This window comes from Paenibacillus sp. tmac-D7 (assembly GCF_006519665.1).
In the GTDB taxonomy this organism is placed as follows: Bacteria; Bacillota; Bacilli; order Paenibacillales; family NBRC-103111; genus Paenibacillus_G; species Paenibacillus_G validus.
In genome coordinates this window covers 113,367-169,658 of sequence record NZ_VIDW01000004.1, presented here as the reverse complement: position 1 = coordinate 169,658, position 56,292 = coordinate 113,367, and the positions used below count along the sequence as shown (strand labels likewise).

At 53.0% G+C, this 56,292-nt stretch carries 60 protein-coding genes and 1 riboswitch (2 of these 61 running past the window's edge); of the genes, 46 read left to right on the top strand and 14 right to left on the bottom strand.

Annotated features, from left to right (window positions below; all coding sequences use genetic code 11):
• The 5 genes in view from FKP33_RS04775 to FKP33_RS04755 are tightly spaced (at most 6 nt apart) and all read left to right on the top strand, a layout consistent with a single transcriptional unit that may run on beyond the window.
• A protein-coding gene (locus tag FKP33_RS04775) for a DUF7847 domain-containing protein (protein WP_054800434.1) crosses the window boundary here: on the top strand, positions 1-282 show its 3' portion. The gene continues 819 nt to the left of window position 1, outside the view; the window shows 282 of its 1,101 coding nt (coding positions 820-1,101); its start codon lies beyond the left edge, outside the window; it ends in the stop codon at positions 280-282.
• Positions 275-916, top strand: coding sequence for a DUF4129 domain-containing protein (locus FKP33_RS04770; protein WP_054798524.1), 642 nt, complete (start codon positions 275-277; stop codon positions 914-916). The genes FKP33_RS04775 and FKP33_RS04770 overlap by 8 nt, the downstream gene beginning before the upstream one ends.
• Complete coding sequence (locus FKP33_RS04765) at positions 900-2,027, top strand: DUF4350 domain-containing protein (RefSeq protein ID WP_141334039.1); 1,128 nt, start codon at positions 900-902, stop codon at positions 2,025-2,027. Before FKP33_RS04770 ends, FKP33_RS04765 begins: the two co-directional genes overlap by 17 nt.
• A 6-nt stretch (positions 2,028-2,033) precedes the next feature.
• Positions 2,034-2,954 carry an AAA family ATPase gene (locus FKP33_RS04760; protein ID WP_141334038.1) on the top strand — a complete coding sequence of 307 codons (921 nt, stop codon included), beginning with the start codon at positions 2,034-2,036 and terminating at the stop codon, positions 2,952-2,954.
• Positions 2,905-4,281, top strand: a complete 1,377-nt coding sequence (locus tag FKP33_RS04755; RefSeq protein ID WP_258313369.1) for a DUF58 domain-containing protein — start codon at positions 2,905-2,907, stop codon at positions 4,279-4,281. Before FKP33_RS04760 ends, FKP33_RS04755 begins: the two co-directional genes overlap by 50 nt.
• A gap of 23 nt (positions 4,282-4,304) precedes the next feature.
• On the opposite strand, the gene FKP33_RS04750 is transcribed toward FKP33_RS04755, so the two are convergent.
• Positions 4,305-5,330: a stage II sporulation protein M gene (locus FKP33_RS04750; protein ID WP_141334036.1), complete on the bottom strand. Its 1,026-nt coding sequence runs from the start codon at positions 5,328-5,330 to the stop codon at positions 4,305-4,307.
• Positions 5,331-5,401: 71 nt separating this feature from the next.
• On the opposite strand from FKP33_RS04750, the gene FKP33_RS04745 reads away from it, so the two are divergent.
• Positions 5,402-6,205 (top strand): RDD family protein, encoded by an 804-nt coding sequence (locus FKP33_RS04745; RefSeq protein ID WP_127605670.1) that lies wholly within the window; start codon positions 5,402-5,404, stop codon positions 6,203-6,205.
• Between the two features lie 112 nt (positions 6,206-6,317).
• Here the strand turns inward: FKP33_RS04745 and FKP33_RS04740 are convergent, their stop codons facing one another.
• A complete protein-coding gene (locus FKP33_RS04740; RefSeq protein WP_127605668.1) occupies positions 6,318-6,497 on the bottom strand; it encodes a hypothetical protein in 180 nt (59 codons plus the stop codon).
• A gap of 209 nt (positions 6,498-6,706) precedes the next feature.
• Here FKP33_RS04740 and tenA point away from each other — a divergent pair, with 209 nt between their 5' ends.
• Positions 6,707-7,372, top strand: coding sequence for a thiaminase II (gene tenA, locus FKP33_RS04735; protein ID WP_141334035.1), 666 nt, complete (start codon positions 6,707-6,709; stop codon positions 7,370-7,372).
• A 21-nt stretch (positions 7,373-7,393) separates the two neighbouring features.
• Here tenA and FKP33_RS04730 read toward each other — a convergent pair whose 3' ends face one another.
• From FKP33_RS04730 to FKP33_RS04715, 4 genes are all read right to left on the bottom strand, one after another.
• The gene (locus FKP33_RS04730) at positions 7,394-8,188 is read right to left on the bottom strand and encodes an SDR family oxidoreductase (protein WP_141334034.1); all 795 of its coding nucleotides are present in this window, start codon (positions 8,186-8,188) and stop codon (positions 7,394-7,396) included.
• Positions 8,163-8,522, bottom strand: a complete 360-nt coding sequence (locus tag FKP33_RS04725) for a response regulator (RefSeq protein WP_127605665.1) — start codon at positions 8,520-8,522, stop codon at positions 8,163-8,165. The genes FKP33_RS04730 and FKP33_RS04725 overlap by 26 nt, the downstream gene beginning before the upstream one ends.
• A 577-nt stretch (positions 8,523-9,099) precedes the next feature.
• Positions 9,100-10,083, bottom strand: coding sequence for a zinc-binding dehydrogenase (locus tag FKP33_RS04720; protein WP_141334033.1), 984 nt, complete (start codon positions 10,081-10,083; stop codon positions 9,100-9,102).
• A 91-nt stretch (positions 10,084-10,174) separates the two neighbouring features.
• Positions 10,175-10,405: a hypothetical protein gene (locus tag FKP33_RS04715; protein WP_054799049.1), complete on the bottom strand. Its 231-nt coding sequence runs from the start codon at positions 10,403-10,405 to the stop codon at positions 10,175-10,177.
• A gap of 246 nt (positions 10,406-10,651) precedes the next feature.
• On the opposite strand from FKP33_RS04715, the gene FKP33_RS04710 reads away from it, so the two are divergent.
• From FKP33_RS04710 to FKP33_RS04660, 11 genes are all read left to right on the top strand, one after another.
• On the top strand, positions 10,652-11,401 hold the full coding sequence (locus tag FKP33_RS04710; RefSeq protein WP_127605661.1) for a hypothetical protein: 750 nt from the start codon (positions 10,652-10,654) through the stop codon (positions 11,399-11,401).
• Positions 11,402-11,724: 323 nt separating this feature from the next.
• Positions 11,725-12,672, top strand: coding sequence for a 1-phosphofructokinase family hexose kinase (locus FKP33_RS04705; RefSeq protein WP_054795300.1), 948 nt, complete (start codon positions 11,725-11,727; stop codon positions 12,670-12,672).
• A gap of 113 nt (positions 12,673-12,785) precedes the next feature.
• Positions 12,786-14,105, top strand: a complete 1,320-nt coding sequence (locus FKP33_RS04700; protein WP_127605657.1) for an ABC transporter substrate-binding protein — start codon at positions 12,786-12,788, stop codon at positions 14,103-14,105.
• A gap of 65 nt (positions 14,106-14,170) precedes the next feature.
• Entirely contained in the window at positions 14,171-15,064 is an 894-nt protein-coding gene (locus tag FKP33_RS04695; protein ID WP_155614238.1) for a carbohydrate ABC transporter permease, read from the top strand.
• Positions 15,065-15,070: 6 nt separating this feature from the next.
• On the top strand, positions 15,071-15,889 hold the full coding sequence (locus FKP33_RS04690) for a carbohydrate ABC transporter permease (protein WP_054795283.1): 819 nt from the start codon (positions 15,071-15,073) through the stop codon (positions 15,887-15,889).
• Positions 15,886-16,896 carry an alcohol dehydrogenase catalytic domain-containing protein gene (locus FKP33_RS04685; RefSeq protein ID WP_127605654.1) on the top strand — a complete coding sequence of 337 codons (1,011 nt, stop codon included), beginning with the start codon at positions 15,886-15,888 and terminating at the stop codon, positions 16,894-16,896. Before FKP33_RS04690 ends, FKP33_RS04685 begins: the two co-directional genes overlap by 4 nt.
• A gap of 11 nt (positions 16,897-16,907) precedes the next feature.
• Positions 16,908-17,846: a sugar kinase gene (locus FKP33_RS04680; RefSeq protein ID WP_054795281.1), complete on the top strand. Its 939-nt coding sequence runs from the start codon at positions 16,908-16,910 to the stop codon at positions 17,844-17,846.
• A 29-nt stretch (positions 17,847-17,875) separates the two neighbouring features.
• Positions 17,876-18,730 carry a class II fructose-bisphosphate aldolase gene (locus FKP33_RS04675; protein WP_141334032.1) on the top strand — a complete coding sequence of 285 codons (855 nt, stop codon included), beginning with the start codon at positions 17,876-17,878 and terminating at the stop codon, positions 18,728-18,730.
• A gap of 34 nt (positions 18,731-18,764) precedes the next feature.
• Complete coding sequence (gene xylB, locus FKP33_RS04670; RefSeq protein ID WP_141334031.1) at positions 18,765-20,258, top strand: xylulokinase; 1,494 nt, start codon at positions 18,765-18,767, stop codon at positions 20,256-20,258.
• Between the two features lie 5 nt (positions 20,259-20,263).
• Positions 20,264-21,307, top strand: a complete 1,044-nt coding sequence (locus FKP33_RS04665) for a galactitol-1-phosphate 5-dehydrogenase (RefSeq protein WP_054799092.1) — start codon at positions 20,264-20,266, stop codon at positions 21,305-21,307.
• Positions 21,308-21,446: 139 nt separating this feature from the next.
• Positions 21,447-22,235 (top strand): DeoR/GlpR family DNA-binding transcription regulator, encoded by a 789-nt coding sequence (locus FKP33_RS04660; protein WP_127605648.1) that lies wholly within the window; start codon positions 21,447-21,449, stop codon positions 22,233-22,235.
• 90 nt (positions 22,236-22,325) lie between these two features.
• Here FKP33_RS04660 and FKP33_RS04655 read toward each other — a convergent pair whose 3' ends face one another.
• On the bottom strand, positions 22,326-23,357 hold the full coding sequence (locus tag FKP33_RS04655; RefSeq protein ID WP_054795278.1) for a Leu/Phe/Val dehydrogenase: 1,032 nt from the start codon (positions 23,355-23,357) through the stop codon (positions 22,326-22,328).
• 201 nt (positions 23,358-23,558) lie between these two features.
• A complete protein-coding gene (locus tag FKP33_RS04650; RefSeq protein ID WP_054795277.1) occupies positions 23,559-24,086 on the bottom strand; it encodes a type 1 glutamine amidotransferase domain-containing protein in 528 nt (175 codons plus the stop codon).
• Positions 24,087-24,328: 242 nt separating this feature from the next.
• Here FKP33_RS04650 and FKP33_RS27590 point away from each other — a divergent pair, with 242 nt between their 5' ends.
• Both FKP33_RS27590 and FKP33_RS04640 read left to right on the top strand, forming a co-directional pair.
• Positions 24,329-24,583 (top strand): YkgJ family cysteine cluster protein, encoded by a 255-nt coding sequence (locus tag FKP33_RS27590; RefSeq protein WP_127605646.1) that lies wholly within the window; start codon positions 24,329-24,331, stop codon positions 24,581-24,583.
• A gap of 58 nt (positions 24,584-24,641) precedes the next feature.
• Positions 24,642-25,607, top strand: coding sequence for a D-2-hydroxyacid dehydrogenase family protein (locus FKP33_RS04640; RefSeq protein WP_127605644.1), 966 nt, complete (start codon positions 24,642-24,644; stop codon positions 25,605-25,607).
• Positions 25,608-25,697: 90 nt separating this feature from the next.
• On the opposite strand, the gene FKP33_RS26985 is transcribed toward FKP33_RS04640, so the two are convergent.
• The 3 genes from FKP33_RS26985 to FKP33_RS04630 all read right to left on the bottom strand — a co-directional run bounded on the left by FKP33_RS26985 (position 25,698) and on the right by FKP33_RS04630 (position 27,404).
• Complete coding sequence (locus FKP33_RS26985; RefSeq protein ID WP_155614241.1) at positions 25,698-25,871, bottom strand: hypothetical protein; 174 nt, start codon at positions 25,869-25,871, stop codon at positions 25,698-25,700.
• Positions 25,872-26,063: 192 nt separating this feature from the next.
• Positions 26,064-26,699, bottom strand: coding sequence for an FMN-dependent NADH-azoreductase (locus tag FKP33_RS04635; RefSeq protein WP_127605643.1), 636 nt, complete (start codon positions 26,697-26,699; stop codon positions 26,064-26,066).
• Positions 26,700-27,155: 456 nt separating this feature from the next.
• The gene (locus tag FKP33_RS04630) at positions 27,156-27,404 is read right to left on the bottom strand and encodes a DUF1450 domain-containing protein (RefSeq protein WP_054795275.1); all 249 of its coding nucleotides are present in this window, start codon (positions 27,402-27,404) and stop codon (positions 27,156-27,158) included.
• 251 nt (positions 27,405-27,655) lie between these two features.
• Between FKP33_RS04630 and FKP33_RS04625 the strand changes: the two genes are divergently transcribed.
• The 3 genes from FKP33_RS04625 to FKP33_RS26975 all read left to right on the top strand — a co-directional run bounded on the left by FKP33_RS04625 (position 27,656) and on the right by FKP33_RS26975 (position 29,059).
• The gene (locus tag FKP33_RS04625; RefSeq protein WP_127605641.1) at positions 27,656-28,297 is read left to right on the top strand and encodes a sensor domain-containing protein; all 642 of its coding nucleotides are present in this window, start codon (positions 27,656-27,658) and stop codon (positions 28,295-28,297) included.
• A gap of 185 nt (positions 28,298-28,482) precedes the next feature.
• Positions 28,483-28,620 (top strand): hypothetical protein, encoded by a 138-nt coding sequence (locus tag FKP33_RS26980; RefSeq protein ID WP_155614243.1) that lies wholly within the window; start codon positions 28,483-28,485, stop codon positions 28,618-28,620.
• A gap of 76 nt (positions 28,621-28,696) precedes the next feature.
• Positions 28,697-28,780, top strand: a riboswitch (cyclic di-GMP riboswitch).
• Positions 28,781-28,882: 102 nt separating this feature from the next.
• Positions 28,883-29,059, top strand: a complete 177-nt coding sequence (locus tag FKP33_RS26975; protein ID WP_155614244.1) for a hypothetical protein — start codon at positions 28,883-28,885, stop codon at positions 29,057-29,059.
• A 102-nt stretch (positions 29,060-29,161) separates the two neighbouring features.
• Here FKP33_RS26975 and FKP33_RS04620 read toward each other — a convergent pair whose 3' ends face one another.
• A complete protein-coding gene (locus FKP33_RS04620) occupies positions 29,162-30,160 on the bottom strand; it encodes an acrylyl-CoA reductase family protein (protein WP_054799051.1) in 999 nt (332 codons plus the stop codon).
• A gap of 429 nt (positions 30,161-30,589) precedes the next feature.
• Here FKP33_RS04620 and FKP33_RS04615 point away from each other — a divergent pair, with 429 nt between their 5' ends.
• The 4 genes from FKP33_RS04615 (at position 30,590) to FKP33_RS27585 (ending at position 32,673) form a co-directional block, all read left to right on the top strand.
• Positions 30,590-30,940, top strand: a complete 351-nt coding sequence (locus tag FKP33_RS04615) for a response regulator (protein ID WP_155614282.1) — start codon at positions 30,590-30,592, stop codon at positions 30,938-30,940.
• Between the two features lie 104 nt (positions 30,941-31,044).
• Positions 31,045-31,497, top strand: coding sequence for a GNAT family N-acetyltransferase (locus tag FKP33_RS04610; protein WP_306439332.1), 453 nt, complete (start codon positions 31,045-31,047; stop codon positions 31,495-31,497).
• A gap of 150 nt (positions 31,498-31,647) precedes the next feature.
• Positions 31,648-32,382, top strand: coding sequence for an ABC transporter transmembrane domain-containing protein (locus FKP33_RS04605; protein WP_244932896.1), 735 nt, complete (start codon positions 31,648-31,650; stop codon positions 32,380-32,382).
• A gap of 42 nt (positions 32,383-32,424) precedes the next feature.
• Positions 32,425-32,673, top strand: coding sequence for a hypothetical protein (locus tag FKP33_RS27585; protein ID WP_244932895.1), 249 nt, complete (start codon positions 32,425-32,427; stop codon positions 32,671-32,673).
• Positions 32,674-32,852: 179 nt separating this feature from the next.
• Here FKP33_RS27585 and FKP33_RS04600 read toward each other — a convergent pair whose 3' ends face one another.
• Positions 32,853-34,409, bottom strand: coding sequence for an LTA synthase family protein (locus FKP33_RS04600; RefSeq protein WP_244932894.1), 1,557 nt, complete (start codon positions 34,407-34,409; stop codon positions 32,853-32,855).
• Positions 34,410-34,641: 232 nt separating this feature from the next.
• On the opposite strand from FKP33_RS04600, the gene FKP33_RS04595 reads away from it, so the two are divergent.
• From FKP33_RS04595 to FKP33_RS04565, 7 genes are all read left to right on the top strand, one after another.
• Positions 34,642-35,892 carry a DUF2087 domain-containing protein gene (locus FKP33_RS04595; protein ID WP_127605637.1) on the top strand — a complete coding sequence of 417 codons (1,251 nt, stop codon included), beginning with the start codon at positions 34,642-34,644 and terminating at the stop codon, positions 35,890-35,892.
• 73 nt (positions 35,893-35,965) lie between these two features.
• The gene (locus tag FKP33_RS04590; RefSeq protein ID WP_306439331.1) at positions 35,966-36,727 is read left to right on the top strand and encodes an FHA domain-containing protein; all 762 of its coding nucleotides are present in this window, start codon (positions 35,966-35,968) and stop codon (positions 36,725-36,727) included.
• Between the two features lie 72 nt (positions 36,728-36,799).
• Entirely contained in the window at positions 36,800-38,089 is a 1,290-nt protein-coding gene (gene murA / locus FKP33_RS04585; protein ID WP_127605635.1) for a UDP-N-acetylglucosamine 1-carboxyvinyltransferase, read from the top strand.
• A gap of 437 nt (positions 38,090-38,526) precedes the next feature.
• On the top strand, positions 38,527-41,217 hold the full coding sequence (gene ppdK / locus FKP33_RS04580; protein ID WP_155614248.1) for a pyruvate, phosphate dikinase: 2,691 nt from the start codon (positions 38,527-38,529) through the stop codon (positions 41,215-41,217).
• Between the two features lie 86 nt (positions 41,218-41,303).
• Entirely contained in the window at positions 41,304-41,777 is a 474-nt protein-coding gene (gene ndk, locus FKP33_RS04575; protein ID WP_054795267.1) for a nucleoside-diphosphate kinase, read from the top strand.
• A gap of 153 nt (positions 41,778-41,930) precedes the next feature.
• Positions 41,931-43,046, top strand: coding sequence for an aminopeptidase (locus FKP33_RS04570; RefSeq protein WP_127605633.1), 1,116 nt, complete (start codon positions 41,931-41,933; stop codon positions 43,044-43,046).
• Positions 43,047-43,079: 33 nt separating this feature from the next.
• Positions 43,080-44,222, top strand: a complete 1,143-nt coding sequence (locus FKP33_RS04565; RefSeq protein WP_141334030.1) for an AbrB family transcriptional regulator — start codon at positions 43,080-43,082, stop codon at positions 44,220-44,222.
• 89 nt (positions 44,223-44,311) lie between these two features.
• Here FKP33_RS04565 and FKP33_RS04560 read toward each other — a convergent pair whose 3' ends face one another.
• Positions 44,312-45,286, bottom strand: coding sequence for an MraY family glycosyltransferase (locus FKP33_RS04560; RefSeq protein ID WP_230875987.1), 975 nt, complete (start codon positions 45,284-45,286; stop codon positions 44,312-44,314).
• 240 nt (positions 45,287-45,526) lie between these two features.
• Here FKP33_RS04560 and FKP33_RS04555 point away from each other — a divergent pair, with 240 nt between their 5' ends.
• From FKP33_RS04555 to FKP33_RS04505, 12 genes are all read left to right on the top strand, one after another.
• Entirely contained in the window at positions 45,527-46,066 is a 540-nt protein-coding gene (locus tag FKP33_RS04555; protein ID WP_127605627.1) for an HXXEE domain-containing protein, read from the top strand.
• 286 nt (positions 46,067-46,352) lie between these two features.
• Positions 46,353-47,417: a GAF domain-containing protein gene (locus tag FKP33_RS04550; RefSeq protein ID WP_181410043.1), complete on the top strand. Its 1,065-nt coding sequence runs from the start codon at positions 46,353-46,355 to the stop codon at positions 47,415-47,417.
• A complete protein-coding gene (locus FKP33_RS04545) occupies positions 47,371-48,486 on the top strand; it encodes a PucR family transcriptional regulator (RefSeq protein WP_141334028.1) in 1,116 nt (371 codons plus the stop codon). The genes FKP33_RS04550 and FKP33_RS04545 overlap by 47 nt, the downstream gene beginning before the upstream one ends.
• 161 nt (positions 48,487-48,647) lie before the next feature.
• Complete coding sequence (locus tag FKP33_RS28045; RefSeq protein ID WP_181410042.1) at positions 48,648-49,013, top strand: enoyl-CoA hydratase-related protein; 366 nt, start codon at positions 48,648-48,650, stop codon at positions 49,011-49,013.
• Positions 48,967-49,074, top strand: a complete 108-nt coding sequence (locus tag FKP33_RS28040; RefSeq protein ID WP_373423825.1) for a hypothetical protein — start codon at positions 48,967-48,969, stop codon at positions 49,072-49,074. The genes FKP33_RS28045 and FKP33_RS28040 overlap by 47 nt, the downstream gene beginning before the upstream one ends.
• Before the next feature lie 11 nt (positions 49,075-49,085).
• Complete coding sequence (locus FKP33_RS04535; protein ID WP_141334027.1) at positions 49,086-50,267, top strand: acetyl-CoA C-acetyltransferase; 1,182 nt, start codon at positions 49,086-49,088, stop codon at positions 50,265-50,267.
• A 111-nt stretch (positions 50,268-50,378) separates the two neighbouring features.
• Complete coding sequence (locus FKP33_RS04530; RefSeq protein WP_141334026.1) at positions 50,379-51,962, top strand: long-chain-fatty-acid--CoA ligase; 1,584 nt, start codon at positions 50,379-50,381, stop codon at positions 51,960-51,962.
• Positions 51,963-52,182: 220 nt separating this feature from the next.
• Positions 52,183-53,061 carry an alpha/beta fold hydrolase gene (locus FKP33_RS04525; protein ID WP_141334025.1) on the top strand — a complete coding sequence of 293 codons (879 nt, stop codon included), beginning with the start codon at positions 52,183-52,185 and terminating at the stop codon, positions 53,059-53,061.
• A 354-nt stretch (positions 53,062-53,415) separates the two neighbouring features.
• Positions 53,416-54,030, top strand: coding sequence for a TetR/AcrR family transcriptional regulator (locus FKP33_RS04520; protein ID WP_141334024.1), 615 nt, complete (start codon positions 53,416-53,418; stop codon positions 54,028-54,030).
• Positions 54,031-54,055: 25 nt separating this feature from the next.
• Positions 54,056-54,247 (top strand): hypothetical protein, encoded by a 192-nt coding sequence (locus FKP33_RS04515; RefSeq protein WP_054795259.1) that lies wholly within the window; start codon positions 54,056-54,058, stop codon positions 54,245-54,247.
• A gap of 78 nt (positions 54,248-54,325) precedes the next feature.
• Positions 54,326-55,552, top strand: a complete 1,227-nt coding sequence (locus tag FKP33_RS04510; protein ID WP_141334023.1) for a hypothetical protein — start codon at positions 54,326-54,328, stop codon at positions 55,550-55,552.
• Between the two features lie 360 nt (positions 55,553-55,912).
• Positions 55,913-56,292, top strand: the 5' end (the start) of a protein-coding gene (locus tag FKP33_RS04505; RefSeq protein ID WP_127605611.1) for an alpha/beta fold hydrolase. Its footprint extends 484 nt past the window's final position; the window shows 380 of its 864 coding nt (coding positions 1-380); its start codon is at positions 55,913-55,915; its stop codon lies beyond the right edge, outside the window.

Here is a 56,292-nt window from a genome sequence, read left to right as displayed (position 1 = left end):
ATGTCGCTGCTCGGCCAGCTGATCTACGTCCTGTTGTCTCTGCTCATCACGCCGTTCTACATGATCCCGTATGCGGTCATTTATTTCGATCTGCGCTTGCGCAGCGAGGGCACCGATTTGGAACAGATGCTTGCCCGCAGCCTGCCGAACGTGAACGGGCATAAGGACCCGGATGCGGCGATGCCGGGCAATGCAGGTGATGATCGTCCGGAGGACGAGGGCCCGACCGACTGGAGCGCCGTGGAGACGAAAATGACCGAGACGAAAAAGACCGATGAATAAAGCCGAAGTCCAGACGGATAAAGAGAAGCTGCAGGAGATTCTAAACCGCGACGAATATACCGCCTATATGCGGGAACGCAGCGGCAACCCGATCTTCGAATGGCTGCAGGAGAAGCTGGAGAAGATTGCCGACCTGTTCCCGGAGCTGGATATAGCGCCGGGAACGCCGAATGTGGTCGCGTACCTCCTGTTGGGCTTCCTGCTGGCCGCGCTGGCCGCCGCCATCCTGTGGATGATGCGCCTTCTGATTCTCGAGCGGCGCAGCCGGCGCCGGATTGTTTTCCGCAGCGCAGTCGAGCTGGACCGGTCTTCCGCAAGGCTGGCCGAGGAAGCGCAGCGGTTCGCCGCCGCCGGGGATTACCCCGAAGCGGTGCGGCACGCGTTCCTGGCGCTGCTGCTGCTCATGAATGAACGGGACTGGGTACGGGCCCAGACGTGGAAGACGAACCGCGAATATGCGGAGGAGCTGCACGACCGCGAGCCTGCCGCCGCCCGGTCCTTTATCGAAGCGGCCCGGCTGTTCGAGCATGTGTATTACGGACGCGGAGAAGCAGAGGCGCGCGATTACGAGCGGATGACGGAGCTGCTGGCTTCGCTTGTCCGGGAAGGGGCGGGTCATGCTGAAACGAAATAAGACGCCGATTGCTCTCGTCCTTAGCGTCGCCGCGTTTCTCGGCATCGGCTGGCTGCTTGTCCGGCCCGATTTGCCGGATCTGCCGGCCTATGTGTCGGTTTCGGCGGATCGCGACGGAACGAAAGCGTTATATACGTTGTTGGAAGAGAAGAACGTCCCGGTTAAACGATGGCAGAAGCCTTGGCGGTTCTTGCCGAAGGCCTCCGGACAAACGCTGGTGCTCCTTCAGCCTTACAGCTTGACGGAGCGGGAGCGGGAAGAAATCGTGGGCTGGGTGGAGCGGGGCAACGAGCTGCTGGTGTTCGACAGTTCTCCTGAGGGCTGGACGACGTTTCCCGCAGCGGCACTGGACGAACCGGACCCCGGCGTCGTCCCGGTAACCGATCTGCGCCGTCCGGCCGAGACGGGGTTCACCGGCAGCGTCGCGTCCGCTTACCGGCTGGACGCATCGAGCGGCATGGAGCCGGTGCTTCGCGATGCGCGCGGGGTGATCGGCGGCCATCTCGCCGTCGGCGAAGGCAGCCTGAGCCTGTTCGTCGTGCCGGAATGGACCATGAACGAGCATGTGCTTGAGCATTCGCACTTCGAGCTGCTGTGGCCGTATTTGAACCGGCCGAGCGGCGCGCTCTGGGTTGACGAATACCACCACGGCCTGCAGGACAAACCGGGGCTGCTTGCCGTGTACCCCGACTGGCTGCTCGCCGTGCTGCTGCAGCTGCTGCTTGCCGTCTTGCTATGGCTGTGGCGGAAAGCGGTCCGCTTCGGACCTGCCTTCACGCCGCGCGCATGGACGGTGCGGCGCGGCGACGAAACGCTGCTGGCCGCGGCAGGCTGGTACGAGCGGGGCAGGCTGACCCGTGAAGCGCTGGCGCATCAGGAGCGGTACGTGCGCAGCCGGCTGCGCGCCAGATTCGGCGTTCGCACCGACGCATCCGACGCCCAGGTGCTGGCCGCAGCCAAGCGTCACTGGGATAAGGCTGCGGTGGACCGGCTCGCGGCGCTGCTCGCTTGCTGGAGGGCGGCGGAGGAAGCCGTGTCGTATACGCCGAAGCAGTTGGAGATGGACAGCCGGAAGGCCGATGAAGTCATCCGCAATCTGGAGAAGGAGTGAAGTTCGATGCAACAGCTGCTGCAGCAAATGGAACGAATCGTGATCGGACAGCAGACGAATATCCGCCTGCTGCTGACCGCTTTTTTGGCCGGAGGCCACGTACTCCTGGAAGGGGTTCCGGGGCTTGGGAAAACGAAGATGGTGCGCACGCTCGCCGATTTGACGGAGGGGTCGTTCAGCCGGGTTCAATTTACGCCGGATATGATGCCGGGCGATATGACCGGCAGCGCAATCTTTAATATGAGGGACAACGAGTTTCAGACGATACGGGGGCCGGTATTTACGAATTTGCTGCTGGCCGACGAAATCAACCGTACGCCGCCCAAGACGCAAGCGGCGCTGCTGGAGGCGATGGAGGAACGGCAGGTGACGATTCAAGGCACGACCTATCCGCTGCCCGATCCTTTTTTTGTCGTCGCCACGCAAAATCCGGTGGAGTACGAAGGCACGTATCCGCTGCCGGAGGCGCAGCTCGACCGGTTTTTGTTCAAATTAACGGTGTCGTATCCGTCGCTGGAGGCGGAATTGAACATATTGAAAGGCCACAAGCCGTTCTACGCAGTGCAGGAACAGCCGCAAGAGGCGGTGTTGTCGCTCGACGAGTTCAAGGCGCTGCGGGCTGAACTGCCGCATGTCGTGGTTCAGAACGCGCTGATCGGCTACATCGCCGCCCTGATCCGCAAGACGCGGGAGGATAAAAGGCTGCTGCTTGGCGCAAGTCCCCGTGCTGGGATTGCGATGCTGATGGCCTCGCGGGCATGGGCGCTGCTCGACGGCCGCCGCTATGTGACGCCGGACGACATCAAGACGGTAGCCGGACCGGCGCTCCGGCACCGGCTGCTGCTGACGCCGCAGATTGAATTGGAGGGAGAGACGAGTGACCACTTCATCCAGGAAACGTTGGCCTCGATTCCGGTCCCTCGCTGATGCGATACAGCGGCGCATGATCGTACCGACGCCCCGCATGGCGGCCGCCGCCGCCAGCGGCGCGGCGTTGATCGCTGCCGGGTATGCGCTCGGCGCGGGCGCAGCGGCCTTCTTGCTCGTCAACGGCGCGCTGCTCGGCGCATCCGTGCTGGACCTGTCGCTGCTTCCGCGCAGAAGGCATGTTCGGGTGAGCCGCGATCTGCCGAGCCATGCGGACCGGGACGCGCCTTTCGAAGTTGCGGTGCGCGTCGAGACGGACCGGCCGGTTTCGCTGCGGCTTGAGCTTGCCGACGATGTGCCGCAGTCGTTCCTTGCCGTGCCGGTCGAATCGCTTGCTGCCGACTGGCAGGGGAGATCGGCCGAGATCCTGTATACGACTTGCGGACGCGAGCGCGGGATTCACAAGTTCCGGTTTGCCCGATTGCGTATTCGCGGGTCGCTTGGACTTTGGGCGAAACAGCTGGTTGCGCCGGTTGCGCAGGACATTCGCATTTATCCGGACATGTCGGGTGCTCGCGGTATATTGGCTTCCGTGCAGCATCAATTGATTTTGGAGGGGAAACGGGTGTTCCGCAAGGAACGTGCCGGGTCGGAGTTTCACATGATTCGCGAGTATGTGGAGGGCGATGACACGCGCCTGATCAACTGGCGGGCGTCGGCCCGGTCCCGGGCCCTGATGACGAACGTGTTTCGGCCCGAGCGCGGGAAGGTCGTCACGATTATGCTGGATTGCGGGCGCATGATGGGCGTAGAACTGGACGGACGCGCGAAGCTTGATGCGACGCTCGAAGCGGCGCTGTCGCTGGCGGCCGTGGCCTTGAAGCAGGGGGATAAAGTCGCGGTGATGGCTTTCTCGAACCGGGTTAAAGCTTACGTGCCGCCCGGCACGGGTACCGGCCATCTGCAGGCGATTACGGAAGCGCTCTTCCACCTGCAAAGCGATTTTGTGGAGTCCAGCTACGCCTCCGCCCTGCATCATCTGATGCGTGTGCAGAAGAAGCGCAGCTTGACCGTGCTGTTCTCCGACATGGACAATTATATGTACGAGGACCAGCTCCGTCCGCTGCTGCTGCGCATGCAAAAGCAGCACCTCCTGCTGCTGCTCGGGCTTCGGGACGAGGCGCTGCACCGTTGGACGATCATGGAGACGGGCGGCAAACGCGAAGCTTTCGTCAAAAGCTTGGCGCACAAGATGACGTTGGAGCGTCAAGCGTACGCGGCTGAGATGGCGTCCGGGGGCATCGATGTGGTCGACGTCCCGGTTGGCGAGCTCGCTTGGACGGCCGTCAACCGGTACTTGGACGTGAAGTCCGGCGACAGGCTGTAGGCGCCTCGAAACCGTCGGCCGAATTAGACGGGTGAGCGCTTCGGCTCCGGCTGTACGTCCGGCGCGTGAAGTCCGTGCGAAGTTTCGTCCAACAGCAGCTTGCGCCCGTTCGCGATGCCGTAGAGGACGTACACGGCCAGCGCAAGCAGCGTTAACCCGGCGAAGGCGTACTTCGCTTCGAGCGAAAGTCCGGACGGGGTGATGTACCCTTCGATGATACCGGCGATGACGAACAGCGGGATCGTACCGACGAGCAGCAGCGCCGATTCTTTTACGGAGCGCAGGAACATATATTTACGCGTATACGGTCCCGGGTTAATCATCCGGTAGCCCATATACAAACCGGCGCCCCCGGCGATAAAAATAGCGGCCAGCTCAATGATGCCGTGTGGCAGGATGTAGGCCCAGAACCTATAGCTGTTGCCGGACTGCCAAAACACGGCGGTTAAGGCGCCGATCAAGAGGCCGTTGTAGAGCAGCAAGTAGACGGTTAATAGGCCGAACGTAATACCGCTGACAAACGCCAGCACGGCGACGCGGATGTTGTTGGTCATGATCGTCGAGGACATGACCGCGCTCTGGAGATCGTCGTGGCCCCGTCCGACTTGATGCGGATTGATGCTTTCCGCGATTTGAGCGGGAATTACCGTGTACAAATTCAACGGATCGGACCAAACGGCGAGAAAGCCGGAAAGTCCGCCGATGATGAACAGCAGGAGGGCTGCGGCGATGAACCGTCTGCGCTCCAGCACGAAGCCGATAAACTGGCTTTTAAAAAAGTCGGCCAGCCGGCCGGCCGGCTGGCGCTGCCCGGCAAAGAGCGCCTGATGCGCGCGCGAAACGAGCTGATTCAGGAAGGGGACGATTTCGTCGCCCGGGTAGTACGTTTGTGCGAACGCCAGATGCGCCGAGGCGGTTTTGTAAAGCAGTGTCAAACGATCGATCTGCATCGCCTGCACCGTCCGCTTGCTTCGCTCGAACGGCTCGAGCAGCTGTTCCAATTCGGACCAAACGGGCTTATGCTCACGAATAAAGTACTGAATATCCATAAGACGGAGCATCCTCCTTCAAAACGATAAGTTCATACTACCACAATGAATAGAAGAAGGAGAGTGGGGAAATGAACGATAGCTATAACCGGGAAGCGACGGTTGTCACGCCGGAGCACGTGCGGCTGCAATTCCGTACAGCCGGACTCGGCAGCCGCACGGCCGCACAACTGATCGACGTGCTGCTGTTGATGCTCGTATTCGGCGCGGTGTGCCTGCTGATCGGGCTGGCGCTCATGGTCATGGGCATCGGCGTGAACGATATGCCGGGCGAATATGCACTCGCCTTTATCATCGTGTTCAGTTCGGTGCTGAGCGGCGGGTACTTCGTGTTAGCCGAGTATTATATGAACGGCCAGACAGTAGGCAAGAAGCAGTTGGGGTTGCGCGTCATTCAAGAGAACGGCCAACCGGTCACCTTCTTGTCCGCGATCATCCGCAATTTTTTCCGGCTTATCGATTTCTTGCCTTGGTTATATTTTCTGGGGGGGCTGTGGATCTTTTTCCATCCGATGGATAAAAGGCTGGGCGATCTCGCCGCCGGCACGCTCGTTGTGCGCGACACGCGCCGGGAACAGCTGCATCGACGCCGCCAAACGGAGAAATGGCTGAATCAGCGTGAGATGGCCGGTCGTCCCAACCTTTCGTTAACGGAGCTGCAGCGCAGACGGGTGGAGCGCGAAGACTGGCTGCTGCTGTCCGCCTACGTGGAACGGATTCCGTCGCTGACGCGAATCAAGCGCGACGCTCTGGCCGCGGAGATCGCCGGGCGGCTGGCCGCCAAGCTGGAGCTCGAAGCCGAACTCCGTTTCGTATCGGCGGAGGCGTTCTTGATGGAGCTTTACGTACTGCTTGCGGGCGAATGGACGCTTTAGCGGCAGCCAGGCGACACAAAAAAGCGGCTTTGCCGGACGCATCTTCTGCGGAGGAAGCCCGGCAAGCCGCAGGCGCCGGACGGCGCAAACGAGCGTGTTTATGTAGAAGATATTAGGTCCGGATGCCGCATTTCCTGGCCAGCGTCGGCCAGTAGAAGACGAACAATTCCTCCCATCGGTCCTCGGGCAGCACACGCAGCCAGTTGGCAATCTGATTCAAGCCCATGTCATCCAATACACGTTCTGCGTATTCCTTTTCCTCACGTACATCTCTTGCCGTTGTTTCTACCACAATGCCAGCTCCTTCATCATTAAAAATGAACCCTCCTATATATATGCAGCCAGGATCGAGTTTGACATCGTTTGATAAAATTTTCTTCTTCCCGATCGATATGTTACAATATAGGGTGACATGTTCAACCACTTTCACGGCGGAGAGTGGTTTTTTGTATGTCAATCCAACCAACAAGCCGGTGCCGGAAGTCCAGGAGGGGATTAGCCATGAAATTTTCAGAGCGTTTGCAGCAAAAGCTGAGGCCGATTTGGCGTCAAAACCACGATCATCCGTTCGTTCAAGAGCTGGGGAACGGGACGCTGGCGAAAGAGAAGTTCAGGTTTTATATGATTCAAGATTACTTGTATTTGATCGAGTACTCGAAGCTGTTCGCGCTGGGCGCCGTGAAAGCGGCAGACCTCGGGACGATGGGCAAGTTTGCGGCGCTCCTGCATGCAACCTTGCACGATGAGATGGCGCTGCACCGCAGTTACGCCGCTCGCTTCGGCATTTCGGAAGACGAGCTGGAGGAGGCGGAGCCTTCGCCGATTACGCTCGCGTATACGCATTACATGCTGCATGAGGCGCAGAACGGTTCGCTCGCGGAGTTGGTGGCAGCCTTGCTGCCGTGCATGTGGGGGTATTGGGAGATCGGCAAAGAACTGAACGCCATACCCGGCGCGGCCGAACATGAGCTGTACGGCGAATGGATCCGGATGTACAGCTCGCCGGAGTATGGCGAATTGGCGGGCTGGTGCATCGACCTGCTCGATACGCTCGCGGCCGGGAAGACCGAAGCCGAGCTGGCGAAGCTGGAGACGATCTTCTTGAACACGACCCGGTTCGAGTACATGTTCTGGGACATGTCGTACCACGGGCAGATGTGGCCGTAGGGTTATGCCATTCTCTTTATCTCATTGAAATCCACCATCGGAATGGAAGATTTGACCGGTCATCCACCCGGCGTCTTCCGTCGCCAGAAAAGCGATGAGGCGCGCCGCGTCTTGAGGCAGGCCTACTCGGCCCAAAGGGGAACGGCCGGCGAGCTCCCGCCGCACTTCCGGCGTCATCCAGCCCGTATCGGTCGGCCCGGGATTAACGGCATTTACCGTAATGCCTTTTGACCCGATCTCTGCTGCCAAAGTTCGGGTCAAAGCGTCTATAGCCCCTTTCGTCGCGGCATACGAAAGCTCGCCGACCATAGGGCCGAGAGATTGACCGGAAGTCATATTGATGATTCTTCCTCCGGTGCCTTGATTAAACCTTCTTGCAAATTCCACGCTTAACAAGGTCACGGCCCTTATGTTAATCGCATAGTGGGCGTCTAACGATTCTGCTGTAATCGTATCCGCATTATCGTTCACGGAATAGCAAGCGTTATTAATAAGGATGGCCGGCTTTCCGAGAGCTTCCTCCACCTGATTCAGGATGTGAGGGATGCTTCTTACATCGGCAAGATCGGCCATCGCATGTTCGCAGCGAACGCCAAGCCGGAGAATCTCTTTTCTTAGCTGCTCTTGTTCCGCGCAATTGCCGCCCCATGGCATTTGTTCATCATAGCCGACCCAGTATGTAAAAAAAATATCGGCTCCTTCGCCAGCCAGCGCTTTACAAATAGCCGCCCCAATTCCAGCACTCCGGCTTGCCAATTGAAAAATAACTATAGTTATTTTTTCCTGCCTGCTAGCTGAGAGCTTTATGAATGGCATGAATCATTCTGGCCTCATCAAACGGTTTCATAATAAAATCGATCGCTCCCGCCTGAATGGATTCGATGACATAATATTGATTTCCCATGGCGGAGCACATCACGACTTTTGCAGAAGGATGGATGCTCTTTATTTTTTTGAGAGCCTCGATTCCGTTTAAGTCCGGCATGATGATGTTCATGATGACTAAATCCGGATCGACCTCCCGGTAAGTTTGAACCGCTGTCCAGCCGTTCTCCGCTTCCCCGGCCAACCGGTGTCCCGACTTTTGTATCATATCTTTCAATATAAGCCGCATGAACGCTGAGTCGTCAACAATCATAATGGCAGCCATTACTGGATTCCCCCTACATTCGTTATATGAGATTTCATAATAAAATTGGAAGGAGCTGATCGGCATAGAATGATTATATGATAGGAAAGTAAACCGGAGAACCCGACTAAGGAAACAGAGCGCCCAGGTGTGAGACGGGATCTTCCGGAGACCGGATGGAACAATAAACGTGCTAACCAACCTATTTAAAAGTTTGTTTGCGTTTGAACAGGTAGATTAGAAAATCGATGATAAGTCCTGCCAAGAAGAAAGAGCTGACATGGATCAGGTAAGCAGGAAACCGAACCCGGATACTTGCACTGTCGGCAGCCAGTTTCGCACTATCATAATCGAATATCCAATGTCGCAATGGCTCTGTATATGCAACGGAATTCAAGAACGGGTTAAGTCCAATAAGGAGAATGTTCTTATCGTCATTTCCCCAGTAGTTGTTTAAGCCTATGACAAGGCTAATGATCGAGAGCCAAAAGGCAAACTTTTTCAACAGAAACAACAAAATCACGCCCTAACCTTTTCTAAAGTAAAAAAGAAGGGCTCAGGACGCTTGTCCCGGACACCCTTCTCCGGCAGGCTGAGCTTACAGCTCCGCTACAATTTTGCCTCTGACATGTCTTTGCGATAAGCGGATCAGCGCCTCCGGCACATCCTTCAGCGAGATGACTTCCGTTACCATCGGCTCCACCTTCTTAGCTGTCATCAGCTCCATGAATTCGGCCGCCATTTGGCCAAGCTCTTGCTCGGCTCGGACATCTCCGGATACATGTGCTCCACCCAGCATCATTTTGTGAACCGTGAACGTTTGGTGGGACGGCTGGAAGTCGGCAACCGTTTCCGGAGCGCCGGCGATGCAAGCCAGTTGTCCTCCGAATGACAGCATGGATAAATCCTCCTGGGCCGTACTTCGATTGATCGAATTGAGGATACAATCCACGCCAAGGCCGTTAGTCGCCTCCATGACCCTTTCGCGTACGTTCTCATGGTTGTAATCGATCGCCAAGTGCGCTCCGAGGCTCTTCACATAATCAAAGTTGGCAGGGGAAGTCGTGGTGATGATGGTGGAAGCGCCGAACGTCCGCGCCAATTGAATCGCATAGCCGCCGACACCCCCGGCTCCGGCGTGCACCAGGATGGATTGGCCCGCCTGGAGACGCATTTTTCTTTGCAGTGCTTGATAAGCCGTCAATCCCGCACAAGGAAAAGCTGCGGCTTCCACGAACGTTATGCCCTCAGGAATGGAAGCAGCCGTGTGCGCTTTGGTGACGCTGTACTCCGCATAGCCTCCCGGCTTAACGAAGCTGCCGTGATACACCACGCGGTCTCCGGGCGACCACTGCGTGACGCCTTCACCGACGGTATCGACGACCCCGGCCACATCCACGCCGAGCACGAAAGGGTAGACCCAGTCGGGATGCCCGTTCAGTGAAACTTTATAATCAATGGGATTCAAGCTTGCTGCGCGAACCTGCACCCGAATTTCTCCCGGACCCGGTTCCGGCACCGGTAATTCCGATACGGTTAGTGTATCCGGTTTACCGGGGGCTTTCAGTAGTAAGGCTTTCATTCGAACCTCTCCTCGTCATGAGTCGTCCCTATCATGATACCAAATGTATTTCAGCATGCAAATGCCGGAGACACAAACAAAAAGAGCAGCGCTAAAGGCTGCTCATCCGTTCTTCCTTATACTTCTTCAAGCCGTTGTAGGCCGTTTCCAATTGACTGCGAACATAAGTTTCCGGAGCTGATTCGGTTAGCATACCGCCGAGCCTGACTAAGCTATCAATAATGCCAAACAACTGAGGATCGGTTCGGTAGCAATCGAAAGACAAATCCTGCATCTCTTCGAACCTTTCTTTAAAACCTTCATAAGTTTTCAGTGGGGGCATTGCTAATCAATTCCCTTCTTATGAGGATTAAGATGAAGTATAAATTTGAGATATGCTTCTTTTATTGTAGCGCTTTCATAACGATTAATCAATACATCGTCGTGGATTTTTATGGAAACGGATGAAATTATGAATATCGCATATATTGATTTTTTAAGTTACTCCTATATAATAGCTCGTAGGAAAGTCAATAGGGTTTACGAACTAATAATGTAACGTAACTAACAACTTGGGGGATGCAATGCAATGAAATATGTACTATCTTTTCTCGCTTTGGTCGTACTCGGCGTATGGGGTGTTGTCGCGTTTATTATCGTCACCGACTCCAAGAAAGCGCCTGCCGTGCAAACCGCAAGTCAGTCCGTCCCGACTCCGAAACAAGAACCCGTGATAGCGAACGCTCCACAAACCGAGGCGCCCAATAAGGAGAATACACAAGCTGCGCCGCAGCAGCAATCGGCCCCGCCGGCTGCCGCCGTCAAGCCGGCGTATATATACGCAATCGACGACGCGAAGATCAAAGAGGCGATTGCGCTGGGGAAGAGCTGTTTGCTGGAATGCGGCAAGCCCTTTATGCTTCCTGTGACCTATTCGCCGCCCAAGAAGAGCGAATACGAAAGCCCGCTTGTATACGAGGCCAACATTGAACCGCCGTACGAGATGGTAGCGTCAGCCTCAGGCTTATCCTACTATAAGGAAGACAAGCTCATCGATGCAGCGACGGCGAAAAAGTACATCGATTACAATAAGCTCGGTTTTCATGTTAATTTTTATAAAGGATTCGCCAAAGGGTTTGCCGTCGTGTTGGTACAAGGAAACAAAGTGATTGAGCCGACCGACGTATCGGTCGATGAGTATTACAGCCGGTACAAACTGGCGAACTTTCCTGTCAGCGAGATTGATTTCACCAAGCCGGCTGTGCTGAAGGTGTTCGATAAGAGCAACACCAGTTATTATGTCGAGTTTGCCGTTGATTTTAACAAATACGTCAGGTAACATCCGGCAAAGCGACAGCTTCTTGCCGCGGACTTGAGCTGCTTCCCAAGCCCCTTCTGTTGTCAATAGCCCCGTTTAGGGCTGCTGACGCAGACAGGGGCATTTTTTTGTCTAAGGAATGCCGGCAGCCTTGGAGCCATCAAGTTTTTTTGCTCGCATCATATACCTGCGTTTTCGAATTGTAAAATTTGCAAAGTAAGGATTGACAAAAATAATTAAACGAAATATCATTGAATTAAATCGAAACAAAACGAAACTAAAAACATATGATTACGAAACATATTTTCATTGTTCAAGTGAGCGACTTCATAGGGGATGATTTGATGATTACAACCATTACTTTAAATGCCGCTATAGACAAAGTTCATTATATCGAACGTTTCCGGATAAACAGCGTGAACCGCGTTGCGGAAATTGCCGCCGAGCCTGGAGGGAAAGGCAATAACGTGGCCAAGGTTGCGCGTTTATTGGGTTCCGATGTAACCGCTTCCGGTTTCCTCGGCGGAGACACGGGGCGATTCGTCGATCAGCAATTGCGCGCCAGAGGAATTGCAAGCGATCCCGTCTGGGTAACCGGTCAAACCCGGGAAGCATTCAACATCATCGATCAAAGTTTGGGAACCCAAACCGAGATTTTAGAGCCCGGCCCTGAGATTAGCGCGGTTGAATGGCAAGAGATGAAGGTCAAAGTGAAGGATTTGGCGGCCAAGAGCAGCGTGATCAGTTTTTCGGGCAGTTTGCCGAGAGGTCTTCAGATTCACGCTTATGCGGAGCTTATCCAGGCTGCGAAGGAGGCGGGGGCGCTCACGATTCTCGATTCCAGCGGAGAGAGCTTACGTGCAGCAATTGAAAGCGCTCCCTTCCTTCTTAAACCTAATCGGGACGAATTGGCCCAATTGACCGGTCAACGCGCGGACAGTGCCGAAAGCGTAATCCATATGGCCAGAACCCTGATCGCCCAAGGCATCTCATGGGTAGTCGTTTCCCTGGACAAAGACGGATCGCTCGTCGTATCGGAGAATCAGGCATGGCAGGTTCTGCCGCCCGTTATTGATGCGGTGAATACGGTAGGCTGCGGGGACGCTTTGGTGGGGGGGACAGCCAACTTTCTCGATCTTCTCGGGGATAAGCCTGCAGCGTCCAGCATGATCGAAGCCGTTGCATGGGGAACCGCCGCCGCCGCTTCCAACGCCTTATATCCGATTGCCGGGCACGTGCATGCAGCCGGCATGCAGGAGATGCTGCGGCAGGTAACGGTCAAGCCTTTGTAGATTGGCGCGTTTCTTATTTTAATCTTGTGGGAGGTGATGATAAAAACATACGCGGTGCTGGACCAAACGTTTGGAATCGTCCTAATAACTTTCTAAAAGGGGAAGATGAAAAAATGAGCAAAACATGGAAAAGCAAATCAGCCTTTGCTTTATCAGGAATGATGGTCATGTCCGGACTGCTTGCCGCTTGTTCCGCCGGCGGTCAGAGTGAAGGCGGCGGTGCTGCCAAAGAGGGGGAAGCGAAGCAGGCGGTGACGATTACCGCTGCCATGCAGCAGCATACGGCCGTAGATGCGATTAAAGCCATGCTGCCCGATTTCGAGAAGCAAACCGGTATTAAGGTCAAATTTGATATTTTGCCGCAAGAAGAACTGCATTCCAAGACGGAGCTGGCGCTTGCTTCCAATTCCGATCAATATGACGTCGTTATGATGGATATGATGTTCACTACGCAATATGCCAAGGCCGGCTGGGTAGCACCCCTGGATGACATGATCGCCAAAAACGAAGCCACCGTGCAATCGAAGGATTTCCTTGAAGGATTTCTTAATGCTTTCAAAACGGACAACAAAACGTACGGACTGCCTTTCTACGGCGAGAGCACGATGCTGATGTACAACAAAGAAATGTTCGAGAAGGCCGGAATTACGAAGCCTCCGGGAACGATTGACGAGCTTGTCACAACGGCGAAAGCATTAACGAAAGACGGCAAATACGGGATCGCGCTGCGCGGAATGCGCGGAGAAGGCATGAACATTTATGTTTGGGCCGGATTCTATAACGCGTTCGGCGGCAAATGGCTGGTAGACGGCAAACCGGTCGTCAATAGCCCCGAAGCGATTAAGGCAACCGAGGTTTATGCGGAGCTGCTGAAAAATTCTGCCCCTCCGGGCGCCTCCAACTTCAGTTGGGACCAAGTGCAGCTGGCGGTTCAGCAGGGCACCGTGGCTATGGCGATCGATGCCACAAACTTCGCATCCAGGCTGGAAAGCCCTGAAAACTCGAAGGTTGTAGGCAAGATCGGATATGCTCCTGTTCCGAGCGGTCCGGCCGGCAGCTCTCCGAGCGTCTATACGGCGGGTCTTGTGATCCCGAAAGGCTCCAAGCATCAAGAGGCCGCCTTCCAATTTATGTCCTGGGCGACCAGCAAGGAGATTCAGCTCAAAACGGCAATTGACGGCATGCGCGGCGACGCCACCCGGAAATCCGTGTGGGAAGACCAGAGCTTCCGCAACAAGTACAATTACCCGGGCTGGATTGACGTAACGGTGCAAAGCATGGATAAAGCAAATCCCGATTATCGTCCGAGAATCAAGGAATGGAAAAGAATGGGCGACCGTCTGGGCATCGCGGTAAGCGAAGTGCTGGTCAACCGGAATGCCAAAGAGGCGCTCGACGCAGCGCAGAAGGATATCGAACAATACTTTAAATAATGAAGGATTCGGGTGGGCGGTTCCGATAAGGTGCCGCCCGGTATGATGGAGGTTCGATCCGCATAATGTTATCCAAAAAAAGACTGAAGTTGTTATTTTCGCTGGAGACGGATTCCGCCCCTAAACTGCTGGTGGCCCCCATTTTTATATTTTTGCTGGCTGTAACGGTTTTTCCGACCGTCTATGCTTTATTTACAAGCACGCAGCATTACTTCTTATCGGAGCCCTATAATAAGCATTTTACAGGAGTAGGCAACTATTGGTTCATGCTTAACGATTCCCGCTTTTGGGGGTCGTTGTCTACCACGTTCACCTTCATGCTCTCTTCGATCTTCATTGAAATGATTCTGGGGGCCGCGCTTGCACTCCTCATGTCGAGAAAGTTTTTCGGCAGCGGTCTCGCCAAGACGCTGTTCTTGCTTCCGACGATCACGACTCCCGTCGTTGTCGGGTTAATCTGGGTGATGATGTTTGACCCTCAATTCGGGATCATTAATTATACGTTAGGGCAGCTCGGATTCGCACCGCAGGCATGGCTGGCGGGCGAGAAGACGGCGATCTGGGCGGTTATTGCCGTAGATGTTTGGGAATGGACGCCGTTCGTGGCGCTTGTCGTCCTTGCGGGGCTTCAATCGCTTCCGGATGAGCCCTATGAAGCGGCGACGGTGGATGGCGCTTCCAGCGTTCAGAAGTTCGTGCATTTGACGCTGCCGCTTATTCAACCTTATCTGGTCATAGCCTTCGTCTTCCGGTTTATGGATTTGTTCCGGTGGTTCGATACGATCTACGTGATGACGAAGGGCGGACCTGGAACCGCAACGGAGACGTTGAATATGTTCGGGTATTTGACCGGCTTCAATTTCATGAATGTAGGTTATGCCGCATCCTTGGGTTTAACGATGCTGTTCATCATTACGACGATCTCGAAATTTGTCATTAATTTAGCTAGAAAGGGGTGATCATTCGTGCCTAGAAAGGTTCAAGACGTTATTTTTAACATCCTGCTATGGGCGATGATTGCCGCATTTGTGTTCCCGATCCTGTGGCTGGTGATGACGTCTTTAAAAACGCGGGTGGACGCGTTCAGCTTGCCGCCCAAGTTCATATTCACACCTACGTATACCAACTACTCCAAGGTGCTGGAAGACGGTTCTTTCTTACATTATTACTTCAACAGCGTCAAAGTCGGTTTCCTGAGCACGTTGTTCAGTTTGCTGATCGGTATTCCGGCTGCCTATGCGCTGGTGCGTTTCCCGATGCGCAAGAAAGAGGACTTCGCGTTCTGGGTGCTTTCTACCCGAATGGCGCCGCCGATTATGGTCATACTGCCTTTTTACCTGGTGTTCAAGCAATTCAATTTGCTGGATACGACCTTGGGACTCGTCCTTATTTATATGACGTTCAGCCTTTCGTTCATCTTATGGATGATGCGCAGTTATTTCGAAAGCATCTCGGTTGACCTGGAGGACGCGGCAAGAATTGACGGGGTATCCCGGTTAATGGCTTTTATTAAAGTCACTATACCGTTGTCCGCTCCGGGGATTGCCGCGGCAAGTATATTTTCATTCATCATGTCCTGGAATGAGTTCTTGTACTCGTTAATCCTTACGGGTGACAAGACCAAGACGGCGACGGTCGCGATTACCAGCTTTATCACCTTTGAGGGAATCCGATGGGGTGAGGTGGCAGCTGCAGGAACGATGGTTATTCTTCCGGTAATCATATTCGGCATCTGCATTCAAAAATATTTGGTGCAAGGAATGACCATGGGAGGCGTCAAATGAGCACAGAAACGTTTGCAGCCCTGCTGCTTCATCAACCGGGAGTCATGGAATATCGGCATGTCGAGCGCCCGCATATTGGAGACCGGGAGGTGCTGGTGAAAGTTTACGCTTGCGGGATTTGCGGCACGGACCGGCATATTTACCACGGCACCTACCCGGCATCCTTTCCCGTTACCATCGGGCATGAATTCGCAGGGGTCGTGGAGCAAATCGGCAAAGACATTCGTCACACGGCGGTCGGAGACTTTGTTTCGGTCAATCCGAACCGGTGGTGCGGCAACTGCGTTTCTTGTTTGGAAGGGGTGCCGCATTTATGCAGCGGCATGACGGCGCTGGGCGTTGATGTGAACGGAGGACTTTCCGTGTACTGCGCGGTTCCCGAGGAGCTGATTTACAAGATGAAGCCGGGGACTGACCCGCTTAAGGCTTGTTTAGCCGAACCGGTTTCGTGCGTACTTCACGGACTTGACCGGCTGCAAGTCAAGGCGGGCTATCGCGGGGCTGTTTTCGGCGGCGGCTTTATCGGTCAGTTGATGCTGCAGGCGATGCGGCTGCAGGGAGCCAGCGAGGTTACGCTCGTCGAGCCGCAGGCGATTAAACGGAATGTGGCGGAGAAGCTTGGCTTCCGAACGATAGACCCCGTAAACGAGAAGCACAAAATCAAGGAATTAATCGATCTGGACGTGACGGTCGATTGCGCCGGCGCCGGCGATGTCCTCATGCAATGCATGAAAGCAACGAAACGCGGCGGGGACATCCTGTTATTCGCAGCGTATCCGGAGAATAAAGCCGTTGCGATCGAGCCGTTCGAGGTGTTCCGTAAAGAGCTGCGGATCATCGGTTCCTTTACGTATCCGGACACGCAAGTTCGGGCGATCCGCATGATCGAATCCGGGCAATTCGAACTTGATCCGATTATATCCGAGCTCTCCCTGGAGGATGTGACCGGGCTATTGGAAGGGAAACGGGATCAAGCCGTGATCAAAGGCGTCGTCAGACTGCCATAAGAGGTGAGTTCATGGAGCACGTATATACAATCGGAGAGCTGCTCGTCGAGATCATGCGAACGGAGACGAATGTTCCGCTTTCGGAGCCAGCGATGTTCGCAGGCCCTTATCCGAGCGGCGCGCCGGCTATATTTATCGACGCCGTTGCCAAATTGGGCTTAAGCTGTGGAATCATTGGAGCGGTCGGGCAGGATGCGTTCGGACGCTGCCTCACGGATCGGCTGATGAAGGATGGAATTCAGTGTGCGCACGTGTACCGGAGCGATGCCAAGACGACTGGGATGGCGTTTGTCACTTATTCCGACGACGGCTCGCGGGACTTTCTGTTCCATATGAACGATTCAGCGGCCGTGGAGATCCCTTGGCCCATAGACCTCCAATTTATGCAGGGGACGAAGGCGCTGCACCTCAGCGGCACCAGCCTGACCATCAACGATTCGATCAGGGAACTTTGCTATGAAGCGGTCCGTGTAGTCAAGCGCGGCGGAGGGATCGTGACGTTTGATCCGAATCTTAGACCCGAGCTTGCCTTGGATCGCAAATGGATCGGTTGGTACGGCCCTGTCTTGCAGCATACCGACATTTTGCTTCCAAGCGGCGATGAAGTGGAACGGCTTACCGGCTGTCCGAATGTCGAAGAGGGGACGCAGCGGTTGTTCGAGCAAGGAATTAGCCTTGTTGTGCGGAAGATGGGCGAGCATGGATGCGAGTTGTATCAGAATGGCGTGAGATCGGAAGCTGTTCCTGGTTTTAGCGTCCATTGCGTGGACCCTACCGGAGCGGGAGATTGCTTTAATGCAGGTGTGGTCTATGGCTATCTTCAAGGCTGGACCTGGAAAGAGACGCTGCGATTTGCCAACGCGGTAGGCGCTTTGTCTACGACGGCGCTCGGCCCCATGGAGGGCACGCGCGATCTGGAAACGATACTGGAGTTTATGAACAGGACTTAGCGGATAGAGATGAAAGGTAGGAGTTAACCATGACATTAGTTTCATCGACGCCTTTATTAACGGAGGCAAGAAAACAAGGATACGGCATTGTCGCCTTTAATGTGCATACGCTCGAAATGCTTCAAGCTGTCGTTGAGGCGGCGGAGGAGTCCCGTTCGCCGTTAATTTTGCAAACCACGGTTGGCACCGTTAAACATCTGGGCATCGACTATATCGTCGGCGCAGCCCAGGCGGCGGCGAAGCAGGCCAGCGTACCTATCGCGCTGCACTTGGATCACTGCCAAGACTTTGAATTAATCCTGAAGTGTATCCGTTCCGGTTATACTTCCGTTATGATAGATCAATCCATGCATCCGTTCGAAAGAAATGTGGAGATGACCAAAAAGGTCGTTGAGGTTGCCCGCGCGCTCGGCGTTAACGTAGAAGCGGAGCTCGGCAAAGTCGGCGGCGTTGAAGATGATATACAGGTGTCGGAGGATATGGCAACGTTGGCGGATCCTGAGGAGTGCCGGCGATTCGTCGAATTGACGGGAGTCACCACGTTAGCTCCCGCGATCGGCACCGCTCATGGCATTTACAAAGGGGAGCCGAACATCGACTTCAAGCGAATCGGAGAGATTGCCGAACGAGTTTCGGTGCCGCTTGTGCTTCACGGCGGTTCCGGCATTCCGGAAGCGCAGGTCAAACGCTGCGTATCGCTCGGCATGGCGAAGATGAATGTGGCGACAGAGCTGAAAAACGCGTTTACGCTGTCCTTACAAAAATTTTTCTCCGAGCATCCGGACGATCTTGATCCGCGTTCCTATATGTCTGTTGCCAAAAAGACAGTGAAGCAGATGGCTCTTGAGAAGATGAAGCTGTGCGGTTGCACGAATCGGGCTTAGGCAGCCGGCGGTCGTTTGAAAGGTGGCGTCAATCATGACGAATCAATATTTGGTCGGAATCGATATCGGGACTTCCGGCTGTAAGGTGGCCCTGTTTGCGGCGGACGGCACCGTATTGTTCCAGGGAACAAAGTCTTATACAACCTACTATCCCCATGCGGGGCACGCCGAGCAAAATCCGGAGGACTGGTGGAGCGCGGTATGCGATAACTTGCGCGACATGCTGAAGCAAACAGGCATCGATCCCCGGCAGATCAAGGGTGTCGGGGTTGACGGTCAAAGCGGCGCGGCCGTTCCGATGGACGAGCACGGCAGGCCGCTGCGCAACGCGCTCATTTGGCTCGACCGCAGAACCGTGAAGCAATGCGAGCATTTAATTCAAACCATCGGGCAGGAACGGCTCTTCGCGGTTTCGGGGAACCCGATGTCTCCATCGTATGTGACCGGCAAATTGGTCTGGATGCGCGAGCAGGAGCCGGATCTTTATAAGCAGACCCGCAAAGTGCTGCAGTGCAACAGCTACATCGTTTACAAGCTGTCGGGGGAATACACCCAGGACGTCTCGCAAGGCAACGGCTTACATGCGTTTAATATCGAAACCGCATCGTGGGACTATGAACTCGCCGAGCGGATGGGCATAGCACCCGAACTGCTTCCCGACATCTACGGCTGCAGTGATATTGTCGGGGCGGTGACCCCGTTCGCGTCCGCCGAGACCGGTCTTGCCGCCGGAACGCCTGTTGTCGCCGGCGGGCTGGACGCCGCCTGTGCAACCTTGGGAGCCGGAGCGGTCTATGCCGGGGAAGTGCAGGAGCAGGGGGGCCAGGCCGGGGGCATGAGTATTGTCATGGACCGTCCGGTTAAGAACGAGAAGCTGATATTAAGCTGTCACGTTGTTAAAGACAGGTGGATTCTGCAGGGGGGAACGGTCGGAGGCGGCAGCTTGAACTGGATGAAGCGGGAATTCGGGGGAACCGAGTCCGATTTTTTCCGGTATGCCAACGAAGCAGCTTCCCGGATCAGACCGGGAAGCGAAGGGCTTGTTTTCCTGCCGTATATGGCCGGGGAGCGTTCGCCGATTTGGGACCCTGACGCGAAGGGCGTCTTTATCGGCTTGTCTTTCGACAAGACCAAAGGGCATATGATTCGAGCGATTATGGAAGGGTGCGCGTTGTCCCTGCAGCATAATATAAAGACGGCCGAGCAAAGCGGCGTACCCGTGCATACGCTGCATAGTGTCGGCGGGGCCGCGAACAGTGAGCTGTGGACGCAAATTAAAGCGGATATTACAGGCAAAGCGTTCCGTATTCCTTCTTCGGATTCCGCCGCCACGTTAGGCGCAGCCATCTTGGCAGGTGTCGGAACGGGAGTGTATCGGGATTGTGAGGATGCGGTGAGCAAGACGGTCCGCATCCAGCGCGAGCAAACGCCCAACCCAACAAACCAAGAGGTTTACCGGCAGGTGTACGACGTATACCTGGAGACCTATATCAAACTTAGAGATGTATTTCCGAAGATGGGATGGTGAGGAGCATGAAAGCTGCCGTGCTTTATGCGAAGAACGATATACGAATAGAGGAAATGGATACGCCTTCGTTACAACGGCATGAAATATTGATTAAGGTTAAAGCGACGGGAATTTGCGGTTCCGATTTGCCCCGCGTAATGGGAGATGCCGCTCATCACTATCCCATAGTGCTCGGTCATGAGTTTTCCGGCGTTGTGGAGAGCATCGGAAGCGAAGTGACCCGCGTGAAGGCGGGCGACCGGGTCGTGGGAGTTCCGCTCAAGCCTTGTTACGAATGTCATGATTGCCTTAGCGGCAACTTCGCCCAATGCAAGCATTATTCCTTCGTAGGTTCCCGGGTTAACGGGAGCTGGGCTGAATATGTGGTCATTCCGGAAGCAAACGCGATTACGTTCGACGAGAGCATAAGCTTCGAGGAAGCCGCCTTTGTTGAACCGTCGGCCGTAGCTCTGCACGCGCTAAGGTTAATTCAATATCAAGGCGGGGAGCATGTCGCCATTCTGGGCGGGGGGAATATCGGATTGCTGACGCTCCAATGGGCCAGAGTGTTGGGCGCCAAAGATATTACCGTTTTTGATATCGATGACGAGAGACTGGCTACCGCCAAAAGGCTTGGCGCCGATTATACGATTAATTCGGCCAAAGCAGGGTTCGAAGAGGGATGGAAGCAGATCACGGGCAATCATGGATTTGGCGTTGTCATGGAGACGGCAGGGTCCGACGTTACGATGAGATTAAGCTTCGAGATCGCCGCCAATAAAGCGAAGGTTTGCTTTATCGGGACGCCCGTGCGGGATTTGACCTTCTCGCATAAGCAGTTTGAATTGTTGAATCGCAAAGAATTTACGTTAACGGGCTCCTGGATGTCCTACAGCTCTCCGTTCCCTGGGGATGAATGGGAATTAACGCTGCATTTCCTGAAACGTGGATTGTTGAACTTTAAAGATATGGTGTTTAAACAGTACCCGCTGGAGGACATCGGCAAAGCTTTCGAATTATATCGCGATCCGAGTACCGTGAAAGGTAAAATTTTGCTGTTGAACGCGTAAAATAAGGGGATGAAGGTTGTAGACAAGCCGCTTTCTCAGGAATTCTGAATTGCCAACTCGGACAAAATTATCTATACTACTACTATAATAACGAAACGAAACAATTCAGAACAAAACGAAACACTGAGAGGGAACTTATATGGAAGAGGATCATGCGAATCGAAGAATGAGAAGCATTGAGAGACATCAATTCATTATGGATTATTTGAAAATTCATAAGAGCGTGGACGTATCCTTCCTAAGCTCCGAATTGGACGTTTCGGAAGTTACCATTCGTAAAGATTTGGAGAAGCTGGAACGCGATAAATTGCTGCTGCGCAGTCATGGCGGGGCGATATTAAACGAGAATCTGTTTATCGAGCCTTCTTTTATAGAGAAGGAGGATCAATTTACGGATGAGAAGCAGGCTATCGCCTCAGAGGCCGCAAAGTTAATCGAAAACGGGATGACGATTGCCCTGTCGACAGGGACAACCGTCAGTCATATGACGAAAAAAATCAAGGATCGCACCGGACTTACCATCGTGACCAATGCTATCAATGTGGCTATAGATTTAATGGGATCGAATGAAAATCATTTGTTCTTAACCGGAGGCAACATTCGTCCGAATACGTTCGCCTTAATTGGAGAGGCGGCCGAGAAAGCGCTGGACGGCGTGTATTGCGAGTATGCGTTCATTGGAATTAACGGGTTTAGCCTCGAGCAAGGCTTGACCACTCCAAGTATGGAGGAAGCAAGAGTCGTCCGGAAAATTATTGAGAACGCGAAACATGTTGTGGTGCTCGCGGACCACAGCAAGTTCAATAAGGTAGCTTTTTACCGGATTGTTAACGTCGATCAGGTTCATACGGTCATTACGGACCGTAAAGTGCCGCCCGAAGAAATCGATAAGCTTCGCGCGAGAGGCGTACACGTGATTACCGCTTAACCAAACAACAGTCGGGCAGGAATAAACTCCTCCCCGACTATTTCACGTTTATAGGCTTTCGGCCATTCCATAATTCAACAGAGGGGTCCGTCAGGGAGCTGCCAGAAGTTGTTCGGTCCGCTCGTCTGCAGCTTCCGATGTCGGGATTCGCTTCCGACCCGCGTAGTCGAACACGTTCGTAAGCGTACGGTAGATGTTCTCTACCTGTTTATTTGCGAATGCGGCGTCGCTGCCGTTCAATTCGCAAGAGGTGACAATAATGCCCCCGGCATTGATGATATAGTCGGGCGCATAAAGGATGCCGAGCTTATGAAGCTGATGACCGTGCCGCTTCTCGGCCAATTGGTTATTGGCGGCTCCGGCTACAATCCGGCATCGAAGCCGGGGCAGGGTGAGATCGTTAATGATCCCGCCTAGAGCGCAAGGCGAGAAGACATCGCAGGCGGCTTCAACGATTTCATCCGGGCGCAGCGCATGTGCGCCGAAATCTTTGACAGCCTGATTCCTTCGGCTAGGATTCACATCCGATACGACTAGTTTGGCGCCTGAACGTTTCAAATACCGGCAAAGCTGATAGCCTACCTTCCCTAACCCCTGAACAGCAACCGTTCTATGGATGAACGTCTCCGTACCGAATACGCGTTTGAGCGAAGCCCGGATACCCAGGTAAACGCCATAGGCCGTCATAGCAGCTGTTAAATCGCCGGTAGCCCCAAGCGAACCGGTAGTATCCGTCACATAGGTTGTTTCTAATCGGATCCAGTCCATATCCGCAACGCTTGTTCCCAAGTCCATGCCCGTTATATAGCGTCCCTGCAAGCTTTCAATATAACGGCCGAGGGCGCGAAATAACAGCTCGTGCTTCCGTTGATCGGGAGGGCCAAGGATAACCGCTTTACCTCCGCCGTATGGAAGACCGGAAATCGCTGATTTATAGGTCATGCCTTTTGCTAAACGGAGCGCATCCCGGACGGCATCTTCTTCGGAGGCATAATGCCACATCCGGCATCCGCCAAGCGCAGCCCCGAGCTTCGTATTATGAATGGCGATAATGGCTTTCAAACCGCTTGGCTGATCCTGCAGGAAAATCAGTTGCTCGAAATGTTCCTTCCATACCTCCATGCTGAGTCCTCCTCTATAGAACAGACCGGATGATTCTGCCTCTTGCTATTAAAGTATTCATTTAGGGTTAAAGGGGGTACATGAGCAGTTCCGAACATGAGCGCGATGGGAAGCGAAAAAAACGCAAAAAAAAAATCCGAAAGAATTCTTCCGGATTTTTGGGGCGTGAATGGGGTGACCTCTACTTTTTCACGGTTAGCGTTAAGGCTGACTGACGGGCGTACGCAATTTGTTCAGCGTTTCGCGGATGAACGCCGGTTCGTCGGCAGGTGTTCGCGACGTGACGTAGTTGCCGTCAACGGCGACCTCTTGATCGACGTAGTTGGCGCCTGCATTAATCAGATCATCCTTCAATGGAGGGTAGCACGTCAATGTTTTGCCTTTAGCAAGACCGGCGCTGATCAGAATTTGCGGCCCATGGCAAATGGCCGATATCGGTTTGCCCTGACTGTCCATGTCTTTGACGAATTGCTGGATCTGCTTGTTGAGACGCAGGTTTTCCGGCGACGACCCGCCAGGAATGACGACCGCGTCGAACTGGTCAGCCTTCACTTCATCGATGGACGCATCAGCCGTATACGTGATCGTCTTGTTCTTGCCTGTCAGCTGTTCGCCCTTTTTCAACCCGATAATGACGGTTTCATGCCCGTCCGCTTTGATCGCATCGTACGGTTTCTGCATTTCGGAATCTTCAAAATCGTTGGCTAACAGGAAAGCGACTTTCTTCATCTCGTTAACACTCCTTTTTGAAAATGGTGATTTGGTGCCCATACTGTACAATACCCTTTTTTGGATTTCCATATACAAAAAAGATAGCCAAAGGCGCATTCGCCGCACAGCGGGCCAGCACCCGTTCGCGCAAAATCCGGGTAAGAAAAGGATAAATGTTGTCGATGTGGAATTATACAAGGGATGGAAGAAATGATCGATCCAAGCTTCCTACATTACATGAAGAACGGGGGGACTCCGTATTGGACTGCCGGGTAGGCTGCGCAGCTTGCTGCATTGTCGTTTCCATTTCTTCTCCCATTCCCGGAATGCCGCACGGGAAGCCGGCGGGAGTCCGCTGTTCGCAGCTTTCCGATGAGAATACTTGCAACCTCTTTGGGAAGCCGGAGCGTCCGGCCGTTTGCAGCAGCTTGAAGGCGTCGGTAGAAATGTGCGGGCGGTCGAATGAGGAAGCTTTTGCCCTTTTATCGGATTTGGAACAAGCGACAAGGCCTTGATGAAATCGAAGATACAGGTTAGAGCATGTACACCCAATCAGAAGGAGGTTGCCCGCGAATGAAACTTCGCTGTGCGATACTTGATGACTACCAGCAGGTAGCACGGACGATGGCCGACTGGTCCTCGCTCCTAGATCGAATTGAGGTTCAATCCTTTCATCGGCATTTTGAGGGGGAGGATGAAACGGCGGCAGCGCTCGCCGATTATGATATCGTTGTGATCATGCGCGAACGCACGCCTTTTCGGGCTTCGTTACTCGCACGTCTGCCGCGGTTGAAGCTGCTCGTTACGACAGGCATGCGCAATGCGGCAATCGATCTTGCAGCCGCTGCTTCGCACGGTGTGGTCGTTTGCGGCACAGCGGGCAAAACGGAGCCCGCCGTTGAGCTTACCTGGGCTTTAATATTGGGGCTGGCCCGACAGATTGTGCCCGAACATAACGCGCTCCGATCGAATGGCCCTTGGCAAAGCTCGATCGGGACTGACCTCTACGGCAAACGACTCGGCCTGCTGGGACTCGGTAAGATCGGCAGTCGGGTGGCGCGCATCGGGTTGGCCTTCGGCATGGATGTGATGGCCTGGAGCCAGCATTTAACCCAAGAGCGGACCGATGAGGTCGGCGTGCGGCTGGCAGCCTCCAAGGAAGAACTGCTGGAAAGCAGTGATTTTGTCTCCATCCATCTTGTGCTCAGCGAACGGACGAGAGGCTTGCTTGGACCCTCAGAGCTCAGGCGGATGCGCCCATCCGCCTATCTGATCAATACTTCCCGAGCTCCGATCGTGGATCAAACCGCCCTCGCGGAAGCTCTTCTTAACGGCTGGATCGCCGGTGCAGGCTTGGACGTATTCGACATCGAGCCTTTGCCGAAGGACGACGTATTCCGGTCCTTGCCCCATGTTCTGACCACACCGCATCTCGGATACGTGTCACAAGCGAATTACCATACGTATTATCGGGACGCGGTGGAAGACATCCAAGCTTATTTGTCCGGATCGCCAATCCGGCAGCTGACCTCATCATGATTTCATAAAGAGAACCCCACAGCAGCAAGTAGTGGGGTTCTTGTTCTCTTGAATTTGATGAAGCTGCCGATAACGGAAGCCGGTTACGCATTAAAGATGGCCGTGCATCCCGTAAGGGTTCGCGCTGATGTACCGGCGCCATTCTTCGTCCTGGGCCGGAGCTTCTTTAAGATGTACATCGGGCCCTTCCGTAATTTCTTGAGAAAACTCAACATTCGAGGAACCGTCGTAATAATTGGGAAAATCATTCTCCGATTTCGACATGCGCTCATCTCCTTGGCTTGTATTCCTATCAAACCTATTATTTACGGAAGCCGCGACTGTAATTCATTGGCATTGTTTAATTTCACATTACTATAATAATGCTGATAAGGCAATATTATCCATTGAAATAGATAAAAAGAGAGGCCCGCTAAGCAGCGGGCCTCTGTATCTTTTTCACATGCATGTTGTGGATTAGAAACGTTTTGCAGCTTCTTTTGCTTGCGCGATAGCCTTCTCTTTAATCGATTGGGCTTGATCCGGCATAGCGGCCATGCCTTCAACAAAGATTCCTTCAAAGGATGGAACACCATGAAATTGCATAATTTTGCTCAGGTAGCTGTGGCCGCTTTCGAAACTTGCAGCCGGTCCTTCGGAGTAGACACCGCCGCTAGCTTGAATATGGATCGCTTTTTTGTCCGTAAGCAAGCCGACCGGCCCGTTCTCGGTATATTTAAACGTTTTGCCTGAAACACAAATTGCATCAATGTAGGCTTTCAAAATAGGAGGGAACGAAAAATTCCACATTGGAGAAACATAAACATATTTATCAGCGGCCACGTATTGACCGACAATTTCATTTAGTCTTGCGACTTTGGCTTTCTCCGCATCGGACAGTTGGTCGAACGAAGAGCCCGATTGAAGTTTTCCCCATCCGCTAAATACGTCAGCGTCGATATGTGGAATGTCCGTTTTGTATAAATCCAGGTGAATAATTTCATCTGTCGGATTTGCTTCACGGTAGGCCTCGATAAATTCTTTTCCCACAGCCATGCTGAATGAAGCTTGATGGTCATGAGGATGTGCAGTGATGTACAGTACAGTTGCCATAATCTGAAAACGTCCTTTCCATAATTGTGATGTGAGATGTGTACGTTTTTATTATAACTAATTTTATGTAAGTTGCAAATTAATAATTATTCGCTAACCGATAAAATTAACAAATAAGTATAGATTTGCTCACTACACCCTGAGTATTGTTCGCGGAACAAATTGTTCTTATATTAGGGCGGCGCTCGTCGCTCACGGAGTGAATCAGGACTCCGGCGTGTAGAGTATCCGGCGGGATGACATAGACAAAAAAGTGACCCGCAGCAGCGGGCTGCGGGTCTTCAAGATATATTGAAAAAGGGGGTCAAGGAATAGTATAGGCTGCTTTCATTAAGAACAGATGTTAACCAGATTTCAATTGTGTTACAAATATTGGAAAAGTTTAGGCAGTCAAGCTCGCCTCCATAAAAAGACCTGACCATCGGTCAGGTTGTATTCAGCATTGCCAATTATGTATTACACGGACAACGGTTCTTCGACGGAACCATGAAGAAGCTGCTTCAATTGCAAATAGAGCTGGTCGGGGGATTCGGCGCAAATAATGCCTGACTTGCCGACCTTGGCTACGCACTGCTTGGAGCACAGCTTGCAGCAGCCGAGGCAGTCTTTCTTCTTGTGCTCGAATTCGGGAAACTCGTCTTTCATTGTTTTGTAAACCGATTTGGAGCCGTTCTTAATGTTCTTGCAGCAATACTTGATCTTCATCGGGTCGCCTCCCCGGATATCCGTTTACTTGCGGTAATGATAATCATTCTCGATCATTATATAGGCAATCCAAGCCGTATGTCAACACCTTAGCATGAAAGAAAAGCTTCATCATCGGAGGAAAGCTTGGTGCCGGCAATCCCTGAAATCCCGACCAAAGTCCAGGCATAACCTGAACATAGGTTGGTAGGAAGCGACTCCCGATTCTCCTATAATAAACGTAACTGATATGGAAGAAGGAAGGATCGCACATGTTACATGCTGGCTCTGCTCCCGCCCCGTCTATGGGATGGAAACCGTCTTTTTTGTTGAAAATGCAATATTTCGTGGTCACGACATTACCGCTCGGCATTCTCGGGTTCGTGTTTGCCGTTACCTTCGGTCTTGTCGGCGTCGCGCTGACGCCGCTTGGGATCGGCATTCCAATTCTTTACGTGGCGCTTATCGGAAGCCGGGCGCTTCTGTCTTTGGACGCGCAGGCGTTGCAGGGAGGCTCGGGTCTCCGGGGCGAAGCTGCAGTTGAAGCTGCGGATACGGCTGCCAAGCCCGGCATGCGCCAAGTGCTGCTCTCGGTGGAATCGTATTTGCCGCTGCTGTATTGGCTGCTGAAGCTGCCTCTGAGCATCATTCAATTTACGTTGGCCGTGGCATTCCCGGTATCCGGTTTTGTTCTCTTGTTCGCACCGCTCGTTTACTGGGCGGCGCTGCAGGGTTACGGCTACGAACTGTTTAACAACGACATCGTGATGGATGTGCTGCTTCCGATGGCGTCGCCGGCGCAGCGATCGTATGCCGTCGCCGGGCTCGGGCTGATCTGGTTTCTCGTCGGGTTCTACGTGGTCAATCGGATGTTCAGCGCTTCCGTACGGTTTGTATCCGTGTTCCGGCGCTAGGTACTGTCCGGTAACCGAGTTGAAGACGCAAGGGCAGCATGACATGACTCCGGGCCTAGCGTCAAAAGTGCTATTTCGTAAAAGTGTGAATTCTTAAACATTATTCACCCCCGAAAACAGGTAAGATGTGGAATAGATCCCGCAGCGGCGCATAGGCGCATAGAGGTAGAGAGGAGATTTATTCCATGTCTGATGTGCTTCGACGAAAGAGAGGGCGGTTGTTAACCAGCTTGCTGGCGTTTGCGCTCATGCTTGCCATCGTTCCGCCTTCTCGGGACGGCCGGTGTCGCAAAGCCGGAAGCGAGCAGGACGCATCCGCATGAGAGTACCATGGGGCAAAGCAAATCATGTCGATTTATGGCTGGGTTCATGTTATACTAGGCCTGTTGGGTGATTTCAACACGACAAGGGCAAATCTGATGAAAGTCAGAGACGCAAAGCTATAGGGACTAAAGTGATAAACGATGTCAGCCAGCTGCCGAAAGTATGAGGAATATGTCGTAACACCTCCCTTTTGGCGAACAGGGGGAGTTTTTTTATCCCTCTGTGAAGCGTTCGGAATGATCTCATTACGGAGGTAGAAGGATGAATCCGGTGAAAACAATGGGCTTGGAGGAATGGCTTGGAGAAACGACGGCCAGCCGTTTGATGGAAGAGCTGGAGAAGGCGTCCAAGGAAGAGCTGCATGATCTGCGTCACGCGTTTGAAGCATTGATGCGCTATATGGAGTCGGTGCAGCCGATGCACGCGGTGGAAGCGTAACCCGCCCGATTTCTGAAGATATGGAAGCGCGTTGTCAAAAAAGCTTTCCCAGCAGAAAAAGAGTCCTGTGGAGCAATGGCTCCAAAGGACTCTTTGGCGTTATTATGAAAGGTCGAGATTGACGATAGCCCGGCCGCGAAGCCGACCGCTGCGAATCGCCGCAAGCGTATCGGCCAGATTGCCCAGGCCGATCTCCCGCGCACCGGTCTCCAGGTACGATACAGGTTTCCAGTCGGCTGCGAGCCTGGACCACACTTCCCGTCTCGTCAGCGTATCGCAGTATACCGAATCGATGCCGAGCAGCTTCACACCGCGCAGAATGAACGGATATACAGTCGTTGCGAAATCCGCCCCTCCGGTCAGACCGCTGACCGCAGCAGAACCGCCGTAACGAAGCGTGCTTAAAATAAACGGCAGCGACGCGCCGCCGACCGGATCGACCGCCCCCGCCCAGCGTTCCTTACGCAGCGGTTTGCCGTCCGGCGGGATTAATGCGTCTCTCTCGATGACTTCCGCAGCGCCCAGGCCCAGCAAATACTCGCTTTCGGCAAGCTTGCCCGTACTGGCCGTCACACGGTAACCGAGCTTGGACAGAAGCGAAACCGCTACGCTCCCGACGCCGCCGGTCGCACCGGTGACGAGTACCGGGCCTTGCTCCGGCCGGAGGCCGTTGCGCTCCATCTGGAGCACCGACAGGGCCGCCGTAAAGCCGGCGGTGCCGAGCGACATCGCTTCCCGGGCCGTCAGCCCATCGGGAAGCGGAACGACCCAACCGGCAGGAACGCGCGCCAGTTGGCTGAAACCGCCCGGGTGGGAGACGCCGAGCTCGTAGCCGGTGACAAGCACTTCATCGCCCACGGCAAAAGAAGGGTCGTCCGAATGAACGACCTCTCCGGCTAAATCGATACCCGGTACGAACGGGTACGACTTGACGATCGGACTGACGGGTTGCGCCGCCATCGCGTCTTTATAATTGATGCTGGAATATCGTACCCGTATGGTGACTTCTCCGTCCGGCAGGCGATCATGCCCGAGCGTTTGGATGGAGCCGGCGGCTTGATCGCCCTGTTTCTCTAGCACGAATGCTTGGAACTTATCCATTGGATCGCATCTCCCTATGTTCATGTTACTTTCTATGTTAGCATTATTTACCGATAATTTAAATGTAAAAATAGACGCTTTCCGGCAAGATCCGGAGAACATGAGGACGTCGATTTCATATTTCCATACTTGTATTTTTCCGGCAGGATGGTATAATTCAATGTACAAAAGGTATCGCCCGCATCAGGTGAACTTTGCGAAATTCAAGGCCGCAAAGCTACAGCCACTACCGTCTTTACCAAGTCAGCCAACTGCCGAAGGACAGAGGAATACGTGATTTGAGGCTCCTTTGATGCATGCTGGGGGTCTTTTTAATATGCCGTGCTGCCGTGAAAATATTGTATAACCGCACATCTTCGGGACAACTAGGCGTGACGCTTTTCCATACTACCCAATCGAAGAGGAGGCTGTTCCGGCGTGAAGAAAATTATGATCGTCGACGATTCGCTCTTTATGCGCATGTTATTGAAAAACGTCATTCATGAGCTTGGCTATGAACAAGTCGTTGAAGCAAGCAATGGAGTGGAAGCGCTGTCATTATACCCGGAAGAGATGCCCGACGTCGTCACGATGGACATAACCATGCCGGAGATGGACGGCATTACAGCACTGGAGAAAATCAAGGATTTGAATCCGGATGCGAAGGTTATCATGGTGTCGGCGATGGGCCAGCAAGCGCTACTCATTCGCGCCGTCAGTATGGGAGCGAGCGACTTTATCGTCAAGCCGTTCAGTAAGGATCGCGTCCGCGAAGCACTGAAGAAGGCGTTCGCCGGATAACGCACGCGAATCCTTGAGGAAGCAGCGGCTTGTTTGGTACAATGGACTGTGATACGAAGCGTGGAAGGCTACCCCTTACGGCTAAGAGATAGAGGAGAAGGTTCATGTTGAGGTTACAGGGGCTTGTCGTAACGACGGAGGAAGAGCTGCGGCAATGCTTGTCCGTTCGTAAAGAGGTATTTGTCGATGAGCAGCAGGTGCCGCTCGATTTGGAGCTGGACGAGTTTGACGCTTCGACGTCGGCTTGCCGCCATTTCCTGATCCGGGACGGCGAACTGCCGATTGCAGCGGCCCGTTACCGGATGTACGATGAACGGACGGCCAAGCTTCAGCGAATTGCGGTCCGCCAGCCTTATCGGGGCAAGGGCATCGGCAAGATGATGATCGATATGATGGAAGACGATATTCGCGAACGGGAAATCGCGTCGATCATGTTGGACGCGCAGACGCACGCGACAAGGTTTTATGAGAAGCTGGGATATGCGACAGTATCTGAAGAACCATTTCTGGATGCAGGCATTTGGCATGTACGGATGACAAAAACGATAACGGAGTGAACGGCCCGCAGCGGCCGTTTTTTTATGTCGTCAGGCGAAGACGTTCCGCGAATACGGCCGCTCATCAGGGATGAAATGCGGCTTCCACATATTCCGATTGGAGAATATGTATCGTTATTCCGGCAATATTTGCGGCCTCAGAGGGGACGAATGCTGGCGTTGAGCGTGCTGCTGCTGACAGGTATCGCGCTGCAGCTCGTGAATCCGCAAATTATTCGCTATTTCATCGATAGCGCGCACTCGCTGCATTCGGGGAGGCCGCTCGTTCTGGCGGCGGCTTTGTTTATCGGGGTTAGCCTCGTACAGCAATTGATAGCGGTGGGCGCTTCGTACATCGGGGCGAACGCCGGTTGGACGGTGACCAATCAGCTGCGCGGAGACGTGGCGGAGCATTGCTTGAAGCTCGATATGACATTTCACAAAACGCAAATGTCCGGCGCGATTATCGAGCGGGTAGACGGAGATATCAACAACTTGTCCAACTTCTTCTTACAGTTTGCCGTCATGCTCGTCAGCAACGTTATTCTGGTCGCCGCTATGCTCGTCCTGTTGTTCCGGGAAGGCTGGCTTATTGGCGCGGGGATGCTTGTGTTCGTCGTGTTTGCGCTGCTGGCGATCCGTTACATCCGCCGGCTCGCCGTCCCGCATTGGAGCCGCTTGCGCCAAATGAGCGCGAGCTTCTACGGTTTTCTCGGCGAACATCTGAAGGGGACGGAGGATACGCGGGCCAGCGGAGCGACGAATTACGTGATGCACCGCTTCTACCGCATGATGCGGGAGTGGCTGCCGCTTCGGGTGCGCGCGTTCTTCGGATGGGCGTCGATGTGGATTGCGACAATTATCGTGTTCGCCATCGGCAACGCGGTTGCTTTCGCGATCAGCTAATATTTATGGAAGCAGGGCTCGATCACCCTGGGCACCGTCTACATGATCTTTTATTATACGGAGCTGCTGGCGAAGCCGATCGAACAAATCAGCACCCAGATGGAGGATTTGCAAACAGCGAGGAGCTCCGCCGCATTTGGTACGGCGTCGAAGAGCAGGCGGGGGCACCGGCGGGGGATGACGGGGAATAAGGTTACGTCATTTCCCGGGCAAGCGCAGGACTCGACAGCCTTCAACATGCGAACCGCACAGAATGACGCTGTCTGGAGGCATGCGGGGGGAGGCAGTTAGGAGTCTGCGCCCTTATTCCGTCATGTCTGCTAGCGCAAGTGGATCGGCTGGGCGGCAGGCGCATCACGGCTACGCTCATTCGCATTTCGCCGGAGCTGCAACCGAATTTGAACGCGAAAAAGACAGGGAAGCCGACGCTTCCCTGTCCTTTTCAACTTAAGGCCTATTCCCGGATGCCGTCACTTGTTCATCGCTTGAACCGTAACCGTGGCCGGCGAGGAGACGGCTAATATTTGTTTTTTCGAGTCGATCACCTTCACTTCCACGGTCAGCGCGCCGGGCTTGGCGGTCAACTCCCGCGGCAGGGCGGTACTGAGCGATGACTCGCTTAGCCAGGCCGTCTCCAGCTGCTTGCCGTTAACGAATATCGAGCAGCCGAGTCCGAAGCGTCCGCCTTCGACGGTTAGCGTGGTGCGTCCTAAGGCATCCTCGGCGGCGCTGATGACAGATGGTTCGACCCGCCGGATTTCAGGCGCTCCATAGCCGAGCTTGAAGCCGGAGAGCCTCGCTTTCGCTTCGTCGGCGCGCTGCTGCTCCTGTTCCAGGATCGCCTGCTGCCGGCTGCGGTAGTCGGCGACCATCGCCGGGTCGACACCCATCTCGGCATACGCTTCTTCGGGCGGAACAAGCGGCATTTTTTGCGATAAATCGTACAAATAGTCCGTGTACGGGCTGCCTTCCCGTTGGGCGAGACGGAGCACGTAAGGACCGAGAAACGAAGGGCTGAAATGAAGCTTTTCGTTCTTTTCGCGCGGCAAGTAGTTGTTCCAGATAACCACGGGAACCTCGTGCATCTTGGTCAAGAAGTCCGGGTCGTTCTCGCCGGTAATGTAGCCCGTCTCCTCATAAACCGTATACTTCTCAAGCGACGGCAGATGGTCCCCGAAAAAGACGATGATCGTCGGCTCCTTCAACCGGCTGTAATGAACGATCAGCTCCTCAAGCATCCGATCTGCGCCTTCCATCCCTTGCGCGTACGTCTCCGTTAACCCGATCGCTTCCGGGGAAACCTTGCCTTTCACGTCGATCGTATTCCGTTTGAACTTGCCGGGCCAGTAATGGTAATGATTCTCCATCGTGTTGGCGAAAATGAAGTCCGAGCCCGGGCTCTGCTCGCTCTGTTCGATGATCCGTCTGGCTACGGCGTGATCGCCGATATACGGACCTACGTATTCGTCCGGGTTGAAATATTCGAGGCTGATAAATTGGGAGAAACCCAAATATTTATACACCTCGGAGCTGTTGAAAAACCATCCGTGAAACGGGCTGATCGCCGTTGTCGCATAGCCTTGGCCGGCCAGGAGGCTGGCGAGCGAGGCCGTCGGTTGTTTGATGTATTGCTCATACACGATCGAATCTTTCGGGAAAAAACGGTACGAATGCCCGGTCAGCACCTCAAGCTCGACATTGGCGGTGCCGCCGCCGAACATCGGCGAGAGCATGGTGCCGTGTGTATACCGTTTTTGCAAGCTGTGGAAAAACGGCGCCGGATCGCGGCTGAACACAAGCCCGGGCAGCTGTGTGGCATCCCAGAACGATTCGCTCAGCACAACGATAATGTTCGGTGGTTTGTTCAGCTGTTCGGGCTCCCAGTCGGTCGCCGGTTCCATGTCAAGCGAGGGGATCGACCGTACCGGCACGCGATCCGGGTTTATCCATTCGGAAGTCGGTAAGAGAAGAAGCATCATGGTTAGTAAAGATGCGGATAAAATACGGACGGTTCGGGATAGGCGCATGGTTGATCTCCTAAGATGAAGTAACGGTAATCGCTTTCGCAATGTCATGATCATTATATCATTTCTGGAGACAGGGAGGTAGAAGCTTGACGCATTGAAGAGAAGCAAAGATCCGGACGATGACTTCTATGTATGTTTCACAGGGCTAATGGATAATTAATAGACATATTTAATTAATGTTTGACAATATATAAACGTACTAATAATATGTCTATATATAGGAGGGTTTGCGATGGATGGCATGTTTATCGACGGGATGGAGCGGGCCTCGCTTGAAGAGATCGAACGGGGTTACATCTATGAGGAGGAGGAAGGGCGTTACACGTGTTTAATATGCGGCAGCTCTTCCGAGCAAGGGGTTATTTATCCGTCTCCGGACGAACAAGCTTGGTGGGACGCCGAGAAATGGATGACGAAGCATATCGTGCGGGAGCACGGGTCGGTTTTTCACGCACTGCTGCATTTGGACAAAAAGTGGACCGGTTTGTCCGCGCTGCAAAGGCAGCTGCTGCAATTTTTCCATCAAGGGATGAGCGATGCCGAGGTGATCGAGCGATTGGGCGGCGGAAGCGCGTCGACGATTCGCAATCATCGGTTCACGCTGCGGGAGAAGGAGAAGCAGGCGAAGCTTTTTCTGGTGCTGATGTCGTTGATGGAAAAAGGCAGGGCGGCGGCCTCGGCCGGTAGCCCGGTGAAAGACAAGAAAAAGCAGAAGCCGGCAGGTGTACAGCCGCTGCAGGAGACGGTGGAGCGTGACAACGATTATTTTCCGTACGGAACGGACGGTCCGCTTCGGGAATGGCCGCGTAAGGAGAAGGTCCGCGCGTTGATCGCCGAAGAACTCGTCAGGCGTTTTCAGCCTGGCCGTATCTATTCGGAAGCCGACATTAACGAAGTGTTGGAGCAGGCTTGGCACGATTATGCCGTCATCCGCCGGTATATGGTCGATCATGGGTTATTGGAGCGGACGGAGGACGGACGCCGATATTGGGTTGGCGCCGCCGTTTCGTCATCGGAGCGGGCGCCGGCAGCAGCGCAAGAGGAGGAGAGGTTGTCTATGAGTAAGGAACGGCGCAAGGAGCTGGTGAGGGCCTACCAGGAGAAAGAGCAGCAGATCGGCGTGTTTCGATTTGTGAACGGAAAGAACGGCAAGGCGCTTGTCGGCGCCAGTAAAAACCTGGAAGCGATGGAGCGGCGCTTGCCTTTTGAGCTAAAGATGGGTGCGAGCCGGAATGTACAGCTTCAAAAGGATTGGAACGAAGCGGATGAAGGGGATTTTACGTTCGAGGTGCTGGAACGCCTGAAGCTTCGCAAGGACAGTTTCCAGGACGTCAATCATGAGCTGCACGTCATGGAGAGCAAGTGGCTAAACGAGCTTCAGCCTTATGGGGAGCGCGGGTACAATTCGCAGCCAAAGAAACGAGGTCAGGCCGGAGACGCCGAGAAGGACGAGACGGACGCGAGGGACGAGAGGGACGTCTAAACGAAGCAGCCATAACTGAAAAGTAAGCGTTACGTCAGCCAGCAGATATTTCCCTTACTCTTGAAAATACGATATGATGATAAAGACTGCAATCTTTATACGTCATACTCGTATTTTTGCTGTGATAGTGGAGGGAAACGTTCTGGATACTTACGCTTGTCTATATGTGATCCGGGGAGAACCGTTTCGTTCGGGCACGTGCCTTCATCTGACTTCAGCAGAGACGGTGATCGGGCGCGCTACGAACAACTTCGCCCCGGACTTTGCTTTTTCCAACGCATTTATTTCAAGAAAGCACGTCGTTATCCGCCGGGAAGGGGAGAAGGCGGTGTTATACGATCTGGATTCACGCCACGGTACCGAGCTTAACGGGGTATTGGTGGAACCGCATGTGCCGTACCCGCTCCAATCGTTCGACATTATTAAGATGGCGAAAGGGATGACCGTGCTGCATTTTTCCTATTTGTTCGCCGATCAGACGCTGGAGTTCGAACCGCTCAGCATGACCCAGGCATGGGAAGAGCCGAGCGGACCTTCGATGATCTATTGGGAGAAGCGGGAATGCGTCGTGGACGGGAAGCGAATCGCGATGTCGGAGAAGGAATATTTGCTGCTTCATTTGTTATACGAGCAGGCGAACCGGCTTGTCGCCATCGATGACATTAAACGAAACGTATGGTCCGAACGCACGACCGGACCTGACGGTGTGCCGGATGTCACGATGGACGAACTGAACGCGCTCGTCTATCGTATCCGTAAAAAGTACGGGAAAGACACGTTCCTGATCAGCGCTGTTCGCGGCAGCGGATATGTGCTCGAGCTGGATTCCAAATAGGCGGCTGCAATGGTGACTGACTACCTTGTCGCCATGACGCGCTGTAACCGTTATAACCAGGGAGGGATAAGCATGCGCTATATCCAAGTGGAGCCTGCCGGGCCGCTGCAAGGCTCGGTGCAAATTCCCGGCTCGAAGAATAGCTCGCTGGCGCTGCTTGCGGCGGCTTGTTTGGCCGATGACGTCGTTACGCTGGAGGGGATTCCGCTGATTGACGATGTCAAGGTGATCGCGCAAATTTCACGGGATATCGGAATGTCGCTCGTTCGCAAGCCGACGGGCGAGGTTGTGATTGATCCGCGGTTTATTCATAGTGCAACCATCGATCCCGGCAAAGCGGCGTCATACCGCGCTTCCTATTATTTCGCGGGGGCGCTGCTCGCCAAGTTCGGCCGTGTGACGGTAGGATTTCCGGGCGGAGACGATTTCTCGTCGCGACCGATCGATCAGCATGTTAAAGCATTTCAAGCGCTTGGCGCCACCGTTATTTTTCACGAAGACCACTATGTGGTGGAATCGAGACAGCTGAAGGGTGCCGACATTTATTTCGACACGGTCACCTCGGGCGCTACGATCAACGGCATGCTGGCGGCCGTTCGAGCCCAAGGGCGAACGAACCTGTATAATGCCGCGGTCGACCCCGAGGTCGTCGATACGGCAGCTTTCTTGAATGCGCTTGGCGCCAAAATATACGGAGCGGGCACGGACCGCATCCGGATTGAGGGCGTGCCGTATTTGAACGGCGGCTGCCATATGGTGATCCCGGACCGGCTTATCGCCGGCGCCTTTCTGATGGCGGCGGGCATCACCGGCGGGCGTGTAACCGTAGGCGAGGTCATCCCCGAACACTTGGGCGCATGCCTGGCCAAGCTGGAGGAATGCGGGATGGAGCTGGAAGTGGACGAGACGAGCATTACCGCCTACGGGCGCGGTTCGATTAAAGCGACGCGGGTGCGGACGTCGATGTATCCCGGCTTCGCTACCGATCTGCAGCAGCCGATGACGGCGCTGTTGACGCAGGCAAAGGGCAAAAGCATCATCACCGAGCGCGTCTATCCGAACCGCTTCAACCATGTGCCGCAGCTGCGGCGGATGGGCGCCGACATTGAGGTTCGGCAGGAAAGCGCCTTTATCCGCGGCGGACGGCCGCTCTTCGGCGCTTGGGTTCATGCGACGGACGTGCGTGCCGGAACGAGCCTGGTGCTAGCCGCTCTGGCGGCCGATGGGGTGACGCGAATTACCGGCGTAGAGCACCTGGAGCGCGGTTACGACGACGTGATCGGCAGCTTTGCGGCGCTCGGCGCGCGTTTAACGTTATGCGAGGCCGAGGATGAGCGCGTACATGCCGTCTTTGTGAGGTGACGGTGTGCCGTAGCGGAATCCTGATTCCTTATATCGCCGATTAGACCGGCTGAATGTATGATAGCGGAGATGAGCCATTCGCTCTAAAGCCGGGGGAAATCCCCGGTTTGGGCGAAAAAGGCATCGGAGCTCCGCTATTTTTGTGTGAACGTGACGGGTGAGGCGCATAGGGCCGCCGTAGTTCCGCAGCTTCCTGGACTTTCGCGATATGGGGTTCGTTCAACAAGGGGTCTGCGCCAAGAAAAAGTGAACATGGAGCGACAGCAGATAAATTCGAGATGTTTGTTTAATAGTGTGTCATTAAAATTAAATAGTACACACTATTTACAAAGAAATTGTTGTATGTTATGTTTTAGATGTGATTTACAAGTGGAATAAAACGCACGTTAATTTCGTTAATTCAGACTATGACCGAATTGTTCAGAGGAGGCATTTGCATGAAGTTCGTTGTACCGTTTGATCAGGGGCATGCGGATATGAAAGCGACGCTTGGCGGGAAGGGGGCAAACTTGGCGGAGATGACCCGGGTAGGGCTGCCGGTTCCTCCGGGGTTTACGGTGACCACTGACGTTTGTCGCGCCTACTACGCCTTGGGCGGCCAGCTTCCGGACGGAGTCCGCGAAGAGGTGGCGTCCGCGCTGCGCGTGCTGGAGTCGTCCCAAGGGAAGCAATTCGGCGATCCTGCGAAGCCGCTGCTCGTTTCGGTGCGTTCCGGATCCGTCACCTCGATGCCCGGGATGATGGATACGATTCTCAATCTCGGGTTAAACGATGAAACGGTTGCCGGGCTGGCTGCATTAACGGGGGATGCGCGATTCGCGTACGACTGCTACCGGCGCTTGATCCAAATGTTTGGGAACGTCGTGTTTCAGATTGAATCGCATCACTTTGAAAGTCAGCTTTCCCGACTGAAGCAGCGGCTGGGTGTCGGACAAGACAGCGAAGTAAGTGCCGAAGGCTGGCAAGAGCTGATCGAATCGTACCGGTCAATCGTAGTGAAAGAGACGGGCCGTCCGTTTCCGCAAGACGTGCGCGAACAATTGGAGCTGGCGGTCGAAGCGGTATTCCGTTCGTGGAACAATACGCGGGCCCAAGTGTACCGCAAAATCCACCGCATTCCCGACGAACAGGGAACGGCGGTCAATATCCAGGCGATGGTATTCGGCAATTTGGGGGCAGATTCGGGTACGGGCGTATTGTTCACCCGCAATCCTTCGACCGGGGAACGGCGTCTGTACGGGGAATATTTGATTAACGCCCAAGGGGAAGATGTCGTTGCGGGGGTTCGCACGCCGGTACCGATCGAACAGCTCGGTGCGGATATGCCGCTCGTGTTCGACCAGTTGGAGCGAACGGCGGCGATGCTGGAGAAGCATTATAAGGATATGCAGGATATTGAATTTACGGTGGAGCAAGGGGCGCTCTATTTGCTGCAAACCCGTTCGGGCAAACGGACGGCGCAGGCGGCGGTCAAGGTCGCCGTGGATATGGCCAACGAGGGGTTAATCAGCCGGGGAGACGCCGTCGAGCGAATCGAGCCGTTTCATTTGGATCAGTTGTTGCACCGGGCCATTGACGTGGACCAGGCGCTGGATGTATTGGCTTCGGGGCTTCCGGCATCGCCGGGCGCTGCGACGGGAGAAGCCGTGTTCGATGCCGACCTGGCGGAAGCGTGGTCGCGCGCCGGCCGCAAAACGATTCTCGTGCGTTCGGAGACGACGCCGGAAGACATACACGGCGTGCTTGCCGCCGAAGGCGTACTGACGAGCCGGGGCGGCATGACCAGCCATGCGGCCGTTGTCGCCAGGGGCATGGGTAAGCCTTGCGTATGCGGATGCGAGGCCGTAAGAATCGAAGACCGATCGTTCGTCGTACACGCCGGTGGCGAGTTCGTTACGATTCGGGAAGGCGACACGATCTCGATCGACGGCTCGACCGGCCGCGTCATTCGAGGCGGAGTTAACTTGCGCGAGCCTGAGCTGACGGAGGAGCTGCAGCAGCTGCTCCGGTGGGCCGACGATATCCGCACGCTGCAGGTATATACCAATGCGGACACGCCGGAAGATGCGGCGAAAGCCCGGGATTTCGGCGCGGAAGGCATCGGGCTGTGCCGTACGGAGCATATGTTTATGTCGGCGGCGCGGGTGCCGGTCGTGCAAGCCATGATTTTGGCCGATTCGGCGGAGGAGCGGGCCGAAGCGCTCGAGAAGCTGCTGCCGATGCAGCAGCAAGACTTCGAAGGGTTGTTCCGGGCTATGGATGGGCTGACGGTTACGATTCGTTTGCTGGATCCGCCGTTGCACGAATTTTTGCCGAACATGGAGCAGCTGGTGCTTCAGCATGAACGATTGCGCAATGACCCGAATGCCTCGTCCGAGGAAATCGACCGAAACGAGAAGCTGCTGCGCAAAGTGCGGTCGCTGCACGAGATGAACCCGATGCTGGGGACTCGCGGATGCCGCCTCGGACTCGTCCTGCCGGAAATTTACGAGATGCAGGCGGATGCTATTTTCCGCGCCGTGGTGCGCTGCTTGGAGGAAGGTATCGACGTACGGCCGGATATTATGATTCCGCTGGTCGGGCATGCGAACGAGCTGATCCGGATGCGTGAGCTTGTAACGAAGCGGGCGGAGGCGATACTGGGCGATAAGGCGGCCACGTTCCCTTACCATGTGGGGACGATGATCGAAGTTCCGAGAGCGGCGATTACGGCGGCGCAAATTGCCAAGCACGCAGACTTCTTCTCGTTCGGTACGAACGATTTGACGCAGATGACGTTCGGCTACAGCCGGGACGACGCGGAAGGGAAATTTCTTGCGCATTACGTGGAAACGAAGCTGCTGCCGGAAAACCCGTTCCAAGTGCTGGATGAGGACGGCGTCGGCCGCTTGATCGAATGGGCGGTGGAGCAGGGCAAAGCGGTTAAGCCGTTATTGAAAACAGGCATATGCGGCGAGCATGGAGGCGATAAGTCATCGATCTTCTTCTGCCATGCGGCGGGACTGGACTATGTAAGCTGCTCCCCGTACAGAGTGCCGCTTGCCCGGATTGCAGCCGCTCAAGCGCAGCTGGCGCTCGGCCATCCTCAGTCCGATGCCGAACGGAGCTTGAGCGAACATATTGCTTAACTCATAAAAATGAGAAAAAATGGGAATACTGATTGAAGAGACTTGGGTTGAATCGCGTACAAATTAGTGGATGGAGTGAGTCGTTTATGGAGCAGACGTTCTTATTGGTGAAACCTGATGGCGTGAAACGCCAATTAATCGGAAATATTGTGAATCGCTTTGAACAGCGCGGATTCGAGCTGATCGGTGCCAAGCTCATCCGGATTACGAGAGAACAGGCAGAATATCATTATGAGGAGCACAAAGCGAAGCCGTTCTTCGGCGAGCTCGTCGATTTCATCACGTCGGGACCGGTGTTCGCGATGGTATGGCAGGGAGAGAACATCATTCAAATTTCCCGCGCCATGATGGGCAAAACGAACCCGGCCGATGCGGCTCCGGGTACGATTCGCGGCGATTTCGCCTCCGAGGTGGCCAAGAACGTCATTCACGGCTCGGATTCGCCTGAAAGCGCGTTGCGGGAGATCGCCAACTTCTTTAAGCCGGAAGAATTGTTGACTTCGACCTATTTAGACGGTACGGCGGACCGCAGCGACGATTCTCCGGTAAGCATTCATTGAAATAACGAATAGACGACCAAGCCGACCCCTTCATCAGGAGTCGGCTTTTTTACTCATTTTTTGGAAGGGCGGGTTGCTGAATTTGAACTTTGAACGGAAATTCGTTACATTGGAAGTAGAATTGTAGGGCAGTTGCCAAAGGAGCGTATGCAGATGCGGGATCCAAGACTGAAACAGTTTGCGAAAAATTTGGTGCGTTATTCGATCGATCTCCAGCCGGGAGAAAACGTGCTGATCGAAATGATTGGGCTTCGCGATCAGGAATTGACCAAGTGTCTAATAGAAGAAGTGTATGCGGCAGGAGGAAATCCGTTCCTGGAGTTCCGGAATCCGGAAGTGACCCGCAGCCTGATGCTCGGCGGAACCGAGGCGCTTTACGCGCAAATGGCTGAGCTGGAGCTAGCGCGGATGAAAAAAATGCACGCGTATTTGGCCGTTCGCAGCGGCGACAACATTACCGAAACGTCCGATGTACCGGATGAGAAGATGCGTTTGTATACCAAAATATTCCAGCGTCCGGTTACGGATCAGCGGGTCAACCATACGAAGTGGTGCATCATGCGTTACCCGAACGCGTCGATGGCCCAGCTCGCCAATACGAGCACCGAAGCTTTCGAGAATTTTTATTTCCAGGTCTGCAATTTGGACTACAGCAAGATGTCGTCGGCGATGGATGCCCTCGTCGAGCGGATGCTGCGTACCGACCAAGTAAGGCTAGTTGCCCCGGGAACCGATCTCACCTTCTCGATCAAGGATATTCCGGCGATCAAATGCGCCGGGAAGAACAACATTCCCGACGGCGAAGTGTTCACTGCGCCGGTGAAAGATTCGGTGAACGGCGTCATTTCGTACAACACGCCGACCATTTACAACGGAACGGGATTCGAGAACATCGTGCTCCGGTTTGAGAACGGCAAGATCGTCGAAGCGACCGGCAGCGATACGAGAAAGCTGAACGATATCCTGGATACGGACGATGGCGCCCGTTATATCGGCGAGTTTGCGATCGGGGTCAATCCGTATATTCAGAAGCCGATGAAAGACATCTTGTTCGACGAGAAAATCGACGGCAGTATTCACTTTACACCGGGCAACGCATATGAGGATGCGGACAATGGCAACCGTTCATCGGTTCATTGGGACATGGTGCTCATTCAGAGGCCGGAATACGGCGGCGGCGAAATTTATTTCGACGGCGAGCTCATCCGCAAGGACGGACGTTTTGTCGTACCGGATTTGGAGAAATTGAATCCGGAGAATTTGAAATAAAGCCGAGCGCTGACGTAGGGGAATGATGGCTTCATGGAAGACTCGAATGAATCGAATCGTTCAAATCGATCTCACGAGAAGGAAAGCTTACAAACAGCAGCGGTTCGCTTGCTGGAAACGGCGGCGGTCACGTTCGCCGGGGGGCTTCTGTTCTCGCTGATGCACGTCCCGCTGAGTTGGATGCTGGGACCGTTAACGGCTACCTTGCTGTGGCAGGGCTTGACCAAAAGACAGCTTGCATGGCCGGTAACGCTTCGCAACGGAGGCCTGCTGCTGCTGGGTTACGGGATGGGGCTGTCGTTCACGATGGAAAGCGCGCGCCAAATCGTCGGCCAGCTGCCGTCGATGCTCGCGTCGACCGTGCTGACGGTTGGCTTCAGCTTGCTGATGTCGGTGTGGATTGCCCGCGCTGCGAGGATTACGCCGCAGAGCAGCTTGCTCGGCAGCATACCGGGCGGGCTTTCGCAGATGGTCGTGCTGGGAGAGGAGTTTCCCGAAGCGGATGGAACGATCGTCACGTTCATGCAGACGATCCGGCTTCTCACGGTCGTTTTCATCGTCCCGTTCCTGGCGGTGCACGGCTTGAGCGGCGGTGAGGCTGCGGCGATGCCTACAGCTTCCGTGGCTGACTCAACCGGGTCGGGCTTCGCCGGGGGCGGAGCGTTCATGGCCGTGGTTGCGGCCTTTGCGGCGCTGGTCTCCGGGTTGGCTGCCGTCCGGCTGCGAATGCCGACGCCCTGGTTTCTCGGCCCTGTCATCGCTTCGGCGCTCATGATGATTGCGGATTGGGCGCCGCCGCATCCGCCTTCCGTGCTTGTGCTCGCCGCACAATGGAGTCTCGGGATTTATCTCGGACTCGGTATTCGCTTTAGCGCCTTGGCCGGTTGGCGAAGGCTGCTGCCTTACTCGCTTGCGGGCGGGCTCGCGATCGTCGCGTTCTGCCTGGTGCTGGCTTACATCTTCAGTCTCCTTCATCCGATCAGCATGGCTACAGCGTTCTTGAGCTTATCGCCCGGAGGCATGACGGAGATGGGCGTAACCGCCTCGGTTGTCCATGCGGACGTGTCGATGGTGGTGGCGTACCAGATGTTTCGCATCTTGTTTATTCTGTTTATTGTCCCTTATGCGCTGCGCCGTTTATTTCGCGTTCCGAAAGGAACGGGTGTAGAAGGATAGCGCGTACGAGAAACGGCCTTCCCGCGGGTTAACCGTACGGGAAGGCCGTTTGAATTTTATTGCATATGGACCGCGGATAAGCAGCTTCATTAAACGTTGAGTAAAAGCAAAATGATCGAGCTTAACCCGAAGCACATGTTGACCAGGCAGAGAAACAGGACGACTTGTTTCGGATTCAGTCCGCTGCGCAGCAACCGGTAATGCGCCTGGCTTGCATCCGCCTGATAGATCGGCTTGCGTTCGCGAAGCCGCTTCAGGACGACGAAGATGTTGTCGAAGATCGGCACGCCAAGCGCAAGAATCGGGATGAGCAGCGACAGCACCGTCGCTTGCTTGAATGCGCCGTCCAGCGCCACGACCGCGAGCAGAAATCCGAACAGCGTCGCACCCGCATCACCCATGAACACCTTCGCAGGCGGTTTGTTGTACCGCAGGTACGCAACCGCGGCGCCGACGAGAATGATAGCCATCATCGCGGAGTCCGACTGGCCTTTGGCCAAGGCGACGACGAACAGCGTGACGGCGGAGATGGCGGACAACCCGCCGGCCAATCCGTCCATGCCGTCCGAGAAGTTAATGACCGTAGTGACGCCGAATATCCAGGTAACCGTTAAGAAAAATTGCAAATAAACCGGCAGTAAAATATCCTCGCCGCCGAACGGGTTGTTGAAACCGTAGAAGACGACGCCGGATTTGTACACAATGATCGCGGCGGCGAGCTGTACGATCAGCTTCGGCCAAGCGGCAAGTTCTTTGCCGTGCGTTTTGTACCAGTCGTCAACGAGCCCGATGCAGACGATGAGCAGCGAACCGATGAGCAGCGACACGGTGCGGCTGCCTTGGAACGTGATAAACGTCATGTACGCGCAGACGAACCCGGCGAAGATCGCGATACCGGCGGTTAACGGAATCGGATCGCGATGAATTTTACGTTCGACATCGGGCTTGGGCTTGTCCACGAAATCGATGCGGAACGCCCATCTGCGAAGCGGTGGAATGAGCAGCAGTACGACGAGAAACGATACGAGAAAGGCGGCGAAGTATGCGATAATCGGTCCCTCCAATATTCGGCATGATTCGTGGAAATCTTTAGAAATTATAACATACAGGAGCGGGATGAATCCATCCATGACGGAATTATCAGGCAGTCGTCAGTCTCGGGATCATAAAGATGGCAAACTTTGCAAAAACAATTGACAATTACTTCATGCTGTCCTAAACTAACTTTAAAGTTATATAACTTTAAAGTTAGTTTTGTGGTGTTCGAATTCACACAAATTAGGACGGAAGCGAGGTTGTATGACATGGTTGAATTTCTGGATTCCTTTATCAGCATCAACTCGGTAATTTGGTTATTTCTTGTTGCCTTTATGCTTCATGACTTTGAGGAGATCATCCGGATCGAGCCCTGGTTTCGGAGGCATCAACCAAGCATTTACCGGAAGGTGCCGAGGCGGTTCAGAAACACGCTCGATTCATTCTCACGAATGACGGCGCCGCAGTTTTCCGTTGCCGTTTGCCTTGAATTTGTAGTGTTTGTTCCGTGTACGTTTATGGCGGCTGAACATGGCAGTTACTTGCTGTTCCTGGGTTTCAATGCGGTTATGCTGCTTCATGTTTTTATGCATATCGGTCAGGCCGTATTCGTAAGAATGCTGGTGCCGGGAGTGGTTACGAGTGTCCTCATCATCCTTCCTTATACGATTTATGTTTTTTACAGGCTGCTAAGTGAGAAACTGATAACGTTGACCGATATAGGACTGAGTCTTCCGTTAGGATTACTGCTGATTCCCATTTTGTTACTGGGTCATAAGGCGGGCGAGAAACTGGTTCCAAATGGTTGAGAAATGTGTGAACGACGGAGAACGGTGATATCCATGTCCAATCAAAGGGTAAAATGTCGGTGCGACGCTGCACCGATTTTTATTTGCCAAAATGATTTTTATAAATTAAAGGAATTTACATAAAGACGTCAAATTGAATTATGTAAAAAACACTGTCAATCAAAAAACATAATAAATAGTTTCGGGAGTGAATGAAATGAACGAGTTGACTAAGCGTGAACGGCTGAAGCAGAAGATCGAATCTCATCTTCGTGATCTCGCAAGGCAGCTCGTCAAGTTCGACACCTTGGAAGAGACGCTTCACTATTTAATGGACTCTTTTTGGATGGATTTTACTTCCGACTTTGTCGCCATTTTATTGAAAGAAGGGGATCAGCTCATTCCTAAGGTGTGGAGGGGAGAAACCCTTCAAGTCAAGCATACCCTTCATCTGACTGTCGATCCTGATTCCAGGCTTCTTCAAGACGCGCTTTGGTGGCCGAACGAGAGTGGAATGAGCGATAGCGATTTCAGAAAAGCGTTGGAGAACGAGAAGCTCTCGACTTGGTTTACCGTTCCTTTGAAGGAAAGAGAGAAGACATTCGGTATTTGCATCATCGGATTTCGCAATTTTGTCCCTCTCATTGTCGAAGCGGAAAACTATTTCGTGGAATTTGGCCGGGATGTCGCGGTAGCTATGGAGTTAGCCCGGGATAAAGAACGCCAGAAGCGAAAAATCAAAGGCATGGAGTGGTTGAGGGAAAATATTTTCCCCGGTACGTCAATCGAACATATGGTGGAAAAAATGGTCGACCGTGCTGGGAAAGGAACGATGGCAGCGGCAGCAAGCATTTTTTTGTATGACGAAAAAAACAATTGTTTAATTTATCAGCCCCCGTCTTATGGGACATTCGTATCCCCCGATAACATGGTGATCGATAACGAAAGCAATCTATCGCGATTGTTTCCGTATTTCGGGAAGGCCGGGGGCGAACAATTAACGGTGCCCTTGGTCGTTAATTTGAAAACGATCGGTATTCTTCATGTCTCGGGAAAGCAAGATGGAGTGTTTACCGAAGATGATTTGGAGCTGCTTGAGTTTTTATCGACGCATGTCTCTATGCAGATTGAGAACGCCCGATTAGTTCAGAACGAACAAGAGCGCAGATTAAGACTGCAGAACATCATGATCCATCAACAGGAACTTGTAAAAAAAGACCATCGAGGAGGAGAGTCTATACGAGATCACCAGAACCGTCAGCTCCATTTTCGGTTATTCGGTTTTTCTATTCGATCGGCTTCTGCGGCTGCTGTCTCATCATGCTATGAAGGAAGAACAGCTATCGCTGCCCAATTTGCTGCATCTCGTTAAAGAGCATGAACAGCAAATCCGGCAGATTAAATCCGATGAATTATGGCTTCAGCTGGACGAAGGGCCATGTTATGTGAGCATCTGGCCGATTATTGGAGGCGGCAGGCAGTTAGGTTATTTAGCGGTGTTCTCAGACCGCAAGTACTGGGACGATGTTCTCCGACTAACCGTCAATAACGCGCTCAATGTATATGCCATCGAGTTTATTAAGCAAAAACTGGTGATGGATACGCGAGAACAGGTGAAGGAAAGTTTCATGAATCAGCTTTTTTCCGAAAAAATCGAGGATCCGGAGAAAGTCGTACAGTATACCACCTTTATCAACTGGAACGTCTATGATTCTCATCGGGTGGCGTATTTGTCAGTGAAGCTTGATATGGAAGTGGAGCGGGAAAGCGATCTCATTGGAGTGGAGGAGAAGAAATCAAGATTGTGGGATATTATGAAAATGGCGCTCTCGAATCAAGATCAAGGGGTAATTTTGACGAGAAAAGGCGATGAGTTTATCCTCATCAGCCGCGTGACAAACGAGCAGACAAATGCCAAAGCTTATTGGCAGTCGATGTATCAGCAGGTACAAAAAATCGCCAAAGCTGAAATGCCATCTTGTCATGTTTATTTGGGTGTTGGCGGACGTACCGAACGGATGGAAGATTACTATTTTGCGTACAAACAAGCCGTTCAAACCGCGAACCTGATTCGCCTTCGTTACCCGGAAGCGGGATTCGCCATTTTTGAAGAGTTCGAGTCTTACTCTCTTCTTCATCAATTAACCGATCACAAAATTTCAACGATTTTTGTGCAAAAAAAGCTGGCGCCGCTGCTGCGTTATACGGAGGGAAGCGGAGCTGATCTGTTTCAAACCCTCCGGATCTATTTATCAAACAACGGAAGTATGAGAGAGACCTCCGAGGCGTTATATATTCATCGGAGCACGCTGCAATACCGTTTGGATAAAATCAGGGAAATTTTGCAAATCGATATTGAGCAAGCCGAGCAGCGGTTCAGCCTGCTGATGGCCTATAAATTATACGATCTGCTGGACCTGTCTCCTCCGCAAATCTGCTGAATGTTCCGTTGCAGATTCCTGCAATCCGCCGATTATAGAAGCTGGAAAAATGCTTTATCATGAATTTAAGTAAGCGATTACATCCTAGATCGCGTCATGGATTATTTCTACGATGAATTTAAGTATGTTTACCACAAATAACAGAGGATGGGATCAATCCGTTGAACGGGCAGTTGTTTCGGGAGCTCGGGTTGCTCTTTAACGAATGGGAACAAAACGATGATGTGCGGGCCGTGGTCCTTACAGGCAAGGGGGACCGAGCTTTCGCCGCAGGTGCGGGTATTAAAGACATGCTGAATCTGAATACCAGGGAAGTCCTTCAATTTTGCCAAGTATCCCGCAATGCCTTTTCGAAGGTCGAATCCCTTCCAAAGCCTGTGATCGCAGCAGTTAACGGATTGGCGCTCGGAGGCGGCGCAACACAAAGGCTGCAGCGGTTAATCGGTCAACTCGGGCGGTCAAGCGGATCTTCAAACCGGATTGGATCTGGAAATCGCATGCTTCGGCAACGCCTATGCAAGCGATGACAGCAAAGAAGGCATGCGAGCGTTTATAGAAAAACGAAAGCCGCAATTTTCAGGATGGTAGGAGGGCGTAACATGGGAAACCGTCATGTTTTCTTGATCGAAGGCGCGCGCACCGCGTTCGGTGAGTTTGGAGGATCATTCAAAGAGGTATCCGCCATCGAATTAGCGACTGCCAGCGCCATAAAAGCGTTGGAAAAAGCGAATGTGACGGCGGAAGAAGTGGATCAGGTCGTCATTGGCAACGTGATCCAGTCCAGTGCAGATGCCATCTATACGGGCCGCCATGTCGGATTGAAATCAGGCGTTCCGAAACACGTACCCGGATTAACGGTGAACAGGCTTTGCGGTTCCGGACTTCAATCGATTGTGAATGCATCTCAATCGATTATGCTGGGAGAATCCGACCTGGCGCTTGCAGGCGGCGCGGAAAATATGAGCCAAGTACCTCATGTGATTCGTGGAGCAAGATGGGGAATCCCCCTCGGCAAAGCGCCGATGGAAGATTACTTGTGGGAGGCGCTGTACGATCCTTACGGGGATTGCACAATGGCCATAACCGCCGAAAATCTGGCCTCGCAATACGGGATCACAAGGGAACAGGTCGATGCGTTTGCCGTCAGAAGCCATGACAGAGCCCAGGCGGCCATAGATAATGGCCGCTTTGCCGAAGAAATCGTCCCCTATACGATTCTAGGAAGAAAGGAAAGTGTAGTTGTGGACCGTGATGAACATCCCCGTCCGACTACCCTGGAGACGCTGGCGAAGCTGCCTGCCCGCTTCACGAAAGACGGGGTAGTGACGGCAGGTAACGCCAGCGGAATCAACGACGGCGCGGCAGTAACGGTGGTGGCTTCGGAAGAATATGTGAAGCGGCGGAACCTGAAACCGCTTGCGCGGTTAGTTTCCTGGGGCATTGTCGGTGTAGAACCGAAGATTATGGGTATCGGACCGGTCATGGCGATCCGGCATGCGCTCCATAAAGCGGGAATGACGATCAAAGACTTGGACCTGATTGAAATTAACGAGGCGTTCGCCGCTCAATATCTCGCTTGTCAGAAAGAGCTCGACTTCGATCCGGAGATCGGCAACGTCAATGGCGGGGCGGTCGCATGGGGCCATCCGTTAGGCGCTAGCGGCGCTAGAATTACATTGTCGCTTCTATACGAATTGCGGCGCCGCAACAAAAAATATGGCGTTTCTTCTTTATGCATCGGCGGAGGTCAAGGGATTGCAGCCATTTGGGAGCGGCTGTAATCCCCCTTTTCCATAGAACGAATGAACATCAGTCACGGTTCTCGGTTGAATTGAAAGTGCTTATATTGTTTGTTGCGGTTGGTTGATACCAGAGCATAGGGGGAAATTCCCATGTATAAATATGAGTATGACTTATCGGTTGCGCAAGTATTTGAACGGGCATATAAACGGAATCCGGCGAAAGAAGTCATTTTCGACCGGACGCGAAGAATGACATACGAGGAGCTTTGGAACGAGTCGAGATATATGGCCGCCGCTCTTCGTGATCTGAACGTCGGGAAGGGCGACAAGTTAGCTGTCTGTTTGCCCAATTGGCACGAGTTTGTGGTCGTCTATCTTGCTGCGGCATTTCTGGGTGCAGTCATCGTTCCTTGTAACACCAGGTACCAGCAGCATGAAGTAGAATATATACTGACGAACTCCGGCGCGAAGATTGCCTTTTGTACGAAAGAATTCAGCGGTGTCCCTCACGCTGATCAGTTTACACAAGCGAAAAATATGGTTAACAGTCTGAACCAGATCGTATCGGTACGCTTCGAACAGGAAGGGCTCATATCCTATCAACGATTGATAGAAAGAGGCAAAAACTCCTTGTTCGTACCCGAAGACATTCAACCCAAAGACGATGTCTTTGCTATTTTGTATACGTCTGGAACGACGGGTAGACCGAAAGGAGCGATGCTGACACACTCCAATATCGCTCACACCGGTACAATTTCGGCGGAAGCCATGAAATGTGCGCCGGAGGATGTTTTTCTTATTGCGGTCCCGGTTTTTCATGTTTTCGGAATTACGCCGAGTATTCTAAGCACGTTCGCTTGTGCGGGGAGCATGGTGCTCGTAGATCAGTATAAAGCCAAGGATGTGCTCGAACTGATCCAGCAAGAGCGGGTGACGGTGCATAACGGCGTACCGACGATGTTTATTTTAGAGTTGAATCACACGGATTTTGCTTCCTTTGACCTTTCTTCCTTGCGAACGGGCATTATCGCTGCGGCTCCATGTCCGGTGGAAGTCGTCAAACGGATTCGCTCGGAAATGGGATGCAATATTGTAGTCGCATACGGATTGACCGAAACTTCGCCGACTTTAACGATTACCGATTTTAATGACGACGATATGATTCGATCCGAGACCGTCGGCAAGGTGCTGCCTGGTGCGGAGGTCAAAATTGTAGACCCCCGCAGGGTACCGGTCGGTCCGGGAGTAGTTGGAGAACTGGCTTGCAGAGGTTTTGGCGTGATGAAAGGTTATTACAACATGCCTGAGGCCACTCAAGCGGCAATCCATCAAGAAGGGTGGTTTTACTCAGGTGATCTGGCAACCATGGACGAACAGGGTTATATCCGGATTGTCGGGAGAATCAAAGAAATGATTATTCGCGGAGGATACAACATCTATCCGAGGGAAATCGAAGAAATTTTATATGGCCATCCTTCCGTCATGGAGGCGGCCGTCGTCGGTCTGCCCGATACTGTGCTGGGCGAAATTTCATGCGCTGCCATTCGTGTCAGAAGCGGAGAGCAGCTGCAAACGGAAGAGATTAAAAATTACATCAAATCGAAAGTTGCCGATTACAAGGTTCCCGACAAGTTCGTTTTTGTCGATGCGCTTCCGATGACGGCTAGCGGGAAAATCAAAAAAATCGATCTTCAACAACAACTAAAAACGGAATTGGAGGATCAACTGCGGTGAAAATGAGAACGATGAAACGGCACGATACACTCCTTGCCGGGTAGCCTCCTGATATTTTAAGTACCTCGTCCTTTGGGCCGGCAAGCTTAGGACAACACTTATGACTCCAAGAGGCCTTTTTCATGTTCAAATCGTATTTTTCTTCCTTACAGGTATGCTGACCGTTGCTATAATGATATAATCTGAAGGACGAACTAATAAAAACGCCTGAGGTGTTTCAGTGAGCGTACCTGCCATTTATAAAAGCGAAGAAGGAAAGAAAAAAATCTTAAACGATTATGAGTCGTACCTGAAGCGATTTCATGTTGAATTTGAAAGAGTGTTCGTAGACACGCGCTTTGGTCGAACGCATACCTTAGTGACAGGGCCTGTTGACGGAAAACCCGTCTTTATCTTTCAGGGCGGCAATTGCATTAACCCGATGACGTTATCCTGGTTTTCATCCTTGTTTGGGGAGTATCGGATTTACGCTCCAGACACAATCGGGCATCCGGGCTACAGTGCGGAAACAAGAATGTCAGCTAAAGATGACAGTTTTGCATTATGGGTTTCCGATTTAATGGAGCATTTTGGAGTTGACAAAAGTGCATTTATCGGACCTTCTTATGGCGCGGGCATCATACTAAGAATAGCAGCGTTTCTGCCGGAGAAAATTGCATGCTCGGTCTTGGTCGCTCCGTCTGGATTGAAGTTAGGCTCCAAAATGAAAATGATACAGAAAATCTTAATTCCCATGATAGGGTTTACTATCAGCTCATCGCAAAAGCAATTGCAAAAAATAGCGGATACGATGTCTTTCAACAGCATGAAGGAAATAGATAAAAACATAATCGGCGACATTTTTACACATGTAAAATTAGAACAAGGCATGCCGAAAATAACCGAAAAAAGAGAGCTTGTGAATTACTCCTCTCCTACTATGGTGCTAGCAGGTACAAAGGATATATTCTTCCCAAGTGAAAAGGTGATCGCGGCCGCAGAAGCGATCATACCCAACTTAGCGGCAGCAACCGTCTATGAAATGGGCCATTTCCCGTCGGAACCATTTCTGCAAAAAATAAATAGCGATATCAAGCAGTTCTTAACGGTCTACTATTAAAGCCATAATTAAACGAGCTGTCTAATTCCCTCCAACCGACGTCGAATCAATGGCTGTTGTAATGGCAGTTGCATGGGAACGCATTCCGGCGTATAAACAGACACCTCCGAAGCATCATAAAATGCTCCGGGGTGTCTTTTTGTGATTTGTGGTTTGACATTCGCTTACGCATCCGTGCTTTCCTCTCCAAAGTCGTCATGTTTGTCCTGATCATGGTTGTTCCGCGAGTATGCGTATAGATCATTGACAAAATTTGAAAGATGTGATAAAACTAACTGATTAGTTATGTGAATTCATAGTTAGTTTTTCTGTTCAAATGTTAACTTATCGTTCAATAATTGAAGAGGTGCCTATATGGAAAGGAATCGAACGAAAAAAGGGGAGTTAAGCCGCATTCGATTATTGGAGGCTGCGACTCAACAATTTGCTCTGAACGGGTACTTTACTACAAAAATAAGCGACATCGTAAAAGCTGCGGGACTCACGCAAGCCGCATTTTATTTGTATTTCCCGAGCAAGGATGCGATTTTTTCCGAACTGGTCAATGAATATCGAATGCGCTTAAAGGTTCTGGCCAATGCAGGGAGTCTGGTAACACCACTGCCAAGCTCTGACGTTCCAGAGCAAGTAAAGGAAAATTTAAAAAATTTGTTCTTATTTCTTAATGCTTCCCCTGAGCTGACCAAAATTGCACTTTATGATTCGCCTGATAGCGAACAAATCAAAAAAGAAATGATGGACATGATCATTCATAACTTACGCAGCAACCAGGAAGCGGGGCACGTCCGAAAAGACCTGCCGATCGAGGTGGCCGCAGAATGTATGGTTGCCATGCTCGAACGAATGGTCACCAAGATTGTGAACGAAGAAACAAATCCGGTTTCCCTTGCAAATGACATAACTGACGTCATACTTTATGGAATTTTATCGCATCGAAAAGATGATGATCATGCCAGAGACTGCATGTAGAGAAAAGACGAAAAGAGGGTTGTAGATGCGAATTAAAGTCGAATTGTCTATTGGTGGTCAAATAGCAAAGGTAGATGAACTCGTGCTCGAGGAAAACAAGCTTGGCGAGCTCATGGACGAAGAGGTCGAACAAGCGATCGAAATGAATATCCGCAACTGGGTGGATAAGATGATCAGCATTCATTGGGAAGTCGTAGAGAAAGACGAAACGCAATAACAGGACTGAACGGTGCGAGACACCGCACGTAACTTTTCAGTTGAATTTTCGTCTAAATAGGGAAAGGAGGTGAGTGATATGACCAAATGGTTCATCTTGCTGCTGGCCACAGCCATGGCCGTCCTGTCCGGACCGCAGCTCTCTCACGCAGAGCAGGAGCTCGCCGCGCCAAGCGTTATGCCTTATGTAACCTTGCTTGACGACTTTACGCTGTATGCAAGCAGCGAGACAAGACCGGATGGGGCCATCGGCGCGCTGAGTGCCCTCCAATCGGTACATCTAGCCCCGATCGAAAGCAGCAGGCTGCTTGACATCACACGTATGGATAAGGTGCGGGTTGAGACGTGGCTTGGCGAAGCATGGATTAACTTGAAGGAAGGCTCCTACAAGTACGGCAAGCTGGAGCTTCAGGAGCAGACGCTGACTTTACTTGAACAGGAGACCCCAATATATGAATCACCGATGAAAATGACAGCGTATGGACTTTCTCCGCAACAGGTTCAGGCGGTTGCTTCCATCAGCGTGTGCGATCCTTACACCCCCTGCTATACGAACGCGAACGATAAGTGGTATTTGATCCAGACCTCCTGGCTTGGAAACAAATGGATTCGTCCGTATCATTTTGCCGAGAAATACAAAGGGGATCCGGTCGAAGGCATGATCGCGATTGCTCAGGAGAGCGAGGTGTACCTATTTCCCTTCGATAATCCGATGACTGACGAGCCAAAGCTGCCTCCTCAGGTGGTGAAGCCTGTCGCGAAGTATATTCAGCAGACGCGCATGGTTCCTCCAAGCGTCTGGTACCAGATCGATACCCCGAAAGGACTGAGATGGATCCACCTTGACTCTTATGGGTACGGATTTGAGGGTGTAGAAAGCGTCGACCTTAAGCTGGACATTCCCGTCCCATTCTACTATTACAGGTCACCCTTCGACTACTACGCGGAGCCATCGGAGCAGCAGCAGCCGCAAGCCGTTCATGCGATTGGCAGAAGAGACGGCTGGTACTTCGTGCTAGCGGACGATTCAGGCAAGTGGATCAACCCGGCCAAGGAAATCGCCTCGCAGTTGACAGGGGATTTTGAGAACGATGCCAAGCTCGGAGTGAAGCAGAGTAATGCCCGCCTCGACCTGACCGAATCATCGATTGCACTCGATACGCCTTATGTAGACAGTTCGTTGCTGAACAACGCGCTAACCTTCACACCGCAAACCATTACCGCTTCACGCGTATGGACGTCCCCTAACGGGGAGTCCTGGTATTACATCCATACGTGGCAGGGCCCTAAATGGGTACGGCCCTGAGCAGGCGTAATCCCTGTGCGCTATGTAGTGATGTCCGCCAAAGAAGCTGGTTAAATACCGTGAGGGCTGCCACATGGCAGTCCTTTGCTGCGCTAACGGACAGACCTCAGCCTCATTATAGCGCTTTCTATTCAATTGAAAATTCAAAAACCGGTTGACAACAAACAACTAAGATATTAGTATATCAGATATAAGGAGGTGATGTGGCCTCACTATAGGAAAATACCAAAAGGAAAGCAGGTGTTATCAAAGCAGAGCATTAATCGATACCCGCGTTCAGCAGAAAAAAGCGGTTGCATAGAAAAGGAAATTATGGTATTCTATTACTAAGATACTAGTATACCAAAAATGAGGTGAACCATGGGAGAGAAGGTCGGCATGTGGTCACAATTAGCGGGTGTCCCTTTAAAACAGGACTATATCAATGTAAAAGGAATTAGAACGCGCATATTGGAAGCAGGAGAAGGAGATCCTCTCATCTTCGTTCACGGTACGGGTGGACATCTTGAAGCATATGCCAGGAACATAGGGAGACTGTCGGAAGACTTCAGGGTAATCGCTTACGATATGGTTGGACACGGATATAGTGACAAACCTGATAGACCGTACACCATCGATTATTTGAGTGATCATCTGGTTGGTCTGGCGGAGGCTTTGGGATTGCAGAAATTCAATCTATCCGGGGAGTCATTGGGAGGATGGGTCGCGGCTTGGACAGCCGCTCATTACCCGGATCTGGT

Coding starts and splice junctions, on each gene's coding strand:
- FKP33_RS04770 (WP_054798524.1), top strand. CDS start 275: ATGAATAAAGCCGAAGTCCAGACGGATAAAGAGAAGCTGCAGGAGATT.
- FKP33_RS04765 (WP_141334039.1), top strand. CDS start 900: ATGCTGAAACGAAATAAGACGCCGATTGCTCTCGTCCTTAGCGTCGCC.
- FKP33_RS04760 (WP_141334038.1), top strand. CDS start 2,034: ATGCAACAGCTGCTGCAGCAAATGGAACGAATCGTGATCGGACAGCAG.
- FKP33_RS04750 (WP_141334036.1), bottom strand. CDS start 5,330: ATGGATATTCAGTACTTTATTCGTGAGCATAAGCCCGTTTGGTCCGAA.
- FKP33_RS04745 (WP_127605670.1), top strand. CDS start 5,402: ATGAACGATAGCTATAACCGGGAAGCGACGGTTGTCACGCCGGAGCAC.
- tenA (WP_141334035.1), top strand. CDS start 6,707: ATGAAATTTTCAGAGCGTTTGCAGCAAAAGCTGAGGCCGATTTGGCGT.
- FKP33_RS04730 (WP_141334034.1), bottom strand. CDS start 8,188: ATGCCATTCATAAAGCTCTCAGCTAGCAGGCAGGAAAAAATAACTATA.
- FKP33_RS04725 (WP_127605665.1), bottom strand. CDS start 8,522: ATGGCTGCCATTATGATTGTTGACGACTCAGCGTTCATGCGGCTTATA.
- FKP33_RS04720 (WP_141334033.1), bottom strand. CDS start 10,083: ATGAAAGCCTTACTACTGAAAGCCCCCGGTAAACCGGATACACTAACC.
- FKP33_RS04715 (WP_054799049.1), bottom strand. CDS start 10,405: ATGCCCCCACTGAAAACTTATGAAGGTTTTAAAGAAAGGTTCGAAGAG.
- FKP33_RS04710 (WP_127605661.1), top strand. CDS start 10,652: ATGAAATATGTACTATCTTTTCTCGCTTTGGTCGTACTCGGCGTATGG.
- FKP33_RS04705 (WP_054795300.1), top strand. CDS start 11,725: ATGATTACAACCATTACTTTAAATGCCGCTATAGACAAAGTTCATTAT.
- FKP33_RS04700 (WP_127605657.1), top strand. CDS start 12,786: ATGAGCAAAACATGGAAAAGCAAATCAGCCTTTGCTTTATCAGGAATG.
- FKP33_RS04695 (WP_155614238.1), top strand. CDS start 14,171: ATGTTATCCAAAAAAAGACTGAAGTTGTTATTTTCGCTGGAGACGGAT.
- FKP33_RS04685 (WP_127605654.1), top strand. CDS start 15,886: ATGAGCACAGAAACGTTTGCAGCCCTGCTGCTTCATCAACCGGGAGTC.
- FKP33_RS04680 (WP_054795281.1), top strand. CDS start 16,908: ATGGAGCACGTATATACAATCGGAGAGCTGCTCGTCGAGATCATGCGA.
- FKP33_RS04675 (WP_141334032.1), top strand. CDS start 17,876: ATGACATTAGTTTCATCGACGCCTTTATTAACGGAGGCAAGAAAACAA.
- xylB (WP_141334031.1), top strand. CDS start 18,765: ATGACGAATCAATATTTGGTCGGAATCGATATCGGGACTTCCGGCTGT.
- FKP33_RS04665 (WP_054799092.1), top strand. CDS start 20,264: ATGAAAGCTGCCGTGCTTTATGCGAAGAACGATATACGAATAGAGGAA.
- FKP33_RS04660 (WP_127605648.1), top strand. CDS start 21,447: ATGGAAGAGGATCATGCGAATCGAAGAATGAGAAGCATTGAGAGACAT.
- FKP33_RS04655 (WP_054795278.1), bottom strand. CDS start 23,357: ATGGAGGTATGGAAGGAACATTTCGAGCAACTGATTTTCCTGCAGGAT.
- FKP33_RS04650 (WP_054795277.1), bottom strand. CDS start 24,086: ATGAAGAAAGTCGCTTTCCTGTTAGCCAACGATTTTGAAGATTCCGAA.
- FKP33_RS04640 (WP_127605644.1), top strand. CDS start 24,642: ATGAAACTTCGCTGTGCGATACTTGATGACTACCAGCAGGTAGCACGG.
- FKP33_RS26985 (WP_155614241.1), bottom strand. CDS start 25,871: ATGTCGAAATCGGAGAATGATTTTCCCAATTATTACGACGGTTCCTCG.
- FKP33_RS04635 (WP_127605643.1), bottom strand. CDS start 26,699: ATGGCAACTGTACTGTACATCACTGCACATCCTCATGACCATCAAGCT.
- FKP33_RS04630 (WP_054795275.1), bottom strand. CDS start 27,404: ATGAAGATCAAGTATTGCTGCAAGAACATTAAGAACGGCTCCAAATCG.
- FKP33_RS04625 (WP_127605641.1), top strand. CDS start 27,656: ATGTTACATGCTGGCTCTGCTCCCGCCCCGTCTATGGGATGGAAACCG.
- FKP33_RS26980 (WP_155614243.1), top strand. CDS start 28,483: ATGTCTGATGTGCTTCGACGAAAGAGAGGGCGGTTGTTAACCAGCTTG.
- FKP33_RS26975 (WP_155614244.1), top strand. CDS start 28,883: ATGAATCCGGTGAAAACAATGGGCTTGGAGGAATGGCTTGGAGAAACG.
- FKP33_RS04620 (WP_054799051.1), bottom strand. CDS start 30,160: ATGGATAAGTTCCAAGCATTCGTGCTAGAGAAACAGGGCGATCAAGCC.
- FKP33_RS04615 (WP_155614282.1), top strand. CDS start 30,590: ATGATCGTCGACGATTCGCTCTTTATGCGCATGTTATTGAAAAACGTC.
- FKP33_RS04610 (WP_306439332.1), top strand. CDS start 31,045: ATGTTGAGGTTACAGGGGCTTGTCGTAACGACGGAGGAAGAGCTGCGG.
- FKP33_RS04605 (WP_244932896.1), top strand. CDS start 31,648: ATGCTGGCGTTGAGCGTGCTGCTGCTGACAGGTATCGCGCTGCAGCTC.
- FKP33_RS27585 (WP_244932895.1), top strand. CDS start 32,425: ATGATCTTTTATTATACGGAGCTGCTGGCGAAGCCGATCGAACAAATC.
- FKP33_RS04600 (WP_244932894.1), bottom strand. CDS start 34,409: ATGCGCCTATCCCGAACCGTCCGTATTTTATCCGCATCTTTACTAACC.
- FKP33_RS04595 (WP_127605637.1), top strand. CDS start 34,642: ATGGATGGCATGTTTATCGACGGGATGGAGCGGGCCTCGCTTGAAGAG.
- FKP33_RS04590 (WP_306439331.1), top strand. CDS start 35,966: ATGATGATAAAGACTGCAATCTTTATACGTCATACTCGTATTTTTGCT.
- murA (WP_127605635.1), top strand. CDS start 36,800: ATGCGCTATATCCAAGTGGAGCCTGCCGGGCCGCTGCAAGGCTCGGTG.
- ppdK (WP_155614248.1), top strand. CDS start 38,527: ATGAAGTTCGTTGTACCGTTTGATCAGGGGCATGCGGATATGAAAGCG.
- ndk (WP_054795267.1), top strand. CDS start 41,304: ATGGAGCAGACGTTCTTATTGGTGAAACCTGATGGCGTGAAACGCCAA.
- FKP33_RS04570 (WP_127605633.1), top strand. CDS start 41,931: ATGCGGGATCCAAGACTGAAACAGTTTGCGAAAAATTTGGTGCGTTAT.
- FKP33_RS04565 (WP_141334030.1), top strand. CDS start 43,080: ATGGAAGACTCGAATGAATCGAATCGTTCAAATCGATCTCACGAGAAG.
- FKP33_RS04555 (WP_127605627.1), top strand. CDS start 45,527: ATGGTTGAATTTCTGGATTCCTTTATCAGCATCAACTCGGTAATTTGG.
- FKP33_RS04545 (WP_141334028.1), top strand. CDS start 47,371: ATGAAGGAAGAACAGCTATCGCTGCCCAATTTGCTGCATCTCGTTAAA.
- FKP33_RS04535 (WP_141334027.1), top strand. CDS start 49,086: ATGGGAAACCGTCATGTTTTCTTGATCGAAGGCGCGCGCACCGCGTTC.
- FKP33_RS04530 (WP_141334026.1), top strand. CDS start 50,379: ATGTATAAATATGAGTATGACTTATCGGTTGCGCAAGTATTTGAACGG.
- FKP33_RS04520 (WP_141334024.1), top strand. CDS start 53,416: ATGGAAAGGAATCGAACGAAAAAAGGGGAGTTAAGCCGCATTCGATTA.
- FKP33_RS04515 (WP_054795259.1), top strand. CDS start 54,056: ATGCGAATTAAAGTCGAATTGTCTATTGGTGGTCAAATAGCAAAGGTA.
- FKP33_RS04510 (WP_141334023.1), top strand. CDS start 54,326: ATGACCAAATGGTTCATCTTGCTGCTGGCCACAGCCATGGCCGTCCTG.